Source organism: Burkholderia sp. Ax-1720, assembly GCF_011753035.1.
Taxonomy (GTDB): domain Bacteria; phylum Pseudomonadota; class Gammaproteobacteria; order Burkholderiales; family Burkholderiaceae; genus Burkholderia; species Burkholderia gladioli.
This window is the reverse complement of the sequence record NZ_VWWK01000012.1, coordinates 1-56,383: the sequence shown is the minus strand read 5'-3', so window position 1 is coordinate 56,383 and position 56,383 is coordinate 1. Positions and strand designations below refer to the sequence as shown.

The 56,383-nt window shown below is 64.2% G+C and carries 52 protein-coding genes and 4 pseudogenes (1 of these 56 cut by a window edge); 38 read left to right on the top strand and 18 right to left on the bottom strand.

Translation table 11 applies throughout. The features are described from left to right. The 6 genes from carB to gloB form a co-directional block, all read right to left on the bottom strand. A protein-coding gene (carB, locus tag F3J18_RS06255) for a carbamoyl-phosphate synthase large subunit (protein ID WP_166911992.1) crosses the window boundary here: on the bottom strand, window positions 1-2,928 show its 5' portion. The gene continues 327 nt to the left of window position 1, outside the view; 2,928 of the gene's 3,255 nt are visible here — the first part of the coding sequence; it begins with the start codon at window positions 2,926-2,928; its stop codon lies beyond the left edge, outside the window. 51 nt (window positions 2,929-2,979) lie between these two features. Continuing rightward, complete coding sequence (gene leuE / locus F3J18_RS06250) at window positions 2,980-3,654, bottom strand: leucine efflux protein LeuE (protein WP_025098576.1); 675 nt, start codon at window positions 3,652-3,654, stop codon at window positions 2,980-2,982. Between the two features lie 20 nt (window positions 3,655-3,674). Further along, complete coding sequence (gene carA, locus F3J18_RS06245) at window positions 3,675-4,820, bottom strand: glutamine-hydrolyzing carbamoyl-phosphate synthase small subunit (RefSeq protein WP_025098577.1); 1,146 nt, start codon at window positions 4,818-4,820, stop codon at window positions 3,675-3,677. A 423-nt stretch (window positions 4,821-5,243) separates the two neighbouring features. Then, complete coding sequence (locus F3J18_RS06240) at window positions 5,244-6,476, bottom strand: MFS transporter (RefSeq protein WP_166911990.1); 1,233 nt, start codon at window positions 6,474-6,476, stop codon at window positions 5,244-5,246. 149 nt (window positions 6,477-6,625) lie between these two features. Continuing rightward, window positions 6,626-8,209, bottom strand: coding sequence for a transglycosylase SLT domain-containing protein (locus F3J18_RS06235; RefSeq protein ID WP_166911988.1), 1,584 nt, complete (start codon window positions 8,207-8,209; stop codon window positions 6,626-6,628). 376 nt (window positions 8,210-8,585) lie between these two features. Then, window positions 8,586-9,392: a hydroxyacylglutathione hydrolase gene (gene gloB, locus F3J18_RS06230; protein WP_025098580.1), complete on the bottom strand. Its 807-nt coding sequence runs from the start codon at window positions 9,390-9,392 to the stop codon at window positions 8,586-8,588. Window positions 9,393-9,410: 18 nt separating this feature from the next. Here gloB and F3J18_RS06225 point away from each other — a divergent pair, with 18 nt between their 5' ends. The 3 genes from F3J18_RS06225 (at window position 9,411) to dnaQ (ending at window position 11,465) form a co-directional block, all read left to right on the top strand. After that, complete coding sequence (locus F3J18_RS06225; RefSeq protein WP_025098581.1) at window positions 9,411-10,223, top strand: class I SAM-dependent methyltransferase; 813 nt, start codon at window positions 9,411-9,413, stop codon at window positions 10,221-10,223. Then, window positions 10,220-10,669 (top strand): ribonuclease HI, encoded by a 450-nt coding sequence (gene rnhA, locus F3J18_RS06220; RefSeq protein WP_025098582.1) that lies wholly within the window; start codon window positions 10,220-10,222, stop codon window positions 10,667-10,669. Before F3J18_RS06225 ends, rnhA begins: the two co-directional genes overlap by 4 nt. Before the next feature lie 73 nt (window positions 10,670-10,742). Then, entirely contained in the window at window positions 10,743-11,465 is a 723-nt protein-coding gene (gene dnaQ / locus F3J18_RS06215; RefSeq protein ID WP_166911986.1) for a DNA polymerase III subunit epsilon, read from the top strand. A gap of 94 nt (window positions 11,466-11,559) precedes the next feature. On the opposite strand, the gene F3J18_RS06210 is transcribed toward dnaQ, so the two are convergent. Beyond that, a complete protein-coding gene (locus F3J18_RS06210) occupies window positions 11,560-11,892 on the bottom strand; it encodes a YnfA family protein (RefSeq protein WP_025098584.1) in 333 nt (110 codons plus the stop codon). Between the two features lie 584 nt (window positions 11,893-12,476). On the opposite strand from F3J18_RS06210, the gene proP reads away from it, so the two are divergent. The 3 genes from proP (at window position 12,477) to F3J18_RS06195 (ending at window position 16,489) form a co-directional block, all read left to right on the top strand. Beyond that, entirely contained in the window at window positions 12,477-13,967 is a 1,491-nt protein-coding gene (gene proP / locus F3J18_RS06205) for a glycine betaine/L-proline transporter ProP (RefSeq protein ID WP_166911984.1), read from the top strand. 255 nt (window positions 13,968-14,222) lie between these two features. After that, window positions 14,223-15,428: a site-specific integrase gene (locus F3J18_RS06200; RefSeq protein WP_166911982.1), complete on the top strand. Its 1,206-nt coding sequence runs from the start codon at window positions 14,223-14,225 to the stop codon at window positions 15,426-15,428. Beyond that, on the top strand, window positions 15,425-16,489 hold the full coding sequence (locus F3J18_RS06195) for a PDDEXK nuclease domain-containing protein (RefSeq protein ID WP_166911980.1): 1,065 nt from the start codon (window positions 15,425-15,427) through the stop codon (window positions 16,487-16,489). Before F3J18_RS06200 ends, F3J18_RS06195 begins: the two co-directional genes overlap by 4 nt. Window positions 16,490-16,505: 16 nt before the next feature. Here the strand turns inward: F3J18_RS06195 and F3J18_RS06190 are convergent, their stop codons facing one another. Further along, window positions 16,506-18,809, bottom strand: a complete 2,304-nt coding sequence (locus tag F3J18_RS06190) for an AAA family ATPase (protein WP_166911978.1) — start codon at window positions 18,807-18,809, stop codon at window positions 16,506-16,508. A gap of 561 nt (window positions 18,810-19,370) precedes the next feature. Between F3J18_RS06190 and F3J18_RS06185 the strand changes: the two genes are divergently transcribed. Together F3J18_RS06185 and F3J18_RS06180 are read left to right on the top strand one after the other, a co-directional pair. After that, window positions 19,371-20,195, top strand: a complete 825-nt coding sequence (locus F3J18_RS06185) for a DUF932 domain-containing protein (RefSeq protein ID WP_166911976.1) — start codon at window positions 19,371-19,373, stop codon at window positions 20,193-20,195. 79 nt (window positions 20,196-20,274) lie between these two features. Beyond that, window positions 20,275-22,323 carry a ParB/RepB/Spo0J family partition protein gene (locus F3J18_RS06180; RefSeq protein WP_166911974.1) on the top strand — a complete coding sequence of 683 codons (2,049 nt, stop codon included), beginning with the start codon at window positions 20,275-20,277 and terminating at the stop codon, window positions 22,321-22,323. A gap of 279 nt (window positions 22,324-22,602) precedes the next feature. Here the strand turns inward: F3J18_RS06180 and F3J18_RS06175 are convergent, their stop codons facing one another. After that, window positions 22,603-24,054 (bottom strand): DUF2971 domain-containing protein, encoded by a 1,452-nt coding sequence (locus F3J18_RS06175; RefSeq protein WP_166911972.1) that lies wholly within the window; start codon window positions 24,052-24,054, stop codon window positions 22,603-22,605. A gap of 879 nt (window positions 24,055-24,933) precedes the next feature. Here F3J18_RS06175 and F3J18_RS06170 point away from each other — a divergent pair. Further along, on the top strand, window positions 24,934-25,251 hold the full coding sequence (locus F3J18_RS06170) for a DUF736 domain-containing protein (protein WP_166911971.1): 318 nt from the start codon (window positions 24,934-24,936) through the stop codon (window positions 25,249-25,251). A 70-nt stretch (window positions 25,252-25,321) separates the two neighbouring features. Here F3J18_RS06170 and F3J18_RS06165 read toward each other — a convergent pair whose 3' ends face one another. After that, window positions 25,322-25,615 (bottom strand): helix-turn-helix transcriptional regulator, encoded by a 294-nt coding sequence (locus tag F3J18_RS06165; RefSeq protein ID WP_166911969.1) that lies wholly within the window; start codon window positions 25,613-25,615, stop codon window positions 25,322-25,324. A 317-nt stretch (window positions 25,616-25,932) separates the two neighbouring features. Here F3J18_RS06165 and F3J18_RS06160 point away from each other — a divergent pair, with 317 nt between their 5' ends. The 10 genes from F3J18_RS06160 to F3J18_RS06110 all read left to right on the top strand — a co-directional run bounded on the left by F3J18_RS06160 (window position 25,933) and on the right by F3J18_RS06110 (window position 33,323). Continuing rightward, window positions 25,933-26,283, top strand: a complete 351-nt coding sequence (locus tag F3J18_RS06160; RefSeq protein WP_166911967.1) for a DUF2958 domain-containing protein — start codon at window positions 25,933-25,935, stop codon at window positions 26,281-26,283. Between the two features lie 326 nt (window positions 26,284-26,609). After that, on the top strand, window positions 26,610-27,362 hold the full coding sequence (locus F3J18_RS06155) for a DUF2285 domain-containing protein (protein WP_166911966.1): 753 nt from the start codon (window positions 26,610-26,612) through the stop codon (window positions 27,360-27,362). A gap of 125 nt (window positions 27,363-27,487) precedes the next feature. Continuing rightward, window positions 27,488-27,769, top strand: coding sequence for a helix-turn-helix domain-containing protein (locus tag F3J18_RS06150; RefSeq protein ID WP_166911964.1), 282 nt, complete (start codon window positions 27,488-27,490; stop codon window positions 27,767-27,769). A 26-nt stretch (window positions 27,770-27,795) separates the two neighbouring features. Then, window positions 27,796-28,632, top strand: a complete 837-nt coding sequence (locus tag F3J18_RS06145; protein WP_205195321.1) for a replication initiator protein A — start codon at window positions 27,796-27,798, stop codon at window positions 28,630-28,632. Window positions 28,633-28,885: 253 nt separating this feature from the next. Next, window positions 28,886-29,524, top strand: a complete 639-nt coding sequence (gene parA, locus F3J18_RS06135; RefSeq protein ID WP_166911960.1) for a ParA family partition ATPase — start codon at window positions 28,886-28,888, stop codon at window positions 29,522-29,524. Then, window positions 29,521-29,796 carry a hypothetical protein gene (locus F3J18_RS06130; RefSeq protein WP_013698465.1) on the top strand — a complete coding sequence of 92 codons (276 nt, stop codon included), beginning with the start codon at window positions 29,521-29,523 and terminating at the stop codon, window positions 29,794-29,796. The genes parA and F3J18_RS06130 overlap by 4 nt, the downstream gene beginning before the upstream one ends. Further along, the gene (locus tag F3J18_RS06125) at window positions 29,793-30,326 is read left to right on the top strand and encodes a DUF2840 domain-containing protein (RefSeq protein WP_166911958.1); all 534 of its coding nucleotides are present in this window, start codon (window positions 29,793-29,795) and stop codon (window positions 30,324-30,326) included. Before F3J18_RS06130 ends, F3J18_RS06125 begins: the two co-directional genes overlap by 4 nt. After that, entirely contained in the window at window positions 30,323-30,925 is a 603-nt protein-coding gene (locus F3J18_RS06120; RefSeq protein WP_166911957.1) for a S26 family signal peptidase, read from the top strand. Before F3J18_RS06125 ends, F3J18_RS06120 begins: the two co-directional genes overlap by 4 nt. Beyond that, window positions 30,922-31,365: a hypothetical protein gene (locus F3J18_RS06115; RefSeq protein ID WP_166911955.1), complete on the top strand. Its 444-nt coding sequence runs from the start codon at window positions 30,922-30,924 to the stop codon at window positions 31,363-31,365. Before F3J18_RS06120 ends, F3J18_RS06115 begins: the two co-directional genes overlap by 4 nt. After that, the gene (locus F3J18_RS06110; RefSeq protein ID WP_166911953.1) at window positions 31,362-33,323 is read left to right on the top strand and encodes a relaxase/mobilization nuclease and DUF3363 domain-containing protein; all 1,962 of its coding nucleotides are present in this window, start codon (window positions 31,362-31,364) and stop codon (window positions 33,321-33,323) included. The genes F3J18_RS06115 and F3J18_RS06110 overlap by 4 nt, the downstream gene beginning before the upstream one ends. 94 nt (window positions 33,324-33,417) lie before the next feature. Here F3J18_RS06110 and F3J18_RS06105 read toward each other — a convergent pair whose 3' ends face one another. Next, on the bottom strand, window positions 33,418-33,858 hold the full coding sequence (locus F3J18_RS06105) for a helix-turn-helix domain-containing protein (RefSeq protein WP_205195319.1): 441 nt from the start codon (window positions 33,856-33,858) through the stop codon (window positions 33,418-33,420). A gap of 136 nt (window positions 33,859-33,994) precedes the next feature. Continuing rightward, window positions 33,995-34,321, bottom strand: a pseudogene (locus F3J18_RS06100) (DDE-type integrase/transposase/recombinase); the annotation flags it as partial. A 77-nt stretch (window positions 34,322-34,398) separates the two neighbouring features. On the opposite strand from F3J18_RS06100, the gene F3J18_RS06095 reads away from it, so the two are divergent. Continuing rightward, entirely contained in the window at window positions 34,399-35,418 is a 1,020-nt protein-coding gene (locus F3J18_RS06095; protein ID WP_166911951.1) for an SDR family NAD(P)-dependent oxidoreductase, read from the top strand. A gap of 199 nt (window positions 35,419-35,617) precedes the next feature. Here F3J18_RS06095 and F3J18_RS06090 read toward each other — a convergent pair. Further along, window positions 35,618-35,794: pseudogene (locus F3J18_RS06090) on the bottom strand (integrase core domain-containing protein); the annotation flags it as partial. A gap of 143 nt (window positions 35,795-35,937) precedes the next feature. Between F3J18_RS06090 and F3J18_RS06085 the strand changes: the two are divergent. The 18 genes and pseudogenes from F3J18_RS06085 to F3J18_RS06000 all read left to right on the top strand — a co-directional run bounded on the left by F3J18_RS06085 (window position 35,938) and on the right by F3J18_RS06000 (window position 52,467). Beyond that, a complete protein-coding gene (locus F3J18_RS06085; RefSeq protein WP_166911949.1) occupies window positions 35,938-36,546 on the top strand; it encodes an FMN-dependent NADH-azoreductase in 609 nt (202 codons plus the stop codon). 101 nt (window positions 36,547-36,647) lie between these two features. After that, window positions 36,648-37,553, top strand: coding sequence for a pirin family protein (locus F3J18_RS06080; RefSeq protein WP_166911947.1), 906 nt, complete (start codon window positions 36,648-36,650; stop codon window positions 37,551-37,553). 65 nt (window positions 37,554-37,618) lie between these two features. Then, window positions 37,619-37,747: pseudogene (locus F3J18_RS06075) on the top strand (alkene reductase); the annotation flags it as partial. After that, complete coding sequence (locus tag F3J18_RS06070) at window positions 37,734-38,972, top strand: multidrug effflux MFS transporter (RefSeq protein WP_345891697.1); 1,239 nt, start codon at window positions 37,734-37,736, stop codon at window positions 38,970-38,972. The pseudogene F3J18_RS06075 and the gene F3J18_RS06070, both read left to right, overlap by 14 nt. 89 nt (window positions 38,973-39,061) lie before the next feature. Continuing rightward, window positions 39,062-40,006, top strand: a complete 945-nt coding sequence (locus F3J18_RS06065) for a LysR substrate-binding domain-containing protein (protein WP_013698454.1) — start codon at window positions 39,062-39,064, stop codon at window positions 40,004-40,006. Beyond that, on the top strand, window positions 40,003-40,251 hold the full coding sequence (locus F3J18_RS06060; protein ID WP_166911946.1) for an EexN family lipoprotein: 249 nt from the start codon (window positions 40,003-40,005) through the stop codon (window positions 40,249-40,251). The genes F3J18_RS06065 and F3J18_RS06060 overlap by 4 nt, the downstream gene beginning before the upstream one ends. Window positions 40,252-40,471: 220 nt before the next feature. Beyond that, window positions 40,472-42,475 carry a conjugal transfer protein TraG gene (locus tag F3J18_RS06055; protein WP_166911944.1) on the top strand — a complete coding sequence of 668 codons (2,004 nt, stop codon included), beginning with the start codon at window positions 40,472-40,474 and terminating at the stop codon, window positions 42,473-42,475. Continuing rightward, window positions 42,472-42,936: a ribbon-helix-helix protein, CopG family gene (locus F3J18_RS06050; protein WP_166911942.1), complete on the top strand. Its 465-nt coding sequence runs from the start codon at window positions 42,472-42,474 to the stop codon at window positions 42,934-42,936. Before F3J18_RS06055 ends, F3J18_RS06050 begins: the two co-directional genes overlap by 4 nt. Then, window positions 42,933-43,964 (top strand): P-type conjugative transfer ATPase TrbB, encoded by a 1,032-nt coding sequence (trbB, locus tag F3J18_RS06045; protein ID WP_166911940.1) that lies wholly within the window; start codon window positions 42,933-42,935, stop codon window positions 43,962-43,964. Before F3J18_RS06050 ends, trbB begins: the two co-directional genes overlap by 4 nt. Continuing rightward, window positions 43,961-44,344 (top strand): TrbC/VirB2 family protein, encoded by a 384-nt coding sequence (locus F3J18_RS06040; protein WP_166911938.1) that lies wholly within the window; start codon window positions 43,961-43,963, stop codon window positions 44,342-44,344. Before trbB ends, F3J18_RS06040 begins: the two co-directional genes overlap by 4 nt. Then, window positions 44,341-44,610, top strand: coding sequence for a VirB3 family type IV secretion system protein (locus F3J18_RS06035; protein WP_054470432.1), 270 nt, complete (start codon window positions 44,341-44,343; stop codon window positions 44,608-44,610). The genes F3J18_RS06040 and F3J18_RS06035 overlap by 4 nt, the downstream gene beginning before the upstream one ends. Window positions 44,611-44,625: 15 nt before the next feature. After that, window positions 44,626-47,076: a conjugal transfer protein TrbE gene (trbE, locus tag F3J18_RS06030; protein ID WP_166911936.1), complete on the top strand. Its 2,451-nt coding sequence runs from the start codon at window positions 44,626-44,628 to the stop codon at window positions 47,074-47,076. Next, window positions 47,073-47,801: a P-type conjugative transfer protein TrbJ gene (trbJ, locus tag F3J18_RS06025; protein WP_166911935.1), complete on the top strand. Its 729-nt coding sequence runs from the start codon at window positions 47,073-47,075 to the stop codon at window positions 47,799-47,801. Before trbE ends, trbJ begins: the two co-directional genes overlap by 4 nt. A gap of 11 nt (window positions 47,802-47,812) precedes the next feature. Next, window positions 47,813-49,189 carry a P-type conjugative transfer protein TrbL gene (trbL, locus tag F3J18_RS06020; protein ID WP_166911933.1) on the top strand — a complete coding sequence of 459 codons (1,377 nt, stop codon included), beginning with the start codon at window positions 47,813-47,815 and terminating at the stop codon, window positions 49,187-49,189. 23 nt (window positions 49,190-49,212) lie between these two features. Next, a complete protein-coding gene (gene trbF / locus F3J18_RS06015) occupies window positions 49,213-49,920 on the top strand; it encodes a conjugal transfer protein TrbF (RefSeq protein ID WP_166911931.1) in 708 nt (235 codons plus the stop codon). Then, window positions 49,917-50,906, top strand: coding sequence for a P-type conjugative transfer protein TrbG (gene trbG / locus F3J18_RS06010; protein ID WP_166911929.1), 990 nt, complete (start codon window positions 49,917-49,919; stop codon window positions 50,904-50,906). The genes trbF and trbG overlap by 4 nt, the downstream gene beginning before the upstream one ends. Window positions 50,907-50,908: 2 nt before the next feature. Next, on the top strand, window positions 50,909-52,225 hold the full coding sequence (locus tag F3J18_RS06005) for a TrbI/VirB10 family protein (RefSeq protein WP_166911927.1): 1,317 nt from the start codon (window positions 50,909-50,911) through the stop codon (window positions 52,223-52,225). Next, window positions 52,222-52,467, top strand: a complete 246-nt coding sequence (locus F3J18_RS06000; protein WP_166911925.1) for a DUF2274 domain-containing protein — start codon at window positions 52,222-52,224, stop codon at window positions 52,465-52,467. The genes F3J18_RS06005 and F3J18_RS06000 overlap by 4 nt, the downstream gene beginning before the upstream one ends. Before the next feature lie 413 nt (window positions 52,468-52,880). Here the strand turns inward: F3J18_RS06000 and F3J18_RS05995 are convergent, their stop codons facing one another. From F3J18_RS05995 to F3J18_RS05975, 5 genes and pseudogenes are all read right to left on the bottom strand, one after another. After that, on the bottom strand, window positions 52,881-53,087 hold the full coding sequence (locus tag F3J18_RS05995) for a hypothetical protein (protein WP_013697349.1): 207 nt from the start codon (window positions 53,085-53,087) through the stop codon (window positions 52,881-52,883). Window positions 53,088-53,232: 145 nt separating this feature from the next. Beyond that, a complete protein-coding gene (locus F3J18_RS05990; protein WP_025098586.1) occupies window positions 53,233-53,862 on the bottom strand; it encodes a glutathione S-transferase family protein in 630 nt (209 codons plus the stop codon). Between the two features lie 108 nt (window positions 53,863-53,970). Continuing rightward, on the bottom strand, window positions 53,971-54,828 hold the full coding sequence (locus tag F3J18_RS05985; RefSeq protein WP_166911923.1) for an alpha/beta fold hydrolase: 858 nt from the start codon (window positions 54,826-54,828) through the stop codon (window positions 53,971-53,973). Between the two features lie 293 nt (window positions 54,829-55,121). Further along, window positions 55,122-55,709, bottom strand: coding sequence for a hypothetical protein (locus tag F3J18_RS05980; RefSeq protein WP_166911921.1), 588 nt, complete (start codon window positions 55,707-55,709; stop codon window positions 55,122-55,124). A 282-nt stretch (window positions 55,710-55,991) separates the two neighbouring features. Then, window positions 55,992-56,383: pseudogene (locus F3J18_RS05975) on the bottom strand (malonate decarboxylase subunit epsilon); the annotation flags it as partial.

Below are 56,383 nucleotides of genomic sequence, written 5' to 3'. Positions count from 1 at the left end.
GTCGTGCAGCATGCGCGCGACTTCGACCGCCTTGGGCTTGTCGGCATCCATCACCGTCAGCAGCACCGTGCCCGACTCGGGCAGGCGCGAGCCGGCCGCGAGCTGCGACTTGAACAGCGCTTCGCCGAAGGTGCGGCCCACGCCCATCACTTCGCCGGTCGAACGCATTTCCGGTCCGAGCACCGGATCGACGGTCGGGAACTTGACAAACGGGAACACCGCTTCCTTGACGCTGAAGTAAGGCGGCTCGACTTCCTTGGTCACGCCCTGCCCGGCCAGCGTCTGGCCGACCATCGCGCGCGCGGCGATCTTCGCCAGCGGCAGGCTGGTGGCCTTCGACACGTAGGGAACCGTGCGCGAGGCGCGCGGGTTCACTTCCAGCACGTAGATGACGTCCTGCTTCGAGCCGTCCGCCTGCGGCACCTGCTGGATCGCGAACTGCACGTTCATGAGGCCGACCACGTTCAGTGCGCGGGCCATCGCGGCGGTCTGGCGCTTCAGCTCGAGCACGGTCTCCTTGGCCAGCGAGTACGGCGGCAGCGAGCAGGCCGAGTCGCCCGAGTGCACGCCCGCCTGTTCGATGTGCTCCATCACGCCGCCGATGAACACGGCCTCGCCGTCGCAGATGCAGTCCACGTCGCATTCGATCGCGTCGTTGAGGAAGCGGTCGAGCAGCACCGGCGAATCGTTCGAGACCTTCACGGCCTCGCGCATGTAGCGCTCGAGGTCGCGCGGCTCATGGACGATCTCCATGGCGCGGCCGCCCAGCACGTAGGACGGGCGCACCACCAGCGGGTAGCCGATCTCGGCGGCCAGCGCCAGCGCCTCGTCCTCGGCGCGCGCGGTGCGGTTCGGCGGCTGGCGCAGGCCCAGCTCCTGCAGCAGCTTCTGGAAGCGCTCGCGGTCCTCGGCGGCATCGATCATGTCCGGCGAGGTGCCGATGATCGGCACGCCCGCGGCTTCCAGGTCGAGCGCCAGCTTCAGCGGCGTCTGGCCGCCGTACTGGACGATCACGCCGACCGGCTTTTCCTTGTCGACCACTTCCAGCACGTCCTCGAGCGTGAGCGGCTCAAAGTAGAGACGGTCGGAGGTGTCGTAGTCGGTCGAGACCGTTTCCGGGTTGCAGTTGACCATGATGGTCTCGTAGCCGTCCTCGCGCATCGCCAGCGCCGCGTGCACGCAGCAGTAGTCGAACTCGATGCCCTGGCCGATCCGGTTCGGGCCGCCGCCCAGCACCATGATCTTCTTGTTGTCGGTCGGCTGCGCCTCGCACTCTTCCTCGTAGGTCGAGTACATGTAGGCGGTCTTGGTGGCAAACTCGGCCGCGCAGGTATCGACGCGCTTGTAGACCGGGCGCACGTTCAGCTCCAGGCGGCGCGCACGCACCTCGGCGGGGCTCGCGGCCAGCAACTTCGCCAGGCGGCGATCCGAGAAGCCGCTCTGCTTCAGGAAGTAGAGCTCGTCCTTCGTGAGGCTCGCCAGCATGCGACCGCCGAGCGCCTTCTCCTTCAGGATGATCTGCTCGATCTGCGCCAGGAACCACGGGTCGATCGCGGTTTCCTCGAAGATCTGCTGGGCCGACATGCCGACGCGGAACGCATCGCCGACATACCAGATCCGGTCCGGACCCGGCTCGCCGATCTCGCGCACGATCTCGTCGCGATCGACCGACTTCTCGTCGAGGCCGTCGACGCCGACTTCCAGTCCGCGCAGCGCCTTCTGGAACGATTCCTGGAAGGTCCGGCCGATCGCCATCACCTCGCCCACCGACTTCATCTGGGTGGTCAGGCGCGAATCGGCCTCGCGGAACTTCTCGAAGGCGAAACGCGGGATCTTGGTCACGACGTAATCGATGGTCGGCTCGAACGAGGCCGGCGTCTGGCCGCCCGTGATCTCGTTCTTGAGCTCGTCGAGCGTGTAGCCGATGGCGAGCTTGGCCGCCACCTTGGCGATCGGGAAGCCCGTGGCCTTCGAGGCCAGCGCCGAGGAACGCGACACGCGCGGGTTCATCTCGATCACCACCATGCGGCCGTCGTTCGGGTTGATCGCGAACTGCACGTTCGAACCGCCGGTGTCGACGCCGATCTCGCGCAGCACCGCCAGCGAGGCATTGCGCAGGATCTGGTATTCCTTGTCGGTGAGCGTCTGGGCCGGCGCGACGGTGATCGAATCACCGGTGTGCACGCCCATCGGGTCGAGATTCTCGATCGAGCAGACGATGATGCAGTTGTCCGCGCGGTCGCGAACCACTTCCATCTCGTATTCCTTCCAGCCCAGCAGCGATTCCTCGATCAGCAGCTCGCGCGTCGGGGAGAGATCGAGGCCGCGCTTGCAGATTTCCTCGAATTCCTCGCGGTTGTAAGCGATGCCGCCGCCCGAGCCGCCCAGCGTGAAGGACGGGCGGATCACCGTCGGGTAGCCGCTGCCGCCGGTGATCGCGGCGATCTCGCCGTGCACCTTGAGCGCCTCTTCCATCGAATGCGCGATGCCCGACTTGGCCGAACCCAGGCCGATCTTGGTCATCGCATCCTTGAACTTCTGGCGGTCTTCCGCCTTGTCGATCGCCTCGGGCGAGGCGCCGATCAGCTCGACCTTGTACTTCTCCAGCACGCCGTGGTGGTGCAGGTCGAGCGCGCAGTTCAGCGCGGTCTGGCCGCCCATGGTCGGCAGGATCGCGTCCGGGCGCTCCTTGGCGATGATGCGCTCCACCACTTCCCAGGTGATCGGCTCGATGTAGGTGACGTCGGCCGTGTTCGGGTCGGTCATGATCGTCGCCGGATTGCTGTTGACGAGGATGACCTTGTAGCCTTCCTCACGCAAGGCCTTGCATGCCTGCGCGCCCGAGTAGTCGAACTCGCACGCCTGGCCGATGATGATCGGGCCGGCGCCGATGATGAGGATGCTCTTGATGTCTGTGCGTTTTGGCATGGCTCGAGTATTCAAAAAGTAATCGTTAATGCGCTTGAGCGGCGGCTGCGTTCATCGGATCGTCGCGAAGGCGAGCTTGAGGCCGAAGCCGATGAACAGACTGCCCACGCCGCTGGCCGCGCCCGCCGCGAGCTTGCGGCGGCGGCGAAACTGTTCGGCAAGACGTGCGCCCGCGAAGATCAGCGTGCTCAGGTACAGGAAGCTCGTGAACTGCGAGATCGCGCCCAGCACGACGAAGGACACCACCGGGTAGCGGTAGCTCGGATCGACGAACTGGATGAAGAACGAGATGAAGAACAGGATCGCCTTCGGATTCAGCAGGCTGACGACCAGCGCCTTGCGGAACGGCCGCTCGCCGTCCACGGTGCGCGCGGGGGCCGTCGGCGCGGGGGCCGCGGTGCCGGCGCGCGAGGCGCGCAGCGCCCGCCAGCCGCCGCGCAGCATGCCGAAGCCGATGTAGAACAGGTAGGCGGCGCCGCCATATTTGACGACCGAGAACAGCAGCGGGTTGGCCTTGAGCAGCGAAGCGACGCCGGCCGCCGACAGCAGCATCAGCACCGCGTCGCCGACGAACACGCCGCAGGCCGCGCGATAGCCGGCCTTGACCCCGCGCTGCGCCGCCAGCGACAGCACGTACATCGAATTCGGGCCGGGCAGCAGGATGATGAACACCACGCCGACGACGTAGGTCCAGAAATCCGTGATCCCGAGTGCATGTCCGAACATGATGTGCCGTCTCCGCTCGCTCAGGCGCTGCGCGCCTTCGCGGTTTCCATCAGCGAGGTGAAGCGATCGAACAGGTAGCCGATGTCGTGCGGGCCCGGCGAGGCTTCCGGGTGGCCCTGGAAGCAGAAGGCCGGCTTGTCGGTCAGCTCGAAGCCCTGCAGCGTGCCGTCGAACAGCGAGACGTGGGTGGCGCGCGCATTGGCCGGCAGCGAGTCGGCGTCGACCGCGAAACCGTGGTTCTGCGAGGTGATCACCACGCGGCCGTCGGTCAGGTCCTTCACCGGGTGGTTCGCGCCGTGGTGGCCGGTCTTCATCTTCAGCGTCTTGGCGCCGACCGCCAGGCCCATGATCTGGTGGCCCAGGCAGATGCCGAAGGTCGGCACGCCGCGCTCGATGAACTCCTTGGCGGCGGCGATCGCGTAGTCGCAGGGCTCCGGATCGCCGGGGCCGTTCGACAGGAACACGCCGTCCGGATTCAGTGCCAGCGCCTCGGCCGCGCTCGCCTGGGCGGGCAGCACCGTGACGTCGCAGCCGCGCTCGGCCAGCATGCGCAGGATGTTGTACTTGACGCCGAAATCGTAGGCGACGACCTTGAAGCGCGGCGCGCTCTGCTCGCCGTAGCCGCTGCCGAGGCGCCACTCGCTCTGCTTCCAGGCGAACGGCTTGTCGGTCGAGACCACCTTCGCGAGATCCATGCCGGCCAGGCCAGGGAACGAGCGCGCCAGCGCGACCGCCTTGGCCTCATCGTCGGAACCGGCCAGGATGCAGCCGTTCTGCGCGCCCTTGTCGCGCAGCACGCGGGTCAGCTTGCGGGTGTCGATGCCGGCGATCGCGACCACGCCTTCGTCGCGCAGGTAGTCGCCGAGCGTGCGGTCCATGCGGAAGTTGGACGCCAGCACCGGCAGGTCGCGGATGATCAGGCCGGCGGCGTGCACCTTGGTGGCTTCGACGTCTTCGTGGTTGACGCCGACATTACCGATGTGGGGATACGTGAGCGTTACGATCTGCCGCGCGTAGCTCGGGTCGGTCAGGATTTCCTGATAGCCGGTGATCGCGGTATTGAACACGACTTCGCCGATCGTATGGCCGGCCGCGCCAATCGAATAACCGCGAAACACCGTGCCGTCGGCGAGTGCGAGCAAGGCGGGAGAAAAAGACGGCAACACGGGAGGCTCCTTGGGGGACACCCTCGCTGCCGACCTGTCGACCTGCCGCGGCCGGTTCGCCTCACGGGAGGCGTTCGCCGGCGCTCGCTCGGCTCACCCGGACGACGCGCCGGACCTGCGCCGGCTCGATGGATCGGCAGGCTGCATTCGGCGGCGTCGCGTGCCGGGAGGCAGGCGGCGGAAGACGGGGATTTGGAGGTAGGCGCTAGGGTGCGGGGTTGAATTGCACAAACCTTCAAATTATAGCGTGAAACGGGACCTATCTCAAATCGGATCTACCCAGCCTTGTGTGACAAGGGTTTGACCGCCGGGTTTGACCACCGGGCCCGGCGACATCGGCCGACTCCTCGACAGCAGCCGGCGTCGAACGATTCGAAAGGGTCGGAACCACCGCACCAGCCGCCCTGCCCTGCTCCAGCGACCTCAGGACGAGGGATGCTGCCCGGCCCCGATCCGCGCACGTCCCGGCAGCACGTACCAGATCGCGCTGGCCAGTTGCAGCGCGACCAGCACGCCCCAGGCAGTCAGGTGCGCGGCGGCGGGATAGTGGCCGCCCACCGTCGGCCATTGCGACAGCACCGCGCCGACCCCGACCTGGAAGCCGAAGATCAGCAGGAAGATCACCAGGGTCAGCGTGGTGTTGGCGCGACCGATCAGGTGCGAGGGGAAATGCTCGGCGAGGATCGCGTAGCTGAGGATGCCGATCCCGCCGAACGCGCCGTAGGCGGCCCACAGCACCACGGCCGGCAACGGCGCGCGCAGCATGATCGCCAACTGGGTGAGCACGAAGCAGCCCATGCCGATCCCGCAGAAGGCATAGACCGACAGGCCGCGGCGTTCCAGCAGGCGCGCCGCCGCGCCGGTGCCGACGCTGCCCGCCATCATCGCTAGGCCGATCACCGACACCAGCGCGGCCGCCTCGCGCGGCGCCAGGCCCATCACGTCGCGCATCCAGGCGCCGACCCACAGCGACTGCATGGCGTAGAACACACCCTGCGTGAGCACCGAGAACGAGGCGATCTTCCAGAACGCCGGGCTCTTCAGGATGTGCCAGGTGCCCTTGAACTGGCTGCCGATGCTGGCCTGGCGATGGGTGCGCGCGGCGTCCGGCGCGCCGAGCCAGATCAGCGCGGCCACCGCCACGGTAAACAGCACCAGCCCCGCGCAGACCGCGCGCCAGCCCACGAAGCCGAGCGTCCAGGCCAGCGGCGAGCCGACCGCCACGCCGCCGAAGCCGCCCACCGCCATCACGAAGCCGTTCACCATCGGCAGCCGCGCGATCGGGAAATGCTCGGCGATCGCCTTGAAGGCCGCGCCCAGGCAGACCGACACGCCGATCCCGATCAGCAGGCGCCCCGCCATCAGCGCGCCGATCCCGTGGCCGAGCCCGAACAGGCCGATGCCGGCCGCCGCGAACAGCAGCATCGCGGCCGTCACGCGGCGCGGGCCGTAATGGTCGAGCAGCACGCCGGCCGGGATCTGCGCGCCGGCGAAGCCGAGGAAATAGAGACTGGTCAGCAGCCCGAGATCGGCGGCCGACAGGCCGAGCTCGTGCGTGATCAGCGGCGCGAAGCCGAGATTGACGCCCCGGAACACGTAGGAAACGAAATACCCGATCGAAAACAGCGCGAACACGCGCAGCTGGACGGAAGACATGCGGCTTACCTCGAATGCGCCGCGCGCGATGGCGCGCGGCCGACCCAAAACGAAAACGCCGTCACCTTGGTGACGGCGTGCGGGCGGATCATAAGCGACGCGCGGCGGATCGGGCGCAATGCCCCCGCGCGCGCGGCGACCGAATCGCGTTACTTCTTCTTGCTCTTGTTCGAGGCGGTCTTGGCGGCCGGCTTGGCAGCCTTCGCGGCAGCCGGCTTGGCGGCGGCCTTGGCCGGCGCGGCGCGCCCACCGCGCTTGCTGGCCTTGCCGCCGGTATGCAGGCTGGCGCGTTCGACGCGCGCGCCGCCCGTCGAGGTGGCGATCCGCTGCGGCCCCGGCTCGGCCGGCACCGCGCGGCCCACCGGCACGTGCAGCACCAGGGTCTGGCCCGGGCTGACCTGGTCGCGGCGCGTGCGGTTCCAGGCCTTCAACTGCCCGATCGACACGCCATAGCGGCTCGCCACCGCGGCCATCGACTGCGAGCGGCGCACCCGGATCAGCATCTTGCGCGTATCCGGTACGTCCGGCTCCATCGCCAGCACGGCATTCTCGGCGACGTCTGCACTGACGTCCTCGTCGTCGTCGCCGCCGCGCGGCACCACGATGGTCGAGCCCGGCTTCAGGCGCATCCCGGCGGGGATCTTGTTGACGGTCATCAGCGTGTCGGCGTCGACCCCGATCTTCTCGGCGATCGCCGCCGGGCGCGCGCGCTCGGTGACGGTATAGGTGGTCCAGCTCGACAACTGGCCGTCGTAGGACTTCAGGCCCTTCTCGAACTGCGAGGCATTGTCGAACGGCAGCAGGATCTGCGGCTGGGTCGCGCCGAGGATCACCGGCTTCGAGAACGAGGGATTGAGCGCCTTGAACTCCTCGAGCGACAGGCCCGCGAGCTGCGCGGCCATCTTCACGTCGATGTCGTGCGAGGTGGTGACCGTGACGAAATACGGGTGGTTCGGGATGTCGGGCAGGCTCAGGCCGTACTGCTGCGGATTGGCGATGATGTTCTTGACCGCCTGCAGCTTGGGCACGTAGTTGCGCGTCTCGTTCGGCATGCGCAGGCTCTGGTAGTCGGTCGGCAGGCCGGCCGCCTGGTTGCGCGCGATCGCGCGCTGCACGTTGCCCTCGCCCCAGTTGTAGGCCGCCAGCGCCAGGTACCAGTCGCCGAACATGTCATGCAGGCGCGACAGGTAGTCGAGCGCGGCGCTGGTCGAGGCCAGCACGTCGCGGCGCTCGTCCTGCCACATGTTCTGCTTGAGGTTGTAGGTGCGGCCCGTGCCGGGCACGAACTGCCACATGCCGGCCGCCTTGGCCACCGACAGGGCCTGCGGGTTGTAGGCCGACTCGATGAAGGGCAGCAGCGCCAGCTCGGTCGGCATGTTGCGTGCCTCGAGCTCCTCGACGATGTGATAGAGGTACTTCTGCGAGCGCTCGGTCATGCGCTGCACGTAGTCGGGGCGCTCCGTGTACCAGGTCGTCTGCATGTCGACCAGGTCGCTCTGCAGGTCGGGCATCTGGAAGCCGCGGCGGATGCGCGCCCACAGATCGGGATCCTTGGTGGTCAGCTCGCCGACCGACTGCTTGTCGACGTCGACGGTTTCCTTGGAGGTGGCGGACTTGCGGAGAAAATCGGAGGCGGCTTGCGGGTCGGAAGCGGCGGCGGTGGGGGCGGTCGGCCCCGGGCTGGCACAGGCTGCCAGCAACAGGACCAATAGCGCACTGATCAGGAATCGCATGTAAATCTCGGCTTCCAACGGCTGGAAATTGCAGGCGATAGTAAGGTAGGCGCGCGCATCGCGTCAATAAAAACGCCTAAAAATGCAGATAAATCCTATATTTGGGGCGCATTCTCCAGATTCCGCTTGAGCATCTGCCTGCCGCCTTCAGGGATTTACCGTACCTCGCCTCGGCGGGCCGTGGAACCCGCTCGGGCGCGCGCTCCCGCCCGAGGCCGCGCGAGTCCCGATGATGCGCGCGTTATGCGCCGGGGAAGGTGAAGAATTGTTGCGGCAGGCGGCGGGATCGCGCGCCTTGCGCCGGTCGGGGCGCGGCGCGAGCGCGGCGGAGCCATGTGGAACGAAGCAGGCCCGGCAGCAACGACTGCCGACGGGATCAGCGGAAGCGGTTCTTCCACTCCCGCATCAGCGTGAAGGCGGCCAGCCGGTCGGCCGGCGCCTCGTGCAGCTCGGCCTCGAGGGTGGCCGCGATCGCGGCGCTGTCGGCGCGCAGGAAGGGATTGACGGCGCGCTCGTGCGCGATGGTGGTCGGCAGGGTCGGCTCGCCGCGCGCGCGGCGCGCCGAGGCATCGTCGCGCCAGGCCGCCAGCGCGGCATTGTCGGGCTCGCAGGCGAGCGCGAAGCGGATATTGGAGAGCGTGTACTCGTGCGCGCAATGCACCTGGGTCTCGCCGGGCAACGCGGCCAGCGCGTCGAGCGAGGCCAGCATCTGGGCCGGGGTGCCTTCGAACAGGCGGCCGCAGCCGCAGGAGAACAGCGTGTCGCCGCAGAACAGGTGCGGCGCCGGATGGCCTGCACCGGCCGCCTGGAAATAGGCGATATGGCCGCGCGTGTGGCCCGGCACGTCGAACACCTCGAACTCGAGCGCGGGCTTGCCGATGCGCACGCGCGCGCCGCCCGCGAGCGGCTCGCTGACCTGGGCGATGCCCTCGCCCGCCGGCCCGTAGACGGGCACCGGGCCGGCGTCGGCGGCATGCGCGAGCAACTCGGCCACACCGCCGACGTGGTCGGCATGGTGGTGGGTGAGTAGAATAGCGGCTAGCCGCCAGCCCCGTGCCTCGAGATATCGCCGCACCGGGGCGGCGTCGCCCGGATCGACGGCGACCGCGTCGCTGCCATCCGACACGAGCCAGATATAGTTGTCCTCAAATGCCGGCACCGGCACGTATTCCAGCTCGTTCATGGGCGCGCACTCATCGATATGTCAGACCGTCCGATTATAGACTGGCCCGCCTGGAGCGCCTCGCCGCCCGGCCGCTACGTGCTCGAGTGGGAACAGGCCCAGCTCGACCGCGTGGTGTCCGACGTGTTCGGCTTCCACGCCTTGCAACTGGGCCTGCCGCAACTCGATTCGCTGCGCGAGAACCGCATGCCCGGCCGCGGTCTCGTGCTGGACCCGGCCAGCGGCGCCAGCGCGCCGTTCCGCTATCCGTGGGCGGGCGACCCGCCGGGCCCGCATCACGCGCCGGCCGGGCGCAGCACCGTCTGGTGCGACCTGCTTGAGCTGCCGTTCGAATCGCAGAGCGTCGACCTGATCGTGATGCCGCACACGCTGGAATTCACCGCCGACCCGCACGGCCTGCTGCGCGAGGTCGAGCGGGTGCTGATGCCGGAAGGCCGGCTGGTGATCACGGGCTTCAACTCCCTGAGCCTGTGGGGCGCCCGGCAGTCGGTCGGGCGCATCGCCAACCGGCCCTTCGTGCCGGCCGCGCGCGACCCGATCGCCTTCATCCGCCTCAAGGACTGGATGAAGCTGCTCGGCTTCGACATCGAGCGCGGCCGCTTCGGCTGCTACCGCCCGCCGCTGGCCACCGACAAGTGGATGGCGCGCTACGCCTTCATGGAGGCCGCCGGCGACCGCTGGTGGCCGATCTTCGGCGCGGTCTACATGGTCACCGCGGTCAAGCGCGTGCGCGAAATGCGGCTGGTCGGCCCGATCCGGGTCCGCAAGCCCGTGCGCGCGCCCGGCCTCGCGCCCGCCGCCACCCCCACCACCCATCAAGAGCATTCATGACGTTGCAATCGATCGATATCTATACCGACGGCGCCTGCAAGGGCAATCCCGGCCCCGGCGGCTGGGGTGCCCTGCTGCGCTTCGGCGACCAGGAAAAGGAACTGTTCGGCGGCGAGCCCGGCACCACCAACAACCGCATGGAGCTGCTGGCCGTGATCAAGGCACTCGAGGCGCTCAAGCGCCGCTGCCGCGTGGTCGTGCACACCGATTCGCAATACGTGCAGAAAGGCATCAGCGAGTGGATCCACGGCTGGAAGAAAAAAGGCTGGGTGACCGCGGCGAAGACGCCGGTCAAGAATGCCGATCTCTGGAAGCGGCTCGACGAGCTGGTGGTCGGCCACGAGATCGAATGGCGCTGGGTCAAGGGCCATGCCGGCCACGCCGAGAACGAGCGCGCCGACGCGCTCGCCAACCGCGGCGTCGAATCGCTGTCGCAGCAGGCCTGAGCGGCCCGCGCCCCTTGCCCCGCCTCTTGCCCTCACACGCCGGCCCCCGCGCCGGCCATCCTGAAGAACACCCATGCGCCAGATCATTCTCGATACCGAAACCACCGGCCTGAACGCCCGCACCGGCGACCGCATCATCGAAATCGGCTGCGTGGAAATGCTCAACCGCCGGCTGACCGGCAACAACCTGCATTTCTACGTGAATCCGGAACGCGACAGCGATCCGGGCGCGCTGGCCGTGCACGGCCTGACCACCGAATTCCTCAGCGACAAGCCGAAGTTCGCCGAGGTCGCCCATGCGATCTGCGATTTCGTGCGCGGCGCCGAGCTGATCATCCACAACGCGCCCTTCGACATCGGCTTCATCGACGCCGAGTTCGAGCGCGTCGGCCTGCCGTCGCTGAACCAGCACTGCGACGGCGTGATCGACACGCTGGTGCAGGCCAAGCAGATGTTCCCCGGCAAGCGCAACTCGCTCGACGCGCTGTGCGACCGGTTCGGCATCAGCAACGCGCACCGCACGCTGCACGGCGCGCTGCTCGACTCGGAGCTGCTCGCCGAGGTCTACCTGGCGATGACGCGCGGCCAGGAAAGCCTGGTGATCGACATGCTCGGCGATGGCGACGACGCGGGTGGCGCGAGCGGCACGGCGCGCGTCTCGCTGGCCACGCTGGCGCTGCCGGTGCTGGCCGCCAGCGAGGACGAGCTGGCCGCGCACCTGGCGCAGCTCGACGATCTCGACAAGTCGGTCAAGGGCGCCTGCGTCTGGCGCAAGGAAGACGCACCGGCTGCCTGACAGCGGCTGCGCATCGCGAAGTGGCCGCCGCCCGGGCGGCCCGCGGTCGAATTCGCCGGCCCGGCGATATCGGGCAGCCGGCCGCTGCCGTCGCTCAGCCGCGCGGCTGCAGCGCGATCACCGCCATCCCGGCCAGCGCCAGCGCGGCGCCGGCCACGTCCCAGCGCGTCAGCGGCACGCCGTCCACCACCCGCAGCCAGGCCAGCGCCACCGCGATATAGACCCCGCCGTAAGCGGCATAGATGCGCCCCGCCGCCGACGGATGCAGGGTCAGCAGCCAGGCGAACAGCGCCAGCGAGAGCGCCGCGGGCAGGTACAGCCAGGCGCTGCGGCCGCCCTTGAGCACCAGCCAGGGCAGATAGCAGCCGACGATCTCGGCCAGCGCGGTGAGGACGAACAATCCTCCGATCCTGAACAATTCGGGCATGACCTTGGATGCGGCCGAGGCGCGACCGCGCAATGAATGAACGGAAAGAAAAACGGGGTCATCGTACCCGGGAACGGGTGATGCCACGCGCGAGCGCGCCAGCGCCGCGCATTCCCGCCGAGCCCCGCGGCACGGGGATCGCGCCGCCAATTTGCACGATCTCCTGCCATTGTGCTAACATGGCGCCTCTTTCATTTATCTATTTCGTTCATTTAGCTTTTCGCAACGAGCGTCCGCGGTCCTCCGCCCTCGCCCCGTCGCACGAAATATCGATCACAGGCAGCGTGTCCGTTCCGGGCATCCTCGCTTCGTTTCAACGCCCTTAACAGGGTTCGTTACCGGTCGCAGGCGCCACGCCGCGCACCGGTCGCCGTCGGTCCCCCTTGTCAGGCCAGCCCGGCGGCAATCTCATGAGCGCATCGACGCGGCGGCCACAGGCGCGCCGCACGCGGCCCCTTTCCGAGCTCCGGCGTCCCGTGCGCCCGACGTTTCCGTGCCGCCACGCCGCTGCGCTCCCCGGCAAACCGTGGCGATGTCCGCGCCTTCCCGCGCCGCCGTCGTCCGCTGTCAAAGGAGCCTTTATCTTGACCGCCTCACACGTCAGCCCTTCCGCTGCCTCTTCCGCTAGCGCGTCGTCCGTCGACGCCCCCGTCACGGTCAACGACATCACCGTGGTCGACCAGTCCCTGCTCAAGCGCGCGGTGCGCGCGATGGCCATCGGCAATGCGATGGAATGGTTCGATTTCGGCGTCTACAGCTACATCGCCGTGACGCTCGGCCAGGTGTTCTTCCCCTCGAGCAATCCTTCCGCGCAGTTGCTGGCCACCTTCGGCACCTTCGCGGCCGCCTTCCTGGTGCGCCCGCTGGGCGGCATGGTGTTCGGCCCGCTGGGCGACCGCATCGGCCGCCAGCGCGTGCTCGCCATGACCATGATCCTGATGGCGCTCGGCACCTTCTCGATCGGCCTGATCCCCGGCTACGACTCGATCGGCATCATGGCGCCGGTGCTGCTGCTGGTCGCGCGCCTGGTGCAGGGCTTCTCGACCGGCGGCGAATACGGCGGCGCGGCCACCTTCATCGCCGAGTTCTCGACCGACAAGCGCCGCGGCTTCATGGGCAGCTTCCTCGAGTTCGGCACCCTGATCGGCTACGTGATGGGCGCCGGCGTGGTGGCCCTGCTCAGCGCCCTGCTCTCGCACGAAGCGCTGCTGTCCTGGGGCTGGCGCGTGCCCTTCCTGGTGGCCGGCCCGCTCGGCCTGATCGGGCTGTACATCCGCATGAAGCTGGAAGAGACGCCGGCCTTCAAGCGCCAGGCCGAGCTGCGCGAGGCGCAGGACAAGGCCATGCCGAAGGTCAATTTCCGCGAGACGCTCGGCCGCCACTGGCGCGCCATGCTGCTCTGCGTGGGCCTGGTGCTGATCTTCAACGTCACCGACTACATGGCGCTGTCCTACCTGCCGAGCTACCTGTCCTCGACGCTGCACTTCGACGAGTCGCACGGCCTGATGCTGGTGCTGCTGGTGATGGTCCTGATGATGCCGATGACGCTGGCCGCCGGCCGCCTGTCCGACTTGGTGGGCCGCAGGCCGGTGATGCTGGCCGGCTGTGTCGGCCTGCTGGCGCTGTCGATCCCGGCGCTGATGCTGATCCGCACCGGCGAGATGCTGCCCGTGTTCGGCGGCCTGCTGATCCTCGGCGTGCTGCTGTCCTGCTTCTGCGGGGTGATGCCCTCGGCGCTGCCGGCGCTGTTCCCGACCGAGATCCGCTACGGCGCGCTGGCAATCGGCTTCAATATCTCGGTCTCGCTGTTCGGCGGCACCACGCCGCTGGTCACCGCCTGGTTGGTGGACCGCACCGGCAACCTGATGATGCCGGCCTATTACCTGATGGGGGCGGCCGTGATCGGCGCGATCTCGGTGCTCTCGCTGCGCGAGACGGCGCGCCAGCCGCTCAAGGGCTCCCCGCCGGCGGTCGCCTCGCGCCGCGAAGCCCATGCGCTGGTGCGCGAGCTGCGCGAACGCGCCGACGAGGAAGCCGACAAGGGCTACCCGGAAGTCTCGGCGGCCCGCGCCTGAGGCTGCGGCGGGGGCTCGGCTCCCGCCGCCGGCAATCCCGAGACACCGCGTCGACCTCGCCGGTCGGCGCGGTTTTTTATTTCAGGATGACTCCAGCACCGAAATTCGCTGGACTACGCCACAGCTAGATACAGCAGGTTTATCAAGGGCTTAGGCGAGTTCAACATATGCCGGTGCTTTCCGAAACTTGACCCGACTTCCCTGCTGGTGGCTCTCATCAGGCTCCTGGGAACCGGGTCTTTCCGAGGAGTCATCATGGCTAAGATCAAGCTCACCAAGTCCGCCGTTGACGCGGCGCAGCCTCAGCCGCAGGCTGTCGAACTCCGGGATACGCTGGTGCCCGGCTTCTTGTGCAAGATTACCCCGTCCGGGCGCAAAGTGTTCATGCTCCAGTATCGGACAAACGCTGGCGAGCGCCGCAAGCCAGCCTTGGGACAGTACGGGGAATTGACTGTCGAACAGGCCCGTTCGTTAGCACAGGAATGGCTGGCCCAAGTTCGCCGCGGTGGCGATCCCGCCGCGGCCAAGGCCGAAGCACGCAAGGCCCCCACTGTTGCGGAATTATGCAAGAAGTTCATGGAGGACTACTCCAGGAAGCGCAACAAGCCCAGCACTCAACTCGGCTACCAAGGCGTCATCGACCGCAATGTTATCCCGCTGTTGGGTAGCAAGAAGGTCCACGATGTGAAGCGGCCTGACATTGCCGGGCTGATGGAAAAACTCTCGTATAAGCAGACCGAGGCGAATAAAGTATTCAGCGTCCTACGCAAGATGTTCAACTTGGCCGAGGTGTGGGGCTACCGGCCTGACGGCACCAATCCTTGCCGGCACGTCCCGATGTACCCCGCCGGCAAGTCCACTCACCTCATCAGTGACGAGGACATGGGTAAGCTGTTCCGGCAGCTCGACAAGATCGAGGCCGAGGGGCTGGAGAACTATGTCATCCCTCTGGCGATCCGGCTGCAATTCGAGTTCGCCGGTCGCCGTTCCGAAATCGTCGCGCTGCAATGGGATTGGGTCGATCTGGAGAACCGGCGTGTTGTGTGGCCCGATAGCAAGACGGGCGGCATGTCGAAGCCCCTCAGCGAAGAAGCCTACCGACTGCTTTCGACCGCACCGAGGCAGAAGGACAATCCCTATGTCTTGCCGTCACCCCGCCATCCAGGACAGCACCTGACCGTGGGTGAGCATTACGGTGGTTGGTGTCGTGTCCTCAAGGCAGCAGGCGCGACGCACGTTGGTACACATGGCATCCGTCACCGCTCGGCCACCGACATAGCCAATTCGGGCATCCCGGTCAAGGTTGGCATGGCGCTGACTGCACACAAGACCGTGGTGATGTTCATGCGCTACGTCCATACCGAGGACAAGCCAGTACGGGAAGCGGCCGAGCTGGTGGCGAACCGTCGCAAGACAATCATCGGCACCACGACTCGCCCGGCCGCGGAGGCCACGACATGACCCGCCGCGAAGCATCTAGCACGTTGCCCGCCGCGCCGTCGGCGCTGCTGGGCGATATTCGGGCGCTAATCGAGGCGTCGCGTCAACGTGCTGTCTTGGCCGTCAACGCCGAGCTGACGCTGTTGTTTTGGCGTGTCGGCCGGCGCATCCATATGGACGTGCTGGCGGGGCAACGGGCCGGATACGGCGAAGAAATCTTGCCAAGCCTAGCCATACAACTTGTCCGGGGCTATGGGCGAAGTTTCGCGGACAAGAACCTGCGCCGGATGGTGCAGTTCGCGGCCACGTTCCCGGACGAGACAATTGTCGTTTCACTGTCACGACAATTGAGCTGGTCGCATATCGTGGCACTAATCCCGCTGAAAGATCCACGCCAGCGCGACTACTACGTGCAGATGGCCAGCACCGAACGCTGGAGCGTTCGCACGCTGCGCGAGCGCATCGACTCGATGCTGTACGAGCGCACCGCGCTGTCGAAGAAGCCCGATGCGATGATTGTGCAGGAGCTGGCGACTCTGCGTAACGCGCAGCGCATGTCACCGGCACTGGTCATGCGCGACCCATACATCCTCGATTTCCTGGGCCTACGTGATACCTGGCAGGAGGGCGATCTGGAGGCAGCCATCATCCGCGAAATGGAATCCTTCCTGCTGGAGCTGGGTGCGGGTTTCAGTTTCGTGGCCCGACAGAAGCGCATTCAGATCGACGACGAGGACTTCCGCCTTGACCTGCTGTTCTACAACCGCAAGCTACGTCGGCTTGTGGCAGTGGAGTTGAAGATCGGCGCATTCAAGGCAGCTTACAAGGGACAAATGGAGTTGTATTTGCGCTGGCTCGACAAACACGAGCGAGAGCCGGACGAAGCTTCGCCACTGGGAATTATTCTCTGCACGGGAAAAAAGCGCGAGCAGATCGAACTACTGGAACTGGACAAATCCGGCATCCACGTTGCCGAATACCTAACCACTCTGCCGCCACGAGCCGTGCTGGGAGAACGCTTACAGCAGGCGACCGAACGGGCGCGACTGCAAATTGAGACGCTCGATCTAGATAAACGCTGATGCCAGCACATCTGCTCTATGCAGCCGCAACTTGAACCATTTCGTCATAATGCTTTTTGTCCACTTCTTCCATCCACTGAAAGATGTTGCCAATCACGCTATGGCTTTCGCCTGCCAAATTTTCTGCCGATTCTTCGGTTATTTCAATGACATCGCTATGCGAATATTTGTTGATGAATCGATAAATTTTTTCCTTGAGTTCCGGGGTCGTGATGGTGCAGTCCTTCAATCCAACATCCATCAACTGACTGATATCGCTTCTCCGCCTTGGGTATTTAAACGTAAAGAAGGATTCAATGAGCTTGCGAGCCAGATTCGCAGTCAAAAAGGCTTCATCTCTATTAAGGGTGGTGTGCGCTCGGTATTCATATAGTTTCTTAAATATGTAATGATACTCCGAGCCATAATTTTTTAGAGAATCATCCGCATCCACAAGTAAAGAATGGCGAGGTGAGCCTGGCGGTGCGTCCAGCCTATAGAAAAAGCAATTTTCTGGCTTGCCTTTGGCAAGCCTATTTTTGTTTGTTCCTGTAAACCAATCTCTTACCAGTTTAAAGTATGTAAAATTATGGGTCATCACAAATAATTGTTTGGCTTCCGTGCATTGATTTCTAAGGAACGAGTAAGCGTGAAACAAATGATTTGAGTCAAAACTCGAAACCGGATCATCAACGACAACAATCGTGTCATTGATATTATTTCCGTTCTCCCTAAGCTTCGTGATGAAATAGACAAATGCAATCGCTGTCTTCTCACCTTCACTCAAGTTCCCGTCATGCTCACCCACCCCGTTTCGAATAATCTCATAGCCTTTCTTTTTCTGATTGAAGCTTAGACATAGCTCGGAGCGCCCAATGAAGCGATGCAGGGTGTCGTTGAATTCTTTTGCCCCAATCGTCTCGTTTGAAAGCTGCGCCTCTATTGCTCCAACCTCTTGCACGAGTTTTTCAATTTCCTTGTATTCACCCTTTGCCTCTTCTTCGAGATCATTGCACTTTTTCTCACTGCCGGCGTAGTCAAATTCTTGCACCTCGGCAGCAGCAAAATGTAGCTCTAAAGCTACCTTGCTCTTTGACGTCTCAGCCTTAAAGTTTGAAGTTTTATTGTTGTGCTTGCCGACGAGATTAACAATCGATTTCAATATATCATTGAACTTCGTGATGTCTTCGTCACTCACATCCGAGATCTGAATGTCCGTCTTTGCAGGGTCTGTTATTTTCGCTTTCAGAGCTTCCCGCCATCCTTCAATCTGTTGGTTGATCTTCGCAGCAGCAGAAATGTATTCTTTCTGAAGCGCCTCCGAATCAGATGAGAACTCTTTGTAGAACCCCGTCGTTACAGGCAATTGATTGCCTGGCGCACCTTGAGACTCGATCCACGTCGCAGCATTTTGAAGCCGACTCTGGAATTCCGTGAATTCCTTGCTGAAATGGGCAGCAAGTGTCTCAGCGCGAAGCTGCGTGAACGGCGAGCCACAAAACTCGCAGGAATGTGAGTCGTGTTGCTTATGAATTTCCAAGCCAGTCTGAATCCAGTCGCGGATGTCGGGGTTGTCCGTCAAACGCTGAATTGCTTGGTTAACTGCCGTTGTTCCAAGCAGATCTCTTATGCGAGCCGCCGCCTTTTTGAAATAATCCGGCTCAATGGCCGTGGAGGCGAAGGTGATACTTGGGAGTTGTTCGGGTTTTGCTGAATTTGTCAGGTCGATGACTTTTTCGTCGGAAAGAACCGACTCAGCCTTGATAATTGCGTCGCTATTGTTCTGAATGAAATTCGACAATTTACGACGATCGTAATTCAGATAATAACTGTCGCTTGTGTCAATCGCTTGAAGCCCAAGCTTCATTTTCTTTGCGGCACTGGTTAGGAATTTTTCCAGCGTTTCTCGTTGTTTTTTAATATCACCTAGTTTTTCACCATGAGACTTCCTCTTTAATTGAAGGTCGCTTTTCAATTTCTCCAGCTTCTGCAAATCATCAATTTTTTCTTTTGCAATCAGAAGAATGCTTTTTACAGACTTATCCCAATCGATGTTTTCGCGAATAAAGTGCTGATTAAACACGTGAATGTTCAATTGCGACGAGGGTAGAGTCGTTTCCGTGATGGTTGAGCCATCTTCCAAAGTAATCAAGAATTCAGCGGCACTGAAACGGGGAATCAGTGCGCGAAGTTCAAAGCAAGAGAACAGATTTGATAGGGTTGACTTCCCTGTTCCGTTCCAGCCATATATAAGATTATATCTGCCGAACTTCTGAATCTTTGTGCCGTTGAAGTCGTTGAAAATGCCGAACTGCTTGAGGCGGTTAATGCAGGCGATCACTTGTAGGCTCCCCGATTCTTGTTTTTGAACACACCTCTTGGCTACGTAAGATCAAGTTTCAGAGCAAATAATAGACGAAGAATCCTTCTGCGTCCCCGCTTCGCGGACCGCGCTGCTCCAGGTTCGCTATTCGCTCATCCCTGACGGGACTGGCATTCGCCAGCCTTCCATATCCCTGACGCCTTCGGCCCGGATTTCCCGATCCGGGCCTGCGCGCTTCGCTTGCGTGCGGTCGGCACACAGGACGGCCGTTGCCTGTCCAGCCATCTTCCCTGACTTCATCTCCTTATCCGCGACTGTAGCCCACGGCCATGTGCCGTCAAGGCGCGCAGGGCCGTGTCCTCGGCTGCGCCTGCGGGCCGCTCCAACCCTGCGCTTTTCTCCTTGACGGCCCCCGTCCGCGCGCTCCTGACCGTCGCGGGCGATGAACTCAGGAAAGACGGTGGCAACGAGGCCAACCGGGTTCTTCGTGCCGACCGCACCGGAAGTCCACGGCGGGCTCCGAATCTTGGAATCCGGTTGCGGTGAACAACCAACCCTTTCTTTGTCAGGAGAAGTGCCATGCAACTCGCATCCCGTTTCGCGTCTCGTTCGCCGGTGCTGCGTTCCGACTATCCGCTGTCGGATGACCAGATTCGCGCCGTAGCGCCGTCCATCTTCGCGGACGCCCCGCACGAAAGCCGTTCCGATCGATACAGCTACATCCCCACCGCGACCGTGCTGCAAGAACTGCGCGGCGAAGGGTTTCAACCTTTCTTTGTTTGCCAAACACGCGTGCGCCACGACGACCGCCGCGACTACACCAAGCACATGATCCGGCTGCGCCATGTCAGCCAGATCAACGGACGCGAAGCCAACGAAATCATCCTCCTCAATTCCCATGATGGAACGAGCAGCTATCAGATGCTCGCCGGCATGTTCCGCTTCGTGTGCAGCAATGGCCTTGTCTGCGGCGACACCGTGGCGGACGTGCGCATACCCCACAAGGGCAATGTAGCCGAACAGGTCATCGAAGGCGCTTACGAAGTTTTGCACGGCTTCGACCGGGCGCAGCAATCCCGCGATGCGATGCAGTCCGTCACGCTCGACAACGGCGAGGCCGAAGTGTTCGCCCGCGCGGCGCTGGCGTTGAAGTATGACGAGGCGACGCCTGCGCCCATCACGGAATCGCAAATCCTGATGCCGCGCCGTCACGACGACAGCCGCCGCGACCTGTGGAGCGTGTTCAACCGCGCGCAAGAAAACCTTATCAAAGGCGGCCTGTCCGCCCGCGTCGCGAATGGTCGCCGCCAGACCACGCGCCCGGTGCAGGGCATCGACAACGGTATCCGCCTGAATCGCGCCCTGTGGCTTTTGGCCGATGGCCTGCGCCAGTTGAAAGCCTGATTCCCCGTGCGGCAGGGGCAGGCAGCAGCCCTTGCCGCTTCTCTCCCTGCTGCATCCCCAACCGCTAGGAGTTGTCACCATGAACGCCGTTACCAAAACCGAAGCCATCGCCCTTGAAACCGCCGCGCCGCTGGAAGTGGCCGACCCGACCAAGAACCTGATTCTGGTTCCGCTGTCGCAGTTGTTGCCGCGCCGTTCCAGGCGCAACGTCCGCACGACCCCGCGCCAGTCCATCCCCGAACTGGCCGCGAGCATCGCCCGCGTCGGCCTGCTGCAAAACCTCATCGTCATCCTGTCCGCCGATGGCGAGCAATACGAAGTGGTGGCAGGCGACCGCCGCCTGACCGCGTTGAAGCTGCTGGCGAAGAAGAAGCGCATCGCCGCCGACTACGAAGTGCCGTGCCTGCTGGTGGCCGATGCGTCCGCCCGTACCGTCAGCCTCGCCGAGAACGTGCAGCGCGAGAACATGCACCCCGCCGACCAGTTCGCGGCCTTTGCCGCGCTGGTCAAGGAAGGCCGACCCATTGAGGACATTGCCGCCGACTTCGGCGTGTCCCCGCTGGTGGTGCAGCGCCGTCTCAAGCTCGCCAACGTCTCGCCGCGCCTGCTGGCCGACTACCGTACCGGAGCCGCCACGCTGGAACATTTGATGGCCTTGAGCATCACCGACGACCATGCCGCACAGGAGGCCGCGTACTACGGTGCGCCCGAATGGCAGCGCGGCGCATCCGCGCTGCGCGATCGCCTGACCGAGCGCGAAATCACCGCTACGCATCCGCTGGTGCGTTTCGTCGGGCTGGACGCCTACACGCAGGCAGGCGGCGGCATCCGCCGTGACCTGTTCGCGGAAGGCGATGCCGGAACCTACCTGACCGACGCCGCGCTGCTGGAAACGCTGGTGCGCGGCAAGCTGGACGCGCAGGCCGGGGACGTGCGCGCCGAGGGCTGGGCGTGGGTGGAAGCCGTACCGCACATGAGCCATGCCGACCGCCAGACGTTCCAGAATGCGCCGCGGCAGCGCCGCGAACCGAACGCCCGCGAAGCCCGCCGCATCGCGTCCTTGCAAACCCGCCTCGACAAGCTCGATGCCGAACTCGAAGAAGCCTACGACGCCGAGGACGAGGACAAGACCGAGGCGCTGGAACCGCGTCGCGAGCAGGTAGCCGAAGAACTGCAAGCCATCGAAGAAGGCTTACGCGACTACGCCCCGGATGTGCGCGCTGTGGCCGGTGCCATCGTCACGCTCGACCGCGAGGGCGAGGCCGTGATTCATCGCGGCCTGCTACGCGAGGCCGAGGCGAAGGCACTGCGGACGCTGGCAATGCTGCGACAGGGTTTCGGCGCAGGCAGCAGCACGAACGACGAGGAGCGCGACAACACCGACGAAGCGCCCAAGACCGCCAGCCTGTCCGACCGGCTGGCGCAGAGGTTGAGCGCGCACCGCACGGCGGCGCTGCAAATCGAAGTCGCACGGCATCCGCACGTCGCGCTGGCCGCGCTGGTGCATGGCATGGTGCGGGCCGTCCTGCAGGACGGCTACCACCACGACGGTTTGCCGCTCGGGGTGCGTCTGGACGTGCAAGACCGGCTGGAAAACATAGCTTCGGACGTGCCGGAATCGCCCGCCACCGTGGCGCTGCACACGTTGCAGGAGGTCGCAGGTGAAGCGTTGCCGAACGATAGCGCCGAACTGTTCGCCGCGTTGCAAGCAAAGTCGCAAGACGAGCTGGTGCGCCTGCTGGCCGTGTGCGTGGCATCCACCGTGGACGTGGTGACGCCCCGCGCTTCGCAGCACCCGCCCGGTGTGGAACTGGCGCAGGCCGTAGGGCTGGACATGGCCGCATGGTGGAAACCGACCGCCGAGGGTTATTTCCGCCACATCGCCAAGCCCGCGATTCTGGAAGCCGTCAGCCAGTACGCCCCGGCGCACGTCACCCGGCTGTCGAAGTTGAAGAAAGGCGACATTGCCAGCGAAGCCGAACGGCTAGCGGACGAAACCGGCTGGATGCCTGCTGTGTTTCAGACCGAGCACCACACGGAGCCGGGAGGCATACTGGACGCGGTAGACGAAACAGATGTGCCGGAAGATGCCACCGACGAAGTGGAAGCCCACGCGCTGGCCGCGTGACCTAGCAGCATGACCCCCGGCGCACCGCGCCGGGGTTTTCTTTCATCAAGAACCGGGCACGACTGGTCCGCCGCGCCTGGTCTCAACGTCCAAAACAAAATCGCCCCGTCGCCGGCTTCGACCAGACGGCGACGGGGCGGGCGTGCAAGTACCTTGCACGCGGTACGGCAATCGGTGCCTGCTGACGCGGGCAAGATTTTGGGGTATTCGGATTCAGCGGTTGATATCCACAATGCATGTTGCATCGCGCCGCTCTTCAGCAAAAACTGGCTAACGCTGTCATTCCTTCAAGATCGTTTCGGTGACGCGCATCTCCGTAAATTTCACCTCATTTTGATTGCTTGAGAAATACGCCTGAAAAAATTTAAATTCCCTTCTACCATGCTTACGACAAAGTTCTTCTATAACGCGGATGACGGCGATTTTTTGCTCTGTCGTTACACGCACGCCAAAAATGACTGCTTCAAGCGCCGAAAATTCGTAATCCAACCTACGGTCCTCGGCACTCAGATCCGATAACATCGAATACAGCACTAGACGCTGTTCTTGTTCGGCTTCCCAAGTTTTGGTCTTGGTTGTTGCCGAAATTAGGTATTGCTCCCAATATTTTTCTCTCCATGCCTTACGCCCCTCTTCGTCGCGGATCAGCAGAGAGCTGATCTGCCCGTTTTCGCCCTTATACCATTGAGCGTTTATTTTAGGGGTTGGTACAGCGCCGAGCGATTCGAAGAAATTCAAGGTTGCGTGTTCGGCCCGATAAATGACAGGCTTGAAATGGTGCTTTCGCATTGAGCGAAAACTACCCTGCGCATTCCAACCTGCTATCGTATTGAGATTGATATAAGGTCCGTGTTCATCCTTTTCAGTTCGGTACTTTAGGCATATACCTTTGTGATTGTCGCCATAATAGGCCCACATTGAAGGGGCGTCGCATTTTTCCATAAAACATGCGGCGTGCCACGGCACATGCATGATCGTGTTGAGTTGCCGAACGTATGCAGAGCAAAAGTCGTTGAAGATGAAAATGCGATTCGCGTCGTTCAGGTCAAGAGCGTTGGCATAATAATTTAATAAATCAGTGTCTTCTTGTGTGCTCAGGAAGTTCGAATACTCCGCCTCGATTTTTTCTGGGGAGTTAGCAAGCGTCTTCTCAAGCACATCAAAAATCTTTATTGCGGACTCGATCCTCTCTAATTCAGCGGTTGTGCCTGATGAAATATCGGTAGTCGTACCCGGATTTTTCATTTCATGGTGATGTCGAAAATTCTCATATATGAGAAACACCACGAAATAATGCATTGATCGAAGATGTGCGGTGAGTTCAACTCGCCCGATGCGATGCTTGGAGTTGATGATCCGATCAATGAATGCGGCAATGGTGGGATTTCCAAAGAAGTCCCTTTCGAGTTCATCGTGATTTTCATGCCGACCTGCTATTAAAGGGTCTTTAACAGGAATGTCGCCAGGGCCAATCTTTCTGTCGGACTTAAATATCGACCATAGACCGAATACAAATGCAACACAAAAAAGATAATTCTTAAAAAGATTTCGCCAGACTATCGCATCACCCTGCCAGTGCAAATTGATGTGGCCTTCGAGTGGGTCATTAAGTTGATCCGGCGACGCAAAGAAAATATATTGATCATGCAATTCCCTCCGTTCGCCTATCAGATTGTCCACGGTTCTAAATCTATAGAGAAACATTGAGTTGGTTGGCTGTTGCGCATCCATATCGTTCTCGAAAGAGTGGCGGTATTGGGTTGAGCGTTGCCCTCGAGCACGAGGCACCACCGTTGTCCGAAGTAATAGGTTGTCCAACGATTAAAGAGTAATGTATAACGGCCCGCGGTTGGCATTCGCAACGGTATAAAGACTGATTTCGCGACGACGACCCTCGATTCCCGCAGGTTTCTTACCGAAGTGGACGCAGCGCTCGGGCGTCCACTTCGAGGCAATGGCCACTAAGTGCTTACGGATCATCAATCGCTCCGCAAGCGATTGCTGCACTCCAGGGGCAGAGACCACTATAGAGTCCGAATATTCGATTTCGGTGAGCACTCCGCCGCAATGGGCGGGCTTGTGGGGCTACGCCCCGGCTTGCTGCGGCAGGTTGTGCCAAAGCGTGCCGTCCCCGACGCTGGTGGTTCGCCTGTCCGTCACGAAGGACGGTTCACCGACACGCCGTTCGGCCTTGCCTATGGAGCTTCCACGCCACGCCTCATGCACGAGGCCGCCTGCGGCGGCAGGGGCAGTCTCGTCTTTGTCGTTGGTGTTGGCCCTGCCCGCATCAGGGCACGAACCGGTGCAGCCGTCATGCGCAGATGCCGAGGTCGGCCATATCTCCTTTCGGGAGCGGGCGACCACTGCGTCCTTGACTTGTCGTGAATCCTGGCGAGGGCACGGCTGCGCCTTGGGCTTCATGGCGGCAACCTTCCAGCGAAAACAATTTCCCCGCCGCTATGCGGCTTCCTCGCGGGACAAATTGTTTTCGCTTCCAGGTGCTCCACGCTGTTGCGCCCGCTGCGCGATGCAGCCCGCCCATCCCCCGCCGGCCGGTTCACAACAAGGACGCAATGGCGCGACCTTGTTCAACCCGAAAGGAGAAACATCATGGCTAACATCGGCACCTTCACCGCAGAGAAAGACGGCTTCACCGGCACGCTCCGCACCCTGACGCTCAACGTCAAGGTCAAGCTGGTTCCCAATGACAAGGGCGACAACGAGAACGCCCCCGACTTCCGCGTGCAGGCGGCGAGCCACGACATCGGCGCGGCGTGGAAGAAAGTCAGCAAGGCCGAACGGCCCTACGTGTCCGTGACCCTCGACGATCCTTCGTTCCCGGCGACGGTCTATGCCCGCCTGATCGAGAGCGAGGACGGCACACACGACCTGATCTGGTCGCGCAGCAAGCCGCAGGCGGCGGACTGACCGCCGCCCACCGCGCCCCGCCCATTGTGGCAGGGCGTCGTGCTGCTGGCGCAGCACGTCACGCACGCGCCTACGGCGCGTCGCGTTCCTTCACGACCGCCTCAAGCTCCTGGCGCACCTGCGCCAGAAGCTGCTCGGCCTTGCGCGGGTTATCGCCCGCGTAAGCCAGCGTCAGCAACGTCAGCGGATGCACTTCCATGACCTCGCACAGCTCGGTCAGTTTGTGCAGGGTCGGGCTTTTCAGGTCGCGCTCCAGCGTGCTCATATAGGTGCGGCTGGACACGTCGGAGAACGCTTCCTGGCTCAAGCCGCGCGCTTTCCTGACCGTCCGTATCGCCGTCGCTAGTGAGTGCTTTGCCGCCACCTATGGTTTCCCTTCAAAAACCAAGATGACATCCGATTGCGCCCTATAGGGCTACAATCTATAGTGTTCATTTGGCGATGTTGATTTCCGTATTCGTGCTTTTGAGGAAATCCGCATCGGCGGATTCCGACAGAATCGGGAAGCCGCATCTGTGCCTTTCCAGACATACACGATTCCGCTTTCGTGTTTCCGTGCTTGTACGGATTCGATGGCTTGCGCATCCGTGCTTCTACACGAAAGCACGAACCCGGCTTCGCGGTTCCGTGCTTCGGCGCAAAACGTGTCCGTGCAATCTTGGCTTTACGGAATTCCTGACCGTGACCCAGCCGTTGACCACTGACGACGAACGCGCGCAACTGCTCGCCAACGGCGCGGCACGCGCCGCCGGACAAGGCATCGACCCGATGCCCGTGGTGCGGTTGTTCACCCCGGACGCGCACGCCATCTGGCTGCTGGCCGCGCTCGATCCGGCAGACGGCGATACCGCCTGGGGATTGATCGACCTCGGCATCGGGATGCCGGCGTTGGGGACGGTCAAGCTGTCCGACCTGGCCGGCATCGTCGGGCCGCAGCGGCGGCCCGTCCTGCGCGATGTGTATTTCCATGCGGCGCGGCCGCTATCGGAATACGTCCGGCTCGCGCAGCGAGACGGCTCCATCCCCGACTGACCAGAGCGCATTATGTCTTTCTCGGTCTGGTTCCAGACGGTCACGGTCTGGATCGGCACTCTTGCACCAGGCAAGTGCGAGCCTGACCGAAAGAGACCGGATACACAGCGCGATTTGCGGCAGGGTGTCCGGTGCTGCGCGCCATTTGCGTGCGGCGTAGCCGCCGCACCCGGACGTTCCGTGTAAGGCTTCGGAGCCAATCGGTCTTGACACCCCTCGTTACAGCTTGAGTTTACGCCTGATGGATGGCGCTTTGATGTTGTTGATGCCGTAGCTCCCATGACCGACGCCCGTGGCGACGTGCCTGCTTGACAGGAGGTAACGTCATGGCCGATCGAAGCACCGATGCCTGGTATCCCACCGCAGCGTACCTGTACGTGCTGCATCTGGACGGTCCGGCACTGGCATGGGAGTACCTGCGCCGCCATCCCGACTACCGGCGCGACTGGCTGCGCCGTCGCCGCCAGCCGGAAGCGGCGCACGCCTGGGGTTTGCGTATGCTGGAAGACCCGGCGCTGGATGCGCGCGACGCGCATCCAGACTGGTTCCCAGATCCCGCTGGCGTGCTCCAGCTCTATCCCGATGCCGATCCGCCGCCGGAGGCTGACGCTTTCGCGTTCTGGCGTATCCCCGGCCACAAGCACCTGATCCACGACGGCAAGCGCCTGGTGCTGACCGCAGACTGGCCCGGCTGCTGCGTGCGACTCGCACTCGCGCCGGGGCTGGCCGATGGTATGGCCTACCTCTACGCTGTCCGTGCTTGCGCCGCGCCGTGCGCAACCTATCGCACGGTCACGGCCGCGCTGGACAAGCTGGCGACTGCGGACGGAGCCGCGCCTGCGGCGGCCCGTTCCCGGCCCACGCCTGCTGCGCTGCTGGAACTGCACACCTTGCAGGCGCTCGACGCGGCCCTCGCGGGCGCGTCCTTGCGCGAGATCGCTGTCGGACTGTTCGGCGCCGAGGCCGCGGCCGCCGGCTGGTACACCGACGGCGGCCTGCGCTCGCGCGTGCGCCGCCTCGTTCGGCGCGGCCAGGCGCTGATGCGCGGCGGCTATCGCGGCCAGGCACAGATCGCCTGACCGCCACAGGGTCGTTTTGCCTGCGTAGTAAAACGACCCTCTGCGCAACGCATGGTTTTCCCAAGACTGTCTCCATCCGGTCGCGTTGTGTGGCCGGGCGTTCCCGACCGATGGAGGTTCACCCCATGCGTCCCGCTCCCTTGCGGCCTGCCGCCGCTGCCGTCGCCACGACACCCCAGCCGCAACGCTACCTCACTAACGACGAAGCCGCCGAATACCTGCGGCTGTCGCCGCGCACGCTCGAAAAACAGCGCGTGATCGGCAACGGGCCGAAGTTTCGCAAGTTCGGCCGCCGCGTCATGTACGCGATGGCCGACCTCGATGCCTGGGCCGACCAGCGCAGCTACGAAACCACGTCCGATCCCGAATACGCCGAACACCATTCGGCCGACAGCCGTGCGCGCTGATCGGTGGCTCGCCGGTGGCCGTCGCCATGTCCAGCCCATCGGGGAAGCGGGAACAGCTCGACCTGTTCCGCGCACTACCGGGAGACGGCATGGTGCCGCGCGACAGCCAGGACTTGATGGCCTTTCCGTTCTTCTCGCTGGCAAAGTCGCGGCGCATCGCGCCGATCGACTTCAGGAGCGGCAACATCACGATCCGCGTGGAGGGCACACAGGAGCACGGTATCGCCACGATCTGGGATGCGGACGTGCTGATATGGGCCGCCTCGCAGATCATGGAGGCGCGCGACGCGGGCCTGCGCCCGTCGCGCTGGATACATGCGACGCCCTACGAGATCCTGCGCTTCATCGGGCGCGGTACGTCGCTCAACGACTATCTGCGCCTGAAAGCCGCGCTCGACAGGTTGCAATCGACCAGCGTGGCAACGTCCATCCGCGAGACAACCGGGCGGCGGCTGCATCGCTTCTCGTGGATCAACGAGTGGAAGGAGCTGGCCGACGCCCGCGGCACGCCGTTGGGCGTCGAGCTGATCCTGCCGGACTGGTTCTATGCCGGCGTGCTCGATGCCGCCCTGGTGCTGACCATCGACCCGGCGTATTTCCGGCTCACGGGCGGCATCGAGCGGTGGCTGTACCGACTGGTGCGCAAGCACGCCGGGCGGCAGGAGCATGGCTGGCAATTCGATTTCCGGCACCTGCATCGCAAGTCTGGCAGCGCCGCTCGCTTCTCGGACTTCGCCTACGACCTGCGCGCCCTGGCGGCGCGGCAGTCACTGCCGGGCTACGTCCTGGACATCGAGCGGATGCCGGACGACGGAACCGAGCTGTTGACTTTCCGGCCCGTGCCGGCCACGGCACGGGGATAACTCGGGGACAACGTGTGGACGGCCTCGTGCTATCAGGAGTAGCGGGTATCGTGCTATCAGGAGTACGCCTATCGTGCTATCAGGAGTACGAAAACGCCGCAAAGCCAATAACGGCGCGGGTTTCAACGTCCTCTAACTTACCTAACTTAAAAGCTCTAACTTTTGGTAGGAGCGCGCCGCTTCGGTGGACAACCGCCCAACGGCACGCAACACAGCCGCAACAGCCCGGCCGTTCCGTACAGAGGGCCGCGCCATGATCGTTGCCTTCCTCAACCAGAAAGGCGGCGTCGGCAAGACCACGCTCGCCACTCACGTTGCCGGCGAGCTGGCGATGCGCGGGCAATCGGTCATCCTGCTCGACGCTGATCCGCAAGGTTCAGCGCTGGACTGGACGCAGCGACGCGCCCAGGAGGGCTTGCCGCGCCTGTTCAGCGCCGTGGGCCTCGCCCGCGAGACGCTGCATCAGGAAGCACCGGAGCTGGCCCGTCGCGCCGATCACGTCGTCATCGACGGCCCGCCGCGCATCGCCGCCCTGGCGCGCTCCGCGCTGTTGGCGGCCGAGCGCGTGCTGATTCCCGTGCAGCCGAGTCCCTACGATTTGTGGGCCTCGTCCGAGATGGTGGCGCTGATCCGCGAAGCGCAGGTGTTCCGACCCGCGCTGCGCGCGGCCTTCGTCGTCAACCGGCGCGTCAGCACCACCATCATCGGCCGCGAGGCACGCAACGCGCTCGCCGAACAACCGCTGCCGGCGCTGCGCTCGGAAATGCATCAACGCATCGTGTTTGCCGACAGCGTGGCCGCTGGCCGGCTCGCCCGCGAGACGGCACCGGACAGCGCCGCCACCCGCGAGATCGCCGCGCTGACTGACGAACTGCTGCGGTGGCCGACATGAGCCAGCCGATCAGCAAGCGGGCGGGCAAGCGTGTCGGCATCGGCGCACGTCCACCGGCGAACCCGCACGCCGAGGCATGGGTTCGCCAGGGTGATGCCGACGGCATCCAGAAAGGCGACCTCTACACCGCGCGCCTGACTCTCGACATTACGCCCGCGATGCGGGCGCGCATCAAGGTGTCGGCCTTCACGCAAGGCGTGACCGTGGCCGAACTGCTGCGCGCGCTGCTGCAACGCGAGTTTCCCGAAAAACGCACGGAGAACCTGCCATGAAAGCATCCGCTTTGGCAGCTACGGCTGCGCCGCCGCCATCACTTGCGGTGCTTGCCGGCCGAGCCGGCATCACGCCGCTGACGTGCGTTTCGCTCGCCTACATCGAGCAGCGCATCGACGTGTATCTGCGCTTCGGCGAACCGACGCGCACCATCCGGCTCGACCGCTGGCGTCGCGTCGCGGTGTTCCTGCCGCGTGCGATGTTCTGCCGCATCCACTGGCAGGCGAACGACTACGGCACGATTCGCTGGCAGCTCATGGTGATGCAGGCCTGCACGCCACTGGACGCGGCGCAGCGCATCTCCGGCGTGTTGCCGGGGGCACGCCTGCTGCTGCACGCCGAGGGTGAACCCGCCGTGCGCGCCGTGCTGGCGCAGCTTGACGCCATCGAGGCGCAGCGCATCGCGCCCGCCGACGTCTCGCCCGCGTACTGGCGCACGCTCGGCAACCGGCTCGCTGCACGCTTGCCGCTGCCGGCATACACCGCCGAGCGGCACGTCGCCTGGCTGGCCGGGAGGGCGCTGCCATGACAGCCCCGAACACCACGGCCAACGCGCCCATCGTTCCGCCACTTTCCCGCTCGCGCGGTCGCGTTCGCATCGTCGTGGCGACGCTGGCCGCCGTCGGCTTCGCTGCGCTGGCCTGGGCGTCCTTCCTGCCTGCCAACATGCGGCCGCTACCGCGCCTGACCTACAACCCGTCCGACAGCGTGGCGGTCGGCTGGTATCGCATCGACCCGCGCACCGACTCGCTGCCACGTCCGTTGTTCGTGGACAGCATCGTGCTGGTGCCGCTGCCGGCCACGGCTGCCGCGCTGGCTGCGCAGCGCGGCTACCTGCCGGCAGGTGTTCCGCTGCTCAAACCCGTGGCCGCCATCGCGCCGCAGCAGGTGTGCATTTCGGGCGGCATCGTCCGCATCGACGGCGTGCCTTCGGCCGCCGTGCTGCGTGCCGACCGACTGGGTCGACCGCTGCCATCGTGGCCGCAGTGTCGCCGCCTCGAACCAGGCGAGCTTTTCCTGTTGAGCACGACCAATCCGGCGTCGTTCGACAGCCGGTATTTCGGCCCGGTCAATGCAAACACGGTGATCGGTGTTGCGCATCCGGTCTGGCTGGAGACACGCCAATGATGGCCGCCGATTCGCTGTGCTTCATCGTGCCATCCGGCGTGTACTTCCGCTGGCCGTCGCTGTGTCGTCGCGCGTGTCGTGCGAGCGCATCCGCGCTGCATGTCGCGCAACATCCGGCGACGCTTTCCCCCGTGCAGACATCTTGCCTTGAACGCGCCCGACCGATGGTCGTGGACGCGTTCCCCGGCGTGCTGGCTGCGAGCAGCGCAGCGCCGCCGGGCCGCCGATGCCTGGAGCGGCAGCGAAAGGCAAAGGCGGAAGGCAAGATAAAAGGTCGCGGCACATGGCCGCTTGAAAACCTTGTCTGCACATGGGGGGAGCGCGGCACGCGCTCAGGGGTGGCAGCGTGCCGCGAAGGTGCACCATGCCGCATTGGCATTGGCGAAGCTGCGTGCCTCGTCCGCTGGGCTGCGCCGGTCTTGGATGGAGCCACACCATGAGCCAGCGCAACGACGACCACTTCCGCGTCCGTCCTGGTGCGCCGAAACAGCGCGGCGACGCCTACATCAACAAGGTGCTGCGGCAGGCCAACAAGGCCGGCGCGAAGCTCGGTAAGGCAGCAGGCAAGGTCGGGCAGCGACCCGGTTCCCGGCTCGGCCGCGGCCACGTTGCGACACGCTTCGCAGGACAAAGATTGGGGCCGACTGCGCGGCGCGTGACGATCAAGGCCCGGCTGGTGAATCTGGCGAAGGCCGGGCCGCGCTCGACCGCCGCGCACCTGCGCTACATCGAGCGCGAAGGTGTCGATCGCCAAGGTGGGCCGGGCCATGCCTACGGGCCGGCGACCGACGAGGCGGACACCAAGGCGTTCGAGGAGCGCGGGCGCGAGGATCGGCACCAGTTCCGGTTCATCGTCTCGCCGGAGGATGCCGAACAGCTCGACGACCTGCGCACTTACACCCGGCACCTGATGGCGCGCATGGAGGCCGACTTGGGCACGCGGCTGGAATGGGTGGCTGTCGATCACTGGAACACGGATAACCCGCATACGCACGTCGTCCTGCGCGGCAAGGACGACACCGGCAAAGACCTCATCATTTCGCGCGACTACATCGCCGAGGGGATGCGCCATCGGGCGTCGGAACTGGCAACCGAATGGCTGGGGCCGCGCACCGAACTGGAGATACAGCGCGCCATGCAGCGTGAAGTCGATCAAGAGCGGTGGACGGGCCTGGATCGCACCTTGCAGCGCGAGGCCGGGGACGATGGCCTGGTGCGCGTCGAACGCTTCGCCGAACCCCGGTTGCAACGGCAGCGGCAAGTGCTGATCGGCCGCCTGCAACACTTGCAGCGCATGGGGCTGGCGTCCGAGCCGCAGCCCGGCGTGTGGGCCGTCCATGCCGACGCCGAGCCGACCCTGCGGGCAATGGGCGAGCGCGGCGACATCATCCGCACGATGCAGCGCGCCATGAGCGGCCAGCAACGCGAATTAGCCGTGTTCCAGCCCGGCGAGGATGGCCGCGCCGTCGTTGGCCGCGTCGTCGGCAAGGGGTTGACCGATGAGTTGTACGACAAGGGCTATCTGATCGTCGATGGCACGGACGGCAAGGCGCACTACGTTGCGCTGCCGCCGCGTGCCGAGCTGGAGCAGTACCCGGCCGGCGCCGTGGTCGAAGTGAAAGGCGCAGCCGCCGTGCGCGCCGCCGACCGCAACATCGCCGCGCTGGCCGTCGATGGCGTGTACCGCACCAATCATCACATTGCGCTCGCCCAAGGTCAGGCCACGCCCGACCGCGATCCGCGCGAAGTGGTGGCGGCGCATGTCCGCCGGCTCGAAGCCCTGCGCCGTGCCGGCATCGTGGAGCGCGAAACCGATGGCGTTTGGCGCGTCCCTGATGATCTGGCCGAGCGGGGCCGCCAGTACGACGCACAGCGCCTCGGCGGCGGCGTGGCGGTCGAACTGAAATCGCACCTGCCTATCGAGCGACAGGCCCGCGTGATCGGGGCCACCTGGCTCGACCAGCAGTTGATCGGCGGCGGCAAGGGGCTGGGCGACGTAGGCTTTGGGGCCGAGGTGAAGGACGCGCTACGCCAGCGCGCCGACTTTCTGGCCGAACAGGGCTTGGCCGAACATCACCGGCAGCGTGTCGTGCTCGCGCGCAACCTGCTGGCGACGCTACGCGGGCGCGAGCTGGCGCAGACCGCAAAGGACATTGCCGCCGAAACCCGCCTGGAGCATCGGCCCGTAGCCGACGGGCAACGCGTGGCAGGCATCTACCGGCGTTCCGTCATGCTCGCCAGCGGGCGCTACGCCATGCTCGATGATGGCATGGGCTTCTCGCTAGTGCCGTGGAAGCCGGTAATCGAGCAACGGTTGGGACAGCAACTCGCCGCGACGGTGCGCAGCGGCGGCGTGTATTGGGAGATTGGGCGGCAGCGCGGACCTTCGGTTGTGTAAACCACGTGCAGGAACGGCGTCCGCCTTTTGCCCGAATTTTTTGTGCAAGTCGTATCGGCAGTAGGTCCGGCCGGTAGTGATTGAATCAGTACCACTATTTGATCCTATGCTTCGCAACGTCTTCATCACCTTCTCGCGTATCAAACGCCTGCCTGGCCGCATCAATATCGGCTATATGGTCGTTGGCCCAGCTTCCCAGCGCAATAACTGATTTGGTGAGGGAGTGCCCGAGTGGCGTCAATTCGTATTCCACGTGCGGCGGCATCACCGCATGAACCGTGCGCTTGATAAGCCCATCTCGCTCCAGGCCGCGCAAGCAGAGCGTCAGCATTCGCTGCGAAATACCATTGATGGCACGCTTGATTTCGGTGAATCGGTGCGGCCCCCCGGCGAGCAGCATGATGATGAGAACACTCCATTTCTCACCGATACGGGCCAGCACCTGACTCATCTTTTGACAGTCGGTGCTGTGCAAATCATGCGGGAATTTCTTTTGGCAGCTGGTGCTGTGCATATCGAATTTAGTCACATTCATGTTACCCGGTTCAATTTCTGTGCCGTATTGTGCCTGTTGGAGTACATAGTTACATTGCTAGTTCCAGTACACATCTTATACCGAAAGGACTAGTCATAAAACTCCTCCACATTGACGCCAGCATCCTAGGTGACCGCAAGCGGCGGTTGTTGAACCAGTCGACCCATTTCAACGTGGCCCATTCGACGTCCTCGCGCGTGCGCCAGGACGGCTGGCGATGGATCACTTCGGCCTTGAAGAGCCCGTTGATCATCTCCGCCAGCGCGTTGTCGTAGGAGTCGCCCACGCTGCCCACCGACGGCTCGATCCCGGCTTCAGCCAGTCGCTCGGTGTAGGGGATGGAGACGTATTGCACACCCCGGTCGCTGTGGTGCACCAGCCGATCGGGCCCGACGGGCTTCCTCGCGTACAGCGCCTGTTCCAGCGCGTCGAGCACGAAGTCCGTGCGCGTCGACGACGACATTGTTGGATGCAGGTACTTAGATCAGCCATACACAAGATTGCCGCGAATTTACTTCGATTCAGGAAAAGGATATAGCAATGAGCACAACACAAACCCCCCTCGGTTCGAACTTCAGCCGCGCTTCCACGACCATCGACATCATCAAAGGCATCGACCTGGTCGGCAAGGTAGCGATCGTTACGGGAGGCTATTCTGGCCTCGGACTTGAAGCGGCACGCACGCTCGCTTCGGCGGGCGCTCGGATCATCGTGCCGGCGCGTGATGTCGAACGTGCGCGTAGAACCATCGCCGAGGCAGGCGGCGGCATGGAAGTTCAACCGATGAATCTCACAGATCCCCACTCGATCGATGAGTTCGCGCGCGACTTCGTTGAAACAGGCCTGCCGCTTCATCTGCTCATCAACAACGCGGGCATCATGGCGCTGCCCGAGCTGAAGCGCGATGCGCAAGGCAACGAGCTTCAGTTTTCTACCAACCACCTCGGCCATTTTCGGCTGGCTGTGCGACTTTGGCCGGCACTAAAGCGAGCCGGTGGCGCGCGTGTCGTATCCGTCTCGTCCGCCGCGCACCGCTTCTCGCCAGTCGTCTTCGACGACATAAATTTCGAGCGCCGTAACTACGATGCTTTCAAAGCATACGGTCAGTCGAAAACGGCCAACATCCTCTTCGCGGTCGGCCTCGACAGGCGAGGTAAGGACGACGGCATTCGAGCGTTCTCCCTCCATCCAGGCGGGATCGCGAGAACGAATCTCGGCGCGCATCTCGGGGTGGAAATGCTGAAAAAAACCGGATTCGTCGATGCTAATGGCCGGCCGGTCGTTGATCTGGCCCGTGACCTGAAATCGGTGCCGCAGGGGGCCGCCACGCATGTCTGGTGTGCGGTCAGTCCGCAACTCAACGGTAAAGGTGGCGTGTTCTGCGCCGATTCCGATATCACCCCCGTACTCCCGGAGGGCGACTCCCCTGATCCGGCCACCGAAGATCGCTCCAATCGCGGCACTGGCGTCCAAGCCTATGCGGTTGATCCTCAATCCGCCGAAGAACTCTGGCGCAGAAGTGAAGAAATCACCAAAGTCTCTATCCGCAGCCACCCGTGACGTCACGGCGTCGCGCGGCCTCTCGACGCTGCACGCTGTTCGCGGAAAAATTAGAGATGAAAACGACGCTTAGCGTCTTGTCGGAGGCAGAAGTACCGTTTCCGACCCTGAAGTAGCACGACGCTGTTTAGGCTAGGTCAGAAGCCTGCTCAGCTGGCCTGCCCCTTCCATAGGACCAAAAGGTTTCTAGCAAAGTCCTTTAAACCAGCTTCTGGAAAGCGGCAGGAGCATCTGTTGTTGTTCGATGTTTCGCTGCAAACTCTGCTGGCGAAAGATAGTTCAGTGAACTGTCCGGCCTTTGCTCGTTGTAGTCCTGTCGCCATGCTGCGATGAGCGCCCGAGCGTGTGCAAGCGCCGTGAACCAGTGCTCGTTAAGACCTCAGTCAGCGCTCGCACAACTCGTGCCTTATAAAGTCACATTCATGTTACCCGGTTCAATTTCTGTGCCGTATTGTGCCTGTTGGAGTACATAGTTACATTGCTAGTTCCAGTACACATCTTATACCGAAGGGACTAGTCATGAAACTCCTCCACATTGACGCCAGCATCCTGGGCGACCAATCGACCAGCCGCCAGCTCACCGCCGCTATCGTCAAGCACCTGACCAGCGCCAAGCCGGGCACTCAGGTCATCTACACCGATCTGGTGACCGAGCCGGTGGGGCATCTGTCCGGTGCGGAATTTCTTGCCTTGCAGGGTACCGAGCCGCAGGACGAGACCATCAAGCAGGCGGTGGCCCGCAATGCCAAGCTGCTGAACGACTTCCTCGCCGCCGACGTGATCGTCATCGGTGCGCCCATGTACAACTTCACGCTGCCCACGCAACTGCGCGCCTGGCTCGACCGGCTCGCGGTGCCGGGCAAGACCTTCCGCTACTCGGAAAAGGGCGTCGAAGGGCTGGCTGGCAGCAAGCGCGTCATCGTTGCGTCCACGCGCGGCGGCCTGTACGGCGAAGGTACGCCGCAGGCATTCCTGGAACACCAGGAAACGTACCTGCGCGGTTTCTTCGGTTTCCTTGGCGTGACAGACATCACGTTTGTGCGGGCTGAAGGTCTGGCGCTCGGTCCTGACAGTCGCACCGCCGCCGTCAATGCAGCCGAAGCTGCAATTCTGAAACTCGCCGCGTAACGCGCACGCACACGAAAATCAGGAGCAGCAGTACGTGGAAGAAGCTCGTCCAAACCACGGATGACTAACCCGAGCCTGCCCCACATCGGAGGTAACTACTGATGAGCGCAATTCTTTCCAGCCAACCCGCAACCACCATGCGAAACATCGCGTACCGAACGCGCGGCCATGGCAACGGCGGACCGATCATCCGCCTGATGAGCCCCTCCGACTTGGGCCAGGTAGTCAAGCCTTTTGTGTTCCTCGACATTTTCGAAGCTACGCGGGAGACCATGCAGGCGATGGCGAACATGCCGCTGCACCCGCACTCCGGCATCGCCACCGTGACCGTGCCGATCGAGGGCAGCTTCCGCTATGACGATCCGATCAGCAACACGTCCGGCACTCTCAACTATGGTGGCGTGGAATGGACGCGCGCTGGCAATGGCATCTGGCACGGCAAGGAGCTGTCCGCTGCCGATTCGCCACGCATCATCGGCTTCCAGCTATGGCTGGCTTTGCCCGCCGACCTTGAAAACGCCGAGCCGGACAGCCGCTACATCGAAGCCGAACACACACCGCAGGTAGGACCAGCACGAGTCATTGTGGGCAACTACGATGGCGCGCAAAGCCCGGTGCCTGCGCCGCAGGGTATCAACTACCTGCTCGTCACCCTGCGTCCCGGCGAGAACTGGACGTATCAGCCGCCAGCCGGGCACAGCGTCGGCTGGTTGGCGGTAGCCAAGGGCAAGCTCGACGCCGGTGCGCCGGTCAACACAGGCGAAATGGTGGTGTTCGCGGCAGGCGAAACCCCGATCACCCTGGAAGCCACGGGCAATCAGGATGCCGCGTTCGTGCTCGCTTCGGCGGTACCGCATCCGTACGAGCTGCACATGGGCTATTACTCGGTACATACCTCGTCCGACGCGCTGGAAAAGGGCGAGCGCCGTATCGCCGAACTAGGCCAGCTGATGAAAGAGGCCGGCAATCGCCGCACCGCGTCGGGAACGATCCCTGTGTTCCGCTGAACGACCCATACCTGGTTGGTTTTGCCGAGAAACGCGCACCGCGTTCGACTCTCTAGAAAATCATCATGAGCACACTATTCGATCCCGTCCACGTTGGCCGCCACGACCTGATCGTCACCGAGGCCGCCGGACCGTCGGCGGACGGTCAAGGCTACCTGACCAAGCCCGGCATCTATACCGATGCGCACGTGGCTGACTAGAAAAAGGTCTAAATACCACATGAATTCTGTCATCTTGCGCACGGCACTTGTGCTAGGCCTTCTCCAGGCATTCGGACCATTCGCGATTGATATGTACCTTCCGTCGCTACCCGCCATCGCCTCAGACCTTGAAGCAAATACGGCTAGTGTTCAGGCCAGCCTCACAAGCTTTATGGCGGCAATTGCTATCTGCCAATTATTTTATGGTCCGATCAGCGACACTATCGGTCGAAAACCTCCGCTGTATTTCGGCATGGCTCTTTATTCAATCGGAGCTGTGGGCTGCGCGCTCTCCCCGACTATCGAGTGGTTAGTCATCGCCCGCTTTTTCCAAGGAATAGGTGCCTGCGCGGCAATGGCTATCCCTCGTGCCATTGTGCGTGATTGCTACACTGGATCAGATGCAGCTCGACTACAGGGGCTGCTAATCATGGTCTTCTCAGTTTCACCAGTTCTCGCTCCCTTGGCAGGTAGTTTGATCGTCAAAACTCATGGCTGGCGTGATGTTTTCTGGGTTATGGCTGTTGTTGCAGGACTCGGGATTTTGTTGGTCGCATTTGCACTAAACGAAACCCGTCCCGAGCATGCCCGAGTGAACAGTACGATCGGTTCATCATTACGTGGCTATGTTGTCCTTTTCCGCGACAGACATTTCCTTGGGCTCGCCATGATTGGAGCCTTTGGGATGGCCGGCTTCTTGGCATACATCGCAAATTCTTCTTTCATATTGATTGGACACTACGGTTTAAGTCCGACCGGATATAGCCTTATGTTTTCTCTCAACGCCGTCTCCCTCGTCGGAGGGTCACAACTTGCTGGCGTAATGACACGGCGTTATGGGTTCGGTTCTGTTGTCCGATTGGCGACGACTGGCTTCGCGTTTACGATGTTGGTTCTTCTCGGAGCTTATTTTGCGGGACACGATTCGCTTCCGGTCCTAGTCGCGATGTTATTTGTTGGGTATAGCTTTTTAGGGCTCATCCTGCCCACCACTGCTGTGCTTGCACTGGAAGATCATGGCGAAATCGCGGGAGCGGCATCTGCGCTTATGGGCACACTGCAAATCGTTTCTGGCGCTATTGCAATGGCTATTGTAGGGAGGCTCTTTGATGGCACTGCCAAAGCGCTAGTTATTTGCGTGGCAGTGTGCGCCGTATCTGCCTTTATATTGACGACTCTGACAGTGAAATCTCGTCCCCGACTATCGACCATCGCGTAAATCCAGACTTCAGTCGTAACACATGGCCTAGCCTTGGTCTTCCGAAGAGAGCAAGTCACCTCGGCCAGATAAATCAAGGTTGCCCGCCAATGGAGCTGCGACATCTTCGATGCTTTATCGCCGTAGCCGAGGAGCTTCACTTCGCGCGGGCCGCTGAACGACTTCATATCGAGCAGTCACCTCTATCGCGGGCTATCAAGGAACTGGAAGAAGACTTGGGTGCCCAGCTCTTTGTGCGCACCACACGTAGTACCCGCCTGACCCATGCTGGCAAGCTGTTTCTGGAGAATGTGCCGCGCGTCTTCACTGCCTTGCAACAGGCGCGAGACAGCGTGAAGGCTGCCGCCAACGGCTTTCACAGCCAATTGCGTGTTGCGCTCTCGGACGGTATTTCGCCGTCACGTTTCTCGACCTTCCTGGCACTGTGCCGCGAAGAAGAACCGGAGGTCGAAATACGCCTTTTTGAGGTTTCGTTTGCGCAGCAAATCAAAGGGCTTCACGACGACCTTTACGACGTTGGGTTTTCTCGATCGGCAGAGGTTGGCGACGGCATTATTGCCGAGGCTGTGTGGGACGATCCGTTGATGGTGGCCGTGCCCGCTCGTCATCCTCTCTTGACCTACAAGCGAATTCCGCTGGAGGAAGTGCTGCATCATCCGCTGGTGCTCGCAGATCCCCATGCGTGCGAAGGCTACGCACGGCAGATTGAACGGGTGCTGCGTCGGGTCGATCAAGAGCCGCTGATTACAGAACGAGTCGCATCTTGTGATCTGATGATGGCGATGGTGGCGGCGGGCTTCGCCTTGGGATTAGCTGGCGCTTCGCAAATCGCGGCCAGTCGTGAGCAGGGTGTCGTGGCGCGGCCTCTGGCCGGTCGGACGCCTATGCTCGTCACGTACCTGCTGCGTCTTGACAACGAGCCTTCAGAGGCACTGGCTCGTTTCATCGAGAGGACCAGCACCCTTGAACCACCTGCGGCGAAGACGCCCGCCGTACTACCCGACCTCGATGCTTCGGAGGAAATCGAGCCATGAACAAGATCACGCTATGTACGTTAATCGTGGCGTTGGCTGCGTGCAGCAAAGCACCACCACCTGATACCGTGGAGTCCCTTGCAGCCAATCCAGGGCGGCTGAAGGAACTGCGTCAACAATGTAAAACGGATCGTGCCAAGCTCGGCGACGAACTCTGCGGTCGCGTGGCCGAGGCAACGAATCGACAGTTCCTGGGCAATGGCAAAGTGCCGTACACCCCGCCGAAGGATGCGCCGAAGTTCTGATCGTTGCGATTCACCTAAAATTTCGATTTTTCAACTCGATACGCCGCAATGTGCCTTTGCTTGCGGCGTTTTTCGTTCGTTCGACGCTGCACGAAATCTTGCTTTTTCCTCGATATTTCTCCCGATAACGGTCTTTGACCATCCCTTGACCTGACGCCAATCCTCGCAACTGCGGCACGCCTTTGTGCCGCGTGTTGCGCAGAAGAAAGCGGAGGCCGGGATGAAAGGTCAAGGCGTGCTGTTCGGGCAAATCGGTGTTGTGTTCGGCATCGTGATCGCGGGTGTGTGGGCCGCGACACAGTGGACAGCAGCAGCCCTGGGCTTCCAGCTACGCCTTGGCTCGCCGTGGTTTGATTTCTTCGGTAAGCCGGTCTATCACCCGTGGCGACTGTTCGGATGGTGGTTCCTCTACGATGGTTACGCGCCACGCATCTTTAGCATAGGCGGTGCCATTGCAGCTGGCAGCGGTCTGGTGGCGGTACTGGTTGCTATCGCCATGTCGGTGTGGCGCTCGCGGCAATCAAAGCTCGTCACCACCTACGGTTCAGCGCGCTGGGCCGAAGCCGCCGACATTCACAAGGCCGGCCTCGACAAACCAGCCGGTGTGTTCCTTGGCCTGCATCGCAGCCAGTACCTGCGCCACGACGGCCCGGAACACGTCCTGACCTTCGCGCCGACGCGCTCCGGCAAGGGTGTCGGCCTCGTCGTGCCGACGCTGTTGAGCTGGCCGGCTTCCGCCGTCATCCACGACATCAAGGGCGAGAACTGGCAGATCACCGGCGGCTGGCGCTCGCGCTTCTCGCACTGCCTGCTGTTCAATCCCACCGATCCGAAGTCGGCCGCATACAACCCGCTGCTCGAAGTCCGGCGCGGTGCGCATGAAGTGCGCGACGTGCAGAACATCGCGGACATTCTGGTCGATCCCGAAGGCGCGTTGGAGAAGCGCAACCATTGGGAGAAGACCTCGCACGCGCTGCTGGTCGGCGCGATCCTGCATGTGCTCTACGCGGGCGAGGACAAGACGCTGCGCGGCGTCGCCAACTTCCTGTCCGATCCGGCGTGCCCGTTCGAGCTGACGCTGCACCGGATGATGACGACGCGCCACCTGGGCGATGCACCGCATCCTGTCGTCGCGTCCGCTGCGCGCGAAGTGCTCAACAAGTCGGACAACGAGCGGTCGGGCGTGCTGTCCACGGCCATGTCCTTCCTCGGTCTGTACCGCGACCCCACGGTGGCCGAAGTCACGTCGCGTTGCGACTGGCGCATCGCCGACCTGATTGCGTCCGAGCATCCCGTCTCGCTGTACCTCGTCGTGCCGCCGTCGGACATCAGCCGCACGAAGCCGCTGGTGCGCCTGATCCTCAACCAGATTGGCCGACGCCTCACCGAATCGCTCGACGGCAGCGACGGCATCGCACGCCGCCACAAGCTGCTGCTGATGCTCGACGAGTTCCCGGCGCTGGGCCGGCTCGACTTTTTTGAGACGGCACTGGCGTTCATGGCCGGCTACGGCATTCGCAGCTTCCTCATCGCGCAGTCGCTCAACCAGATCGACAAAGCCTACGGCCAGAACCATTCCATCCTCGACAACTGCCACGTCCGTGTGACGTTCGCCACGAACGACGAACGCACCGCCAAGCGCATTTCCGAAACGCTCGGCACCGCGACCGAGCTACGCGCGCAGCGCAACTACGCCGGCCATCGGCTCGCGCCGTGGCTCGGACACCTGATGGTGTCGCGCCAAGAAACCGCGCGCCCGCTGCTGACGCCGGGCGAAGTGATGCAGCTCCCACCCGACGATGAAGTGGTGATGGTGTCCAGCGTGGCGCCGATTCGCGCGAAGAAGCTGCGTTACTACTTGGATGCCAATTTCAAGCGCCGCGTGTTGCCACCGCCCGCGCTTGCAATCGGGCGTTACTCCGATGCGCCGCCACTGCGGCCTGACGACTGGAGCGGCCTGGCTATCCCCGCCGTTCCGGCGGCTCCTGTCTCAGCCGGCGTCGCGGGCGACGACACCGGCATGGCCGACGATGGCGGCCCACGCCGTCAGCCGGAACTCTCCGACGTCTCCGAATACAGCCCCGAACCGCAGCCGGCCGACAACGACCTCGCGCTGCTCGATGACGACGACCTGCCGCTACCGCTTCCTCGTCAGCTTGATCCGGCCATTCAACGCACGGCCCGGCTGGCGTCCCTCGACCAACAAGACGGGATCGAGCTATGAGCCAGTACCGCCTCAATCTGTTCATTCCGCGCGAACACGCCAAACGTCTCGACGAACTAGCCGCCAAGAAAGGCGTCTCCAAATCCAGCATCGTCGCGGCGGCACTCGCATCCTGGCTGTCGCCCGACGCGGGCGACCAGCGCGAGGCGGCGATCGCCAAGCGCCTCGACCGGCTGACGCGCCAGTTCGAGCGGCTGGAGCGCGACCAGAACATCGAGATCGAGACACTGGCGCTGTTCGTCCGCTACTACCTGACGGTCAGCACGCCGGTTCCCGAAGCACACCAGGAAGCCGCCCGCGCGCAGGGCAAGGCGCGCTTCGAGCACTTCGTCGAACAGCTCGGCCGCCACCTGATGCGCGGGCGCAGTCTGGTGCGCGATGTGGTGGACGAACTGAATCCCGATGCTGCGCGTCTGGACGATGCGGCGGCACTGGCCGAGGCGCAGGAGCGTGCGTCATGAGCGCGATCATTTCGACGGGGGCGCAATCCTTCGCCACTACGTCACTCGATCGGCGCATCCGCATGTTGCGCACGGCGATGGGGCCGCTGATCGCCGCCGCGCTCGAAGACCCCGACGTGGTGGAAATCATGCTCAACCCCGACCACACGCTATGGGTCGATCGCCTGTCGTCGGGCCGCGCGCCGATGGGCGCGGAGCTGTCCGAAGCCGACGGCGAACGCATCATCCGCCTGGTCGCCGCGCACGTCGGCGCGGAAGTGCATCGCGGCCAGCCGCTGCTGACCGCCGAGCTACCGGAAACCGGCGAGCGATTCGAGGGCATTCTGCCGCCGGCCGCGCCTGGGCCGGCCTTCGCGCTGCGCAAGCGCGCGGTCGGTGTCATTCCGCTGGAACGCTACGTTACCGACGGAATGATGACCGCCGAACAGGCGGCGTTCCTGCGCGACGCCGTGCGCGAGCGGCAGAACATCCTCATCGCCGGCGGCACCAGCACCGGCAAGACCACGCTCGCCAATGCCTTGCTCGCCGAGATCGCCGCCACCGGCGACCGCGTGTTGGTGCTCGAAGACACGGTAGAGCTGCAATGCGCGGCACGCGATCACGTCCCGCTGCGCACGCGCGCGGGCGTCGTGTCGATGACCGAGCTGGTGCGCGCCACGATGCGCCTGCGCCCTGATCGCGTGATCGTCGGCGAGGTGCGTGGTGGCGAGGCGCTGGATCTCATCAAGGTTTGGGGCACGGGCCACCCCGGCGGCATCGCCACGATTCATGCCGGCTCCGCGCTCGGCGCACTGCTGCGCCTGGAGCAACTGATTCTAGAAGTGGCCGTAAATCCGCCGCGCGCACTCGTTGCCGAGGCGGTCAACGTCGTCATCCACATCGCCGGCCGCGGCCGCAAGCGCCGCATCGAGAGCATCGCCCGTGTCGTCGGCTTCGACGGCGTGGGCTATCGCCTGACGGACGCGCTGGAGCCGTCGCTTCCCGAGCTGCCTTTCCCATCCCCTGACCATGTTGGAGAACTGTCATGACGCAGATGCACACCCATGCTTTCCGTATTTCCGTAAATCCGGTTTCCACCGTTGCGCGCTTTCGCCGTCTGGCCGGGCCGGCGCACTACGGCCTGATGCTGGCCGCCGTCATGCTGATGACGGCCGGTACGGCGAAGGCATCCGGTTCGTCGATGCCGTGGGAAACGCCGTTGCAATCCATCCTCGAATCCATCCAGGGGCCGGTCGCCAAGATCGTCGCGGTGCTCATCATCATCTCGACCGGCCTGGCGCTCGCCTTCGGCGACACGTCGGGCGGCTTTCGCAAGCTCATCCAGATCGTGTTCGGCTTGAGCATCGCCTTCGCGGCGTCCTCGTTCTTCCTGTCGTTCTTCTCGTTCTCCGGCGGGGCCGTCGTATGAGCACCGCCAACGACCTGCCGGGCTTCGAGGTGCCGCTGCATCGCTCGCTGACCGAGCCGATCCTGATGGGCGGCGCCCCGCGTACCGTGGCGATTGCCAACGGCACGCTTTCCGGCGCGGTCGGGTTGGGCCTGCAACTGTGGATTCCTGGTATCGCGCTCTGGATTGTCGGCCATTCGCTCGCGGTGTGGGGCGCGCGCGTGGACGCACAGTTCATGCAGGTGTTCGCGCGGCATCTCCGGCACAAGCCGCTGCTGGACGTGTGACGGGGAGACGCCGCGATGCTCAACCTCGCCGAATACCGCCAGCGTCCAGCCTTGCTCGCCGACTGGCTCCCGTGGGCGGGACTCGTCGCGCCTGGCGTCGTGCTCAACAAGGACGGTTCGTTCCAGCGTACCGCACGCTTTCGCGGCCCCGACCTCGATAGCGCCACGCAAGGCGAGCTGATCGCCACGACCGCGCGCCTGAACAACGCGCTGCGCCGGCTCGGTGCCGGCTGGGCGCTGTACGTCGAGGCCGAACGCCGGGCGGCGGCCGACTATCCGCACTCGGATTTTCCCGAGCCGTTGTCGTGGCTGGTGGACGAGGAGCGCCGCGCGACCTTCGAGGAATCGGGCAACCACTTCGAGAGCGGCTATCACCTCACGCTGCAATACCTGCCGCCCGAGGAATCGCGCGCACGCGCCGCGAAACTCCTGTACGAAAACACGCCCACGTCCGGCGTGGACTGGCGCGAGCGCCTGACCGCGTTCGTCGCGGAAACCGCGCGCGTCTTCGATCTGCTCGATGGCGTGATGCCGGAAATCGACTGGCTCGACGATGCCGAAACGCTGACCTACCTGCACGCGACCGTCTCGACGCGGCGTTATCGCATCAAGGTGCCGGAGGTGCCGTTCCATCTCGACGCGCTGCTGGCCGACATGCCGCTGGTCGGCGGCCTGGCACCCATGCTCGGCGACGCGCATCTGCGTGTCGTCACCGTGCGGGGCTTTCCGACCTCGACCTGGCCGGGGATTCTGGACGATCTCAACCGGCTTGGTTTCGCGTACCGCTGGAGCACGCGCTTTCTGTGTCTGGACAAAGCCGAGGCCGAGAAGGAACTCGGGCGGCTGCGCCGGCAGTGGTTCGCCAAGCGCAAGAATGTCCTCGCGCTGCTGCGCGAAACCATTTTCCAGCAGGAAAGCCCGCTGGTTGATACCGACGCCAGCAACAAGTCGGCCGATGCGGACGCCGCGATGCAGGAACTCGGCAGCGATCAGGTCGCCTTCGGTTTTGTCACGGCAACCGTGACCGTGCTCGATGACGACGCCGACACGGCCGACGAGAAGCAGCGCCAGGTGGAGCGCGTGATTCAGGGCCGGGGCTTCGTGACGATTCCCGAAACCCTCAATTCGGTGGAGGCGTGGCTGTCGTCGGTGCCGGGCAATGCGTATGCAAATGTTCGCCAGCCCATCGTCTCGACACTGAATCTCGCGCATCTGATGCCGGTGTCGGCAGTATGGGCCGGGCCGGAGAAAAACTCCCACCTCGACGGCCCGCCACTGATCGTCACCCGCACCGAAGGCGCGACGCCGTTTCGCCTCGTCACGCACATCGGCGACGTGGGCCACACGCTGATTGCCGGCCCGACCGGCATGGGTAAATCCGTGCTGCTCGCCACATTGGCGATGCAGTTCCGCCGCTATCCCGGCGCACGCATCTTCGCTTTCGACATGGGCCGCTCGATGCGGGCAACGGCGCTGGGCCTGGGTGGCGAGTATTACGACCTCGGCGCCGATGGCGCGATCGCGTTCCAGCCGCTCGCCCGCATCGACCAGGAGGGCTATCGCACTTGGGCCGCCGAATGGGTCGAAGGCCGCCTGACGCACGAAGGCGTCGCGGTCGGCCCCGACGAGAAGGCGGCCATCTGGTCGGCGCTCGGCAGTCTCGCCGGTGCGCCGCTCGAACAACGCACGCTCACGGGCCTGTCGGTACTGCTGCAATCGAACGCGCTGCGCCAGGCGCTTGCGCCGTATGTGCTCGGTGGCGCGCACGGCAAGCTGCTCGATGCCGACCACGACCGGCTCGGCATGGCCGACGTGCAGTGCTTCGAGATGGAAGAACTGATGCACAGCAAGGCCGCGGTGCTGGCCGTGCTGGGCTATCTGTTCGCACGCTTCGATGAGCGGTTCGATGGCGCACCGACGCTGCTGATCCTCGACGAATCCTGGCTGTTCCTTGATGACCCGGTATTTGCTGCGCGCATCCGGCAATGGCTCAAGACGCTGCGCAAGAAAAACGTGTCGGTGATCTTCGCCACGCAGTCGCTCGCCGACATCAAGGATTCGACCATTGCGCCGGCGATCATCGAGAGCTGCGCGAGCCGCATCTTCCTGCCGAACCCGCAGGCGACCGAGCCGCAGATTCGCACGATCTACGAGGGCTTCGGCCTCAACACCCGGCAAATCGAGATCGTCGCCACCGCGCAGCCCAAGCGCGACTACTACTACCAGTCGCGCGCGGGTAATCGCCTGTTCGACCTCGACCTGGGGCCGGTCGCGCTCGCCTTCGCGGGCGCATCCACACCACAAGACCAACGCGACATCGACCGCGTGCTGACGCAGGCCGGCGCTCCCGGCTTCGCCGGTGCGTGGCTGCGCCATCGCGGCCTCGATTGGGCGGCCGACTTGTTGCCGTCCGCGCCATCCGCTGCGTCCTTCCTCGCTTCACAACCCCAGGAGATTGCGCCATGAAGATCCGTCTTCTTGCCCTTGCTGTCGCGGCGTTCGTCGGCGTCACGCCGGCGGCACACGCGCAATGGGCCGTCATCGACTCGACCAACCTCGTGCAGAACACGCTGACCGCAGTTCGCACGATGCAAATGATCGAAAACCAGATCAACCAGCTCCAGAACGAAGCGCAGATGCTCGTCAATCAGGGGCGCAATCTGGCGAGCCTGCCGTTCAACGTGGTCAGCCGCCTGCAATCGAATCTGGCGACTACGCAGCAGCTCATCACGCAGGCGCAGGGACTGGCATTCCAGGTGCAGAACATGGATCAGCAGTTCGCGCAGTTGTACCCGCAGCAGTACGCCGCGACCGTGAGCGGCAACCAGATGTACCAGGACGCGCACCAGCGCTGGCAGAACACGCTCACTGGCTTGCAGACCGCGATGCAGATGCAGGCGCAGGTGTCGCAGAACGTGACCACTGACCAGGGCGTGCTGACCGACCTCGTGAGCCAGAGCCAGTCCGCGACCGGCGCGCTGCAAGCGCAGCAGGCGACTAACCAGCTTCTCGCGTTGCAGGCCAAGCAGTCGATCCAGGCGCAGCAGCTCCAGCTCACACAGGGCCGCGCGTCGGCGCTGGAGCTGGCGAGGCAGGCCGCCGCCGTCGAGCAGGGCCGCGTCATCACGCAGCGGTTCCTCGGCACCGGCACGCCGTACACGCCGGAAACCGTGAGCTTCTACGGGAACTGACGGGGACGGCCATGAACGACGTTTCAATCATCGACCACTTCCTCAATGTCTTTTCCACCTACATCGACAGCGGATTCGGCCTGCTGCATGGCGAGGTCGCGTTTCTGACCGCGACGCTGGTGGTGATCGACATGACGCTCGCGGGCCTGTATTGGGCGCTCGGCCATGCGACCGGCCAGGGCGAAGACGTGATGGCGAAGCTCATCCGCAAGGTGCTCTACGTTGGCGCGTTCGCCTACATCATCCAGAACTTCAACATGCTGTCCGGCGTCGTGTTCCGTTCGTTCGCCGGCCTGGGCCTGACGGCCACCGGCTCGGCCGTGAGCATGGAGATGTTCCTGCAACCGGGGCATCTAGCCAAGACCGGCATCGACGCTGCCGCGCCGATTCTCGATCAGATCAGCCAGATGGCCGGTTTCCCCGAGGTGTTCATCAACATCACGCCCATCGTCGTGATGTTCCTCGCGTGGTTCACCGTCATCGTCTGCTTTTTCGTGCTGGCGGTACAGCTTTTCATCACGCTGATCGAGTTCAAGCTGACCACGCTCGCCGGCTTCGTACTGGTGCCGTTCGCGCTCTGGAACAAGACCGCGTTCCTTGCCGAAAAAGTGCTCGGCAACGTGGTGTCGTCGGGCATCAAGGTACTGGTACTGGCTGTCATCGTTGGCATCGGCACGGGCCTGTTCGCGGAGTTCCCGACGACGCCGAATGATCCATCCATCGACCACGCGCTGGTCGTGATGCTGGCCTCGCTGGCGATGCTCGCGCTCGGTATCTACGGGCCGGGCATTGCGACCGGCCTTGTATCCGGTGCGCCGCAACTCGGCGCGGGCGCGATGGCGGGTGCTGCCGTCGGCGCGGCCGGCACTGCCGTCGCTATCGGCGCTGCCGCTACCGGCGTCGGCGGTGCCGTGGTCGCCGGTGCGCGCATGGCGCCCGCCGCCGCCAGTGCGCTCGGCAAGGGCGCGCGCATGGCCGCCTCTACGGCCAGCAGTGCCGGCTCGGCCTTTCAGGCCGGTTCCGCTGCCGCCGGTGGCGGCGCGAAAGGTGCGATGGCCGGATTCGGCAATGTCGCCAGGACCGGCGCGCAGGCCGTCGGCCAGAAGGCCACCGCTGGCGCGCGCTCATTCGGACAACGTGCTGCCGCAGCGTTCCGTTCGGACAGCGCAGGCGCATCCAGCGGCGGTACGTCATCCGGTGCCGCATCCGACCAGGCCGCCAGCGATACCTCTGTCAATTCCACCGACCAGCAGCAACCCGCCTGGGCCAAACGGCTGCACCGCCGCCAGCAAATCACCCATGCCGCCACGACCGCCGCACACACGCTACACGGCGGGGACGGCGGCGGCTCGGCGCAAGGCCCGAGCCTGGGCCAACCCGACGAATGAACGACTCTTGAGGAGAACCCGCCATGCGATTCAAGCGACCGCAGGTGCGCTACGCCAATACGCCGCAGCCTGCCACCCCATATCAATCTGCCGCGCAGGTATGGGATGAGCGTATCGGCTCGGCCCGCGTACAGGCGAAGAACTGGCGCTTCATGGCCTTCGGCTGCCTCGCGCTCGCGCTGCTGATGGCCGGTGGCCTGGTCTGGCGCTCAACGCAGTCGATGGTCACGCCTTACGTCGTGCAGGTGAACAACGCCGGTGACGTGTTGGCCGTCGGCGAAGCCAAGACTTCGTACAACCCCAAGGACGCGGACATTGCGAAGTTCCTGGAGAACTTCATCAAGCTGACGCGCTCGCTTTCCATCGACCCGGTTGTCGTTCGCCAGAACTGGCTCGAAGCCTACAACTACACCACCGATCACGGCGCAGCCGTCCTCAACGAATACGCGAGCAAGAACGATCCATTCGCGCGCGTCGGCAAGGAGTCGGTGACGGTCGAAGTCATCAGTGTGGTTCGCGTCAGCGATACATCGTTCAACGTTCGTTGGAACGAGCAGCACTACATCAATGGCGCGGCGGCAGCTAATCCCGAGCACTGGACGGCCGCGATCACGCTTGTCCATCAAACCCCGCACACGGAAGCCCGAGTGCGGAAGAACCCCCTGGGCCTCTACGTGCATGGCTTGTCGTGGAGCCGTGATCTGGACGTGTCCGAAGGAGCCAAACCATGAGCCCGTCTTTCCGTTTTTACGCTTTTGTGCTGACCGTGGCAGTCCTGTCGGGCTGCGCCTCGCAGGGCAAGCCACCGCCGCACATCTCGCTCGACGAGCCAGTGCAGGCACAGAAGCAGCCCGATCCGCCCAAGCCGGTTGAAGTGGTGGAGGTGCCGAAGGTGCTGCCGATGCCGGCGCAGATGAAGCCGCTGCCTTCAGACGACGACGTCAAACCCGCGCCGGAACCGGCCGACGAAACCGTGCGTGTCTCGCGCGCGAACGCCGAAGCGCGCATGGCCCCCACGCGCGAGGGTTTCGTCAACGCGATCCAGGTGTGGCCCTTCACCGACGGCGCGCTGTATCAGGTCTATGCGGCGCCGGGCCGCGTCACCGTGATTTCGCTCCAGGCCGGCGAGGAACTGGTGACGGTCGCTGCCGGCGACACCGTACGCTGGATCGTCGGCGACACGTCCAGCGGCGCCGGCGACGCGCTGCGCGTGAACGTGCTGGTCAAGCCGATCCGTTCGGGCCTCAAGACGAACCTCGTCATCACCACCAGCCGGCGCACCTATCTGATCGAGTTGACCTCGACCGACAAGGCGTGGATGGCGTCGGTGTCGTGGGAGTACCCGAAAGACCAGATGCTGGCCTTGCAGCGGCAGGATCAGGCCGCGCAGGCGGCAGCCCCCGTCGATACCGGCCTGTCGCTGGAGAAGATCCGTTTCCGCTATGCGATCAGCGGCAGCAATCCGCCGTGGAAACCGCTGCGCGCCTTCGACGATGGCGAGAAGGTCTATATCGAGTTTCCGCCCGGCATCGCCCAGGGCGAACTACCGCCGCTGTTCGTCATCGGCGCGCAGGGTGATGGCCAGCTCGTCAACTACCGTTTCCGCTCGCCGTACTACATCGTGGACCGGCTGTTCGGCGCGGCCGAACTACGCCTGGGCGGTGACAAGGGCGATGTGGTGCGTATCGAGCGCACGGACGGCACGCGGGGGAACTGACCATGAGCCAGGACAACACCCCGGACGTACCGATCCCCGAAGCCGCACCCAAGGTCGCGCCGGAGAACGTGACGCTGCGGGCGCAGCCGCGCCCGGTGACGCGCCTCAACCGCCGCACGCTGGCGCTGATGGCCGGCGGCCTTGGCATCGCCGTGCTGGGCGCAACGATGTGGTCGTTGCAGCCGAAGCACTCGCGCAGCGGCAACGATACGACCGAGCTTTACAACGTCGATCGCGTGTCGAAGTCGGAAGAACTTGATCGGTTGCCTTCCGACTACTCGAAGCTGCCGCCGCAGCCGACACCGCTGCCGGCGAAAGTGCCAGAGCTGGGGCCGCCGCTGCCGGGCGATCTCGGCCCGGCTATCGTCCAGTCGCAGCAGCCGGCGGTGGCCAACTACGCGCCGCCGGGCCAAGACGCGGCGGCGGCCGAGCGCGATGCGTTACGCAAGGAAGCTGAAGCGGCGGCGGGTTCGTCGGTGTTCTTCCGTTCCAGCAACCCTCAGCGTGCCGCTGCCGCGACCGCTGCGTCCACGCAGACCGCTTCGGCCTCGCCGGCGTCCGGCTTGGCGGGCTTCGACCCGCAGGCTGCCGGCCCGGCCTCGATGGCGGCGCAGCCGGCCGACCCGACCGCCGTGCAGAACCGGCAAGATCAGAAAGAGGCGTTCCAGAAAGCTGGAACCACGCAAACCCGTAATTCCGGCAGTCTGCAAACGCCGGCCTCGCCGTATCAGGTGATGGCTGGCACCGTGATCTCGGCGGCACTGATGACGGGCATCAAGTCGGATTTGCCGGGCGACGTGATCGGCACCGTGACAGCGCCGGTGTACGACACGGCGACGGGCCGCTATCTGCTGATTCCGCAGGGTTCGCGCATCCTCGGCAAATACAACAGCCAGGTCGCCTACGGGCAGAGCCGCGTGCAGATCGTGTGGAACCGCATCATCCTGCCGGACACGTCTTCGCTCACGCTCGACAACCTGGCCGGTGCCGATCCGGCTGGCTATGCCGGTCTGGAGGATGGCGTCGATTGGCATTGGGGACGCATCCTCGCTGGTGCCGCGCTGTCCACCGTGTTGGGTGTGGGTTCCGAGCTGGCCGTCTCGAATCAGGGCAATGTCAATGGCAATACGGTCATCGCGTTCCGGGATAGCGCGCAGGACACGGCCAATCAGGTCGGCCAGGAGTTCACTCGCCGCAATCTCAACATCCAGCCGACCTTGACCGAACGACCGGGCCTGCCAGTCAGCATTATCGTCAACCGCGACATCGTGCTGCGGCCGTACCAGCCACTGTTCTTCAATCGGGGGATTTCGCCATGAGCACGACGCGCAAGCTGCGTCTCGGGCCGTTACCGAAAACGGAGAGCATCAAGCTGACCTTTGCATGCCCGGCCAGCCTGAAAGCCGACCTAGACCGTTACGCCGCGCTGCACGCGCAGACATACGGGGAGGCGGTCGATGCGGCAACCCTGATCCCGCACATGCTCGAAGCGTTTATGGCGGGGGATCGGGGATTCAGAAAAGGCGACGCAGGCAAGGCCGCGCCGCCCAAGCCAAGCTGACGATTTGGATTTCCGTTGGCGACCATCCATCGAACGCGCAGCCCGAAGCTGCGCGTTCTTCGTTCTGGAGGGCGGTGGACGGTTGGGCTATGATGAGAGCACAAGCCTGCCGCTTCTCGGCAATCCAGCACGACCAAGTGCGACCCGGCTTTCTCTCCCGACGCTCTTATGTGGCTCCTAGCCCACCAGGCCGCAGTCCTGCAAAGCCGCCCGAAGCAGAGCTAAATCCGCACCCCATATAGACTTCCAGCCATCGAGCCATTTTCACAAATGACTTGACGCCGCCAATTTTTTATTGCCTGCCGCCCGCCGCTTCATCCTTTTCCTTTACGCCCAAAAACGAACACCCCCGCCGAGGCGGGGGTGTCTGTCGTCCTGCGTCCTGAACGGCGCGGCGGCGAGCCGCCGCCGCATCAATGCACGGCGCAGTGGCAGTTGCGGCAGGCCAGGCAGTCGATCAGCGAACGCGAGCGCTCGACCGCCGCGCGCACGCCGCGGCCCGCCACCACGAAGCCGACCTGCCCGAGATTGAAGTCGAGCGTCACCATCAGTTGCATCAGCGAGACCATCGGCAGCACGACGGACGGGTGATACAGGCGATTTTCGATCAGGGTTCTCATGGCGGGCTCCGGCGGACGATGGTTGGGCGACGGAGTGAATTCTACGGAGCGGCCGCCGGCGGATAAACCTGCCGGCGCCGAAGTCACTTGTTTGCCCGGCAGAACAATCGCCGTGCCTGCCGCGGGTGGCCGCGGCCCTGCCCGATCAGTCCAGCGGCGTGCCGGCGAACTCGGGCAGCGCCTCGGCGCGCGCCGACAGCGCGGCGATGCTCGGGTAGCGCTCGGCGTCGACGGCGGCCAGGGCCGGGTGATCGGGCCGCACGTACTGCGTGAAGCGCCAGACCACCGCCAGCGCCACGTCGGCCTGCGTGATGCGCTCGCCGAGCAGCCAGCCGGTGGTGCCGAGGATGCGCGCCTCGAGCGCGCCGTAGGCGCCGTCGAGCTGCTGCACGATCCGGTCGAGCCAGGGCTGGTGCAGTTTCTCGTCGGGCCGCTGGCCGCATTCGTAGACTACCTGCACGGTCTTCTCGGCCGCCGCCAGGGCGAGGCCGATCAGTTCCAGGGAGCGCAGCCGCGCGGCGGCATCCACCGGCAGCAGGCGCCGCTCTGGCTCGACCAGGTGGTCCAGGTAGTCGCAGATCAGCGAGGAGTCGAGCACCATGGTGCCGTCGTCGGTCAACAGCGTGGGCGCCTTGACCACCGGGTTTACGGCCCTGAATTCGTCGAAATGACGAAACACCGACAGCGGCTGGTGCTCGAACGACAGCCCGAGCAGCTTGGCCGACACGGCGGCGCGACGAACGTAGGGCGAATCCAGCATTCCGATCAGCTTCATCTGAGTCTCACTCGGTTGACGGCGGGACCGACGACTGTAACAGCGTCGCGCGGCCCGGCGCCAGTGCCGGAACCGCCGGGAAGAGCGGGAAGGCCTCGCCCCGTCGATTCAGCAGGCGGCCAGCCAACCGGCCAGCGAGGGCCACAGACCGCGATTGTCGTCGCGGAAATAACCCGCCTGGCCAATCGGGGCGTGCCCCGGATGCGGGGCGATCCAGCGCAACTCGAGCTCGGCATGGATGAATTGCCGGTGCAGCGCGCTGACGGCGGCCGAGGGCGCCAGGGGATCGTCCTCGACCGCATAGGCGAGAAGCGGGCCGCGATAGGCCTCGAAACCGGCGCGCGATGCCGGCCCCGCCGCATCCAGGTCGCCGCCCGCCTGCCGGCAGCCGCGCGCCCAGTCGCGCGCGATGCCCGCCGGCACGTCGGCCTCGGCGCCGAGCAGCAGCCGGCCCGGCACGCGCGACAGCAGCCGCCCGGCCAAGGGCACCGTCAGGTAACCGGCCAGCGCCAGCCGGATCCCGGCCAGGCCGCCCGCGTCGCTGCGATAGGCGGTGCCGGCCGCGATCGTGACGATGCCCGACAACTGGCCCAGGTTCGGTGCGAGACCGAGCAGCCGTCCCCCCGTGGCATGGCCGACGGCGAACTGGCGCGCCTCGGGCAGCCGCGCGGCGAGGCAGTCGAGCGCGGCCGGCAGGTCGGCCTCGCCCCACTGCCGCAGCCGCACGCGATCGGCGTCGCCCACCGCCGTGCGCGAGCCGCCGATGCCGCGGTTGTCGTAGCTCAGCACGCTGAAGCCGGCTTCGGCCAGGAAGCGCGCGAACCCGTCGTAACGCGCGCGCGGCGTGCCCAGCGCGCTGTTGATCAGCACCGCGCGCCGGTTCGATACGGGGGGAATATGGAGCGAGCCCGTCAACGGTCGTCCGTCGCGTGCCGCGAACTGGAGAGTCTCGACCGTGATCGCCATCGTCTGCCTCGTCGTGGGAGCGGCTATTGTGCAAGCGAACGCGCAGGCCGCCAACTGCGTCGTCGCGCCGTTCCGGCGGGCCGCGCCGCGGCATCGCGCGGCACGGGCGGGCCGGTGTCTGTCCGGTCCGTCGAACGGTCGGCCATTATGGTGCCGGATCGAAACGGCGCGACGATGAAGAGGCGGCACCGGTACCGACCGGCTTCGCGGCGGCACATCGGGTTTCGCATGCGCGCGTGCCGGCCGTCATGTGCCGCAAGACGTGATCCCGCTCGCCGACGGCGGCCCGGATTTCAGCGCTCGGCGGCCGCCACGCGGTAGAGCCGCCAGAAGGTCTGCGCATAGGCTTGCGCGAGCCGCGGCACGTCGTGGAATACATTCAACTCGTGCACGCCGGGGCGCATGCCGGCACGCGGCAGCAGCGCGGCCACGTCCGCGCCGCTGGCCGCCCTGGCCAAACCCGCGCGCCGGGCCGCGACCTCGGTCGCGACGGCATCGTCGACCACCAGGAACGGCGCGCGGATCAGGCCGGCGCGACGCGCGAACACCACCTCGACGCCGGTTTCGGCCAGCAGGGCCGCGCCGCTGTAGCGCAGTGCCGGCGCCGAACGGTCGAGCACCACGCGCACCGCGACCCCGCGCCGGCGCGCATCGCACAGGGCGGCCGCCAGCTTCGGCGACAGCGAGGCGTAACCGGCCACCAGCACGCGCTGCCGCGCGCCGCGCACCAGTTCGGCGGCCAGGTCGGCCGAGACGGCATCATCGGAAAAATAGGCGCTGGCGCTCGCGCCGACAAAGGGCGCGGGCAGCGCGAAAACGGCGGGCGCGACAAAGGCGGAAGCCGCGCTGAAAGCGGCGGCAAGGCGGGCGTGTGGTCTCATCGGGCGCGTATTGTAGTCACGCCGATGCGGCTCGCAAGCGGTTTCTGCGCGGCGTGGCGCGGCGACGACGAACGCGCGTTCGCCAGGCCGTGCCAGCCGCGTCCGGCGGCGGCTTCGGGTGCCGTGGATCGCCCGGCTTCCGGCCGGTATCGAGGCCTTTCCGCTTGCACGGCGAGGGCATGCCGCCGCTGCCTTCGCCGCCTCGTTCAAGCTGCCTCGATCATCCGCTTCGGCCGGCTCCCTCGCGAAGCCCTGCATACCACCGCGCCCCCGCCACGCCCTTCAAGCCGCCTCGATCCTCTCCAGCCAGCCGCGCACGCCGTCCAGCGAGCGGAAATCGGCCAGGCTGCGCGCCGGTATCGATGGATAGGCCGCACCCGCCATCTCGGCCAGCGCGCGCCCCGGCCCGAGTTCGAGGAAGGCGCTCGCGCCGGCCTCGACACAGGCGGCCAGGCAGGCGGCCCACTCGACCGGCTCGGCGATCTGGCGGGCGAGCTTGTCGAGCCCGGTTTCGGTATCGAGCACGGCGGCGCCGTCGATGCCGCTGAACAGGCGCGTGCCGGCCGCGCCGCGCGCGACGGGTACAGCGCCGAGCGCATCGCGGAACACCGGCACGGCCGCCGCGAGCCGCGGCGTATGCGAGGCGATCCGCACCGGCACCGGCACCACGCGCG

Bases quoted from the DNA above. Each gene is read 5' to 3' on its own strand.
- leuE (WP_025098576.1), bottom strand. From the start codon at position 3,654: ATGTTCGGACATGCACTCGGGATCACGGATTTCTGGACCTACGTCGTC.
- F3J18_RS06240 (WP_166911990.1), bottom strand. From the start codon at position 6,476: ATGTCTTCCGTCCAGCTGCGCGTGTTCGCGCTGTTTTCGATCGGGTAT.
- F3J18_RS06235 (WP_166911988.1), bottom strand. From the start codon at position 8,209: ATGCGATTCCTGATCAGTGCGCTATTGGTCCTGTTGCTGGCAGCCTGT.
- gloB (WP_025098580.1), bottom strand. From the start codon at position 9,392: ATGAACGAGCTGGAATACGTGCCGGTGCCGGCATTTGAGGACAACTAT.
- F3J18_RS06225 (WP_025098581.1), top strand. From the start codon at position 9,411: ATGTCAGACCGTCCGATTATAGACTGGCCCGCCTGGAGCGCCTCGCCG.
- rnhA (WP_025098582.1), top strand. From the start codon at position 10,220: ATGACGTTGCAATCGATCGATATCTATACCGACGGCGCCTGCAAGGGC.
- dnaQ (WP_166911986.1), top strand. From the start codon at position 10,743: ATGCGCCAGATCATTCTCGATACCGAAACCACCGGCCTGAACGCCCGC.
- F3J18_RS06210 (WP_025098584.1), bottom strand. From the start codon at position 11,892: ATGCCCGAATTGTTCAGGATCGGAGGATTGTTCGTCCTCACCGCGCTG.
- F3J18_RS06200 (WP_166911982.1), top strand. From the start codon at position 14,223: ATGGCTAAGATCAAGCTCACCAAGTCCGCCGTTGACGCGGCGCAGCCT.
- F3J18_RS06195 (WP_166911980.1), top strand. From the start codon at position 15,425: ATGACCCGCCGCGAAGCATCTAGCACGTTGCCCGCCGCGCCGTCGGCG.
- F3J18_RS06185 (WP_166911976.1), top strand. From the start codon at position 19,371: ATGCAACTCGCATCCCGTTTCGCGTCTCGTTCGCCGGTGCTGCGTTCC.
- F3J18_RS06180 (WP_166911974.1), top strand. From the start codon at position 20,275: ATGAACGCCGTTACCAAAACCGAAGCCATCGCCCTTGAAACCGCCGCG.
- F3J18_RS06175 (WP_166911972.1), bottom strand. From the start codon at position 24,054: ATGGATGCGCAACAGCCAACCAACTCAATGTTTCTCTATAGATTTAGA.
- F3J18_RS06170 (WP_166911971.1), top strand. From the start codon at position 24,934: ATGGCTAACATCGGCACCTTCACCGCAGAGAAAGACGGCTTCACCGGC.
- F3J18_RS06155 (WP_166911966.1), top strand. From the start codon at position 26,610: ATGGCCGATCGAAGCACCGATGCCTGGTATCCCACCGCAGCGTACCTG.
- F3J18_RS06150 (WP_166911964.1), top strand. From the start codon at position 27,488: ATGCGTCCCGCTCCCTTGCGGCCTGCCGCCGCTGCCGTCGCCACGACA.
- F3J18_RS06145 (WP_205195321.1), top strand. From the start codon at position 27,796: ATGTCCAGCCCATCGGGGAAGCGGGAACAGCTCGACCTGTTCCGCGCA.
- parA (WP_166911960.1), top strand. From the start codon at position 28,886: ATGATCGTTGCCTTCCTCAACCAGAAAGGCGGCGTCGGCAAGACCACG.
- F3J18_RS06130 (WP_013698465.1), top strand. From the start codon at position 29,521: ATGAGCCAGCCGATCAGCAAGCGGGCGGGCAAGCGTGTCGGCATCGGC.
- F3J18_RS06125 (WP_166911958.1), top strand. From the start codon at position 29,793: ATGAAAGCATCCGCTTTGGCAGCTACGGCTGCGCCGCCGCCATCACTT.
- F3J18_RS06120 (WP_166911957.1), top strand. From the start codon at position 30,323: ATGACAGCCCCGAACACCACGGCCAACGCGCCCATCGTTCCGCCACTT.
- F3J18_RS06115 (WP_166911955.1), top strand. From the start codon at position 30,922: ATGATGGCCGCCGATTCGCTGTGCTTCATCGTGCCATCCGGCGTGTAC.
- F3J18_RS06110 (WP_166911953.1), top strand. From the start codon at position 31,362: ATGAGCCAGCGCAACGACGACCACTTCCGCGTCCGTCCTGGTGCGCCG.
- F3J18_RS06105 (WP_205195319.1), bottom strand. From the start codon at position 33,858: ATGAATGTGACTAAATTCGATATGCACAGCACCAGCTGCCAAAAGAAA.
- F3J18_RS06095 (WP_166911951.1), top strand. From the start codon at position 34,399: ATGAGCACAACACAAACCCCCCTCGGTTCGAACTTCAGCCGCGCTTCC.
- F3J18_RS06085 (WP_166911949.1), top strand. From the start codon at position 35,938: ATGAAACTCCTCCACATTGACGCCAGCATCCTGGGCGACCAATCGACC.
- F3J18_RS06080 (WP_166911947.1), top strand. From the start codon at position 36,648: ATGAGCGCAATTCTTTCCAGCCAACCCGCAACCACCATGCGAAACATC.
- F3J18_RS06070 (WP_345891697.1), top strand. From the start codon at position 37,734: ATGCGCACGTGGCTGACTAGAAAAAGGTCTAAATACCACATGAATTCT.
- F3J18_RS06065 (WP_013698454.1), top strand. From the start codon at position 39,062: ATGGAGCTGCGACATCTTCGATGCTTTATCGCCGTAGCCGAGGAGCTT.
- F3J18_RS06060 (WP_166911946.1), top strand. From the start codon at position 40,003: ATGAACAAGATCACGCTATGTACGTTAATCGTGGCGTTGGCTGCGTGC.
- F3J18_RS06055 (WP_166911944.1), top strand. From the start codon at position 40,472: ATGAAAGGTCAAGGCGTGCTGTTCGGGCAAATCGGTGTTGTGTTCGGC.
- F3J18_RS06050 (WP_166911942.1), top strand. From the start codon at position 42,472: ATGAGCCAGTACCGCCTCAATCTGTTCATTCCGCGCGAACACGCCAAA.
- trbB (WP_166911940.1), top strand. From the start codon at position 42,933: ATGAGCGCGATCATTTCGACGGGGGCGCAATCCTTCGCCACTACGTCA.
- F3J18_RS06040 (WP_166911938.1), top strand. From the start codon at position 43,961: ATGACGCAGATGCACACCCATGCTTTCCGTATTTCCGTAAATCCGGTT.
- F3J18_RS06035 (WP_054470432.1), top strand. From the start codon at position 44,341: ATGAGCACCGCCAACGACCTGCCGGGCTTCGAGGTGCCGCTGCATCGC.
- trbE (WP_166911936.1), top strand. From the start codon at position 44,626: ATGCTCAACCTCGCCGAATACCGCCAGCGTCCAGCCTTGCTCGCCGAC.
- trbJ (WP_166911935.1), top strand. From the start codon at position 47,073: ATGAAGATCCGTCTTCTTGCCCTTGCTGTCGCGGCGTTCGTCGGCGTC.
- trbL (WP_166911933.1), top strand. From the start codon at position 47,813: ATGAACGACGTTTCAATCATCGACCACTTCCTCAATGTCTTTTCCACC.
- trbF (WP_166911931.1), top strand. From the start codon at position 49,213: ATGCGATTCAAGCGACCGCAGGTGCGCTACGCCAATACGCCGCAGCCT.
- trbG (WP_166911929.1), top strand. From the start codon at position 49,917: ATGAGCCCGTCTTTCCGTTTTTACGCTTTTGTGCTGACCGTGGCAGTC.
- F3J18_RS06005 (WP_166911927.1), top strand. From the start codon at position 50,909: ATGAGCCAGGACAACACCCCGGACGTACCGATCCCCGAAGCCGCACCC.
- F3J18_RS06000 (WP_166911925.1), top strand. From the start codon at position 52,222: ATGAGCACGACGCGCAAGCTGCGTCTCGGGCCGTTACCGAAAACGGAG.
- F3J18_RS05995 (WP_013697349.1), bottom strand. From the start codon at position 53,087: ATGAGAACCCTGATCGAAAATCGCCTGTATCACCCGTCCGTCGTGCTG.
- F3J18_RS05990 (WP_025098586.1), bottom strand. From the start codon at position 53,862: ATGAAGCTGATCGGAATGCTGGATTCGCCCTACGTTCGTCGCGCCGCC.
- F3J18_RS05985 (WP_166911923.1), bottom strand. From the start codon at position 54,828: ATGGCGATCACGGTCGAGACTCTCCAGTTCGCGGCACGCGACGGACGA.
- F3J18_RS05980 (WP_166911921.1), bottom strand. From the start codon at position 55,709: ATGAGACCACACGCCCGCCTTGCCGCCGCTTTCAGCGCGGCTTCCGCC.